Origin of the sequence: Pseudomonas sp. AL 58, assembly GCF_036348395.1 — a bacterium.
Taxonomy (GTDB): domain Bacteria; phylum Pseudomonadota; class Gammaproteobacteria; order Pseudomonadales; family Pseudomonadaceae; genus Aquipseudomonas; species Aquipseudomonas defluvii.
The window spans coordinates 55,669-108,188 of sequence record NZ_JAZBQR010000017.1 but is presented as its reverse complement, the minus strand read 5'-3'; the positions used below and the strand labels follow the sequence as shown (position 1 = coordinate 108,188).

Sequence of the window (52,520 nt, the reverse complement as noted above, 5' to 3'; positions counted from 1 at the left end):
TCGACAGCGCAACATCATCGAGCGCATGTTCGGCTGGCTGAAAGAGAACCGCCGAATCGTCACGCGCTTCGACAAACAACTTATTCAGAACACCATCGTCAGCGCGCCAGATGAGCTTCGCGAGACATTACGAAAACTGACGCGAATGCAGTTGATTCGAATGCTGGCAGCGTCGCGGCCGGATTTATCTGACTACCGTCAGCTCGCGTCCGCATATCGAATAGCCCTAAAAACACTGGGCAGACGGTATCTGGAACTACATGATGAAATAGCCGATCTGGACGTTATGATTGCGGGCTTGGTTGACGATCTTGCGCCAGACTTGGTTTCTCGCAATGCCATCGGTTATGAGACAGCCGCTCAGCTTCTCCTGACAGCTGGAGACAACAGCGATCGCTTCCGCTCAGAATCTAGTTTCGCTGCCCTTTGTGGCGTCAGCCCTGTCCAGGCATCTTCAGGAAAGGTTAGCCGTCATCGCCTCAATCGAGGTGGCGACCGTGCTGCCAATAGCGCTTTGCACATCATCGCAATCGGGAGGCTGAGGACAGACGCTCGAACCCAGGCTTATGTCAGCAGGCGTATCGCGGAAGGCCACTCAAAGCTTGAGGCGATCCGATGCCTCAAGCGGTATATCGCGAGAGAAGTTTACGGCATCATCCAAAGCCGAAACCGCATCATCAACCAAGTCGCAATATCCACTTGACGTTTAGAAGGGCGTCCAAGGAAGCCAATACAGCAGCCGAAGCTTCCGTCAGCGGCTGTGGCGTTATCGCTTCAAGCAGAGCATGAGTTGGCGTGGAAACTGCCACGATAATGCACCGATGGAACGGTTGTTTCGCAGCCTGAAAACGGAATGGGTACCGACCGTGGGCTATATGAGTGCTTCGCTGGCACAGCAGGATATTGGTCGGTTTCTGATGCAGCGCTACAACTGGCAGCGACCGCATCAGTTCAACAGCGGGCTGGCGCCCGCTGTTGCCGAAGAAAAACTTAACGCAGTATCCGGGATTAGTTGACCACTACAATCCCAGCACTCACCCCAGAACCACCTCACCACAAAACACCCCCCGCCGTTCCTTGCGCCCAATATGCTGGTGCTTGCTCTCCTCGTACACCTTGGCAAACCGTGACTTATCCACAGCCGGGTACGCTTTCAGTGCGTCGTACACCAGCGCGTCGTACCGTGCTTCTGTGATGAAGCGATAAATTTCCCGGTGGTAGAAAAAGCCAAACTGAAAACCCAGGGTTTCGCTCAGGTTTTCGGGCGCTTTCAGGAAGCAGTTCTCAAGGTCGATGGCATGGGCAGGGGCGTCGCCGGTATTGGCGAGCATCACATTCGCGGCCCACAGGTCCATGTGGATGATGCCTTTGCTGTTCAGGGCTTGCAGCAATTCGAACGCTTTTGCAATGAGGTGTTCTACCCCATGAGGGTTGGCATTCACCCATTCCAGGCCATCGGTGTGGTCGGGCAGTAGCTCGGTGATGATGATCACGTCGTTTGCCAGCCCCACAGGCGAGCGGGTGTAGCCAAAGGCGATCAACGACGGCACGCGTACACCGCGCCGTTGGGCTTCAGCCGTGTTCATCAACTCTTCTATGGGCCAGTCATACATACCGCAGCGTTTGGCGCTGCCTCTGGCGATACGCATTTTTTTCTTGAAGGTGTCGATAGGCTGGCGTTTTGCGAACAGGCGGCAACCGCTGCTGAGTACCGGCGCACTCACGCGTTTGTCTTGGCGTGCCTGGTTTAGCAAATGTTTCATCGCATCAGCGACACGGGGCGTAATCGGCGTGCTGAAGTGCAGGGTCGAGCGCTGATGGGTGTAGGTAAAAGGGAAGTCCTTGACCAGTTGTTTCGCATCCCTGCCCACGTTTGAAGACCTATATCAAAATGCCATGTGACTGATGAACATAGCATTTTTAGGTTTTTTTACATTTTTTTTACATTTCCTTTACGAATTTTGCATTCGTTTGGGTGGGTGTCTGTTGAGGTATGCAGGCAAGGCTGGGGGCGAACGCGTTGTCGAATTTAGTAAAAAATCCTCGGCTTATCGCGTTTGACGCACGGCACTCAGGGGCTAGGTTTCAGGGGCAGCCAAGGAAAAGCTGCCTCAGCAAGCAAACGACCTAAGGAGTGTCACCTTATGCGCCATATGTACTTGTCCTCTCTGCTGTTAGCCCTGTTCGCGACCTTTTCATTGCCCGCTTCGGCGGCGCCAACGGCCCCGGCCCAGCCTGTCGCTCAGGTTGTTGTTGAGCAAAGCGTGGGTAAGGTTGATTTGAATAAAGCCAGTGCCGCTGCCCTGCAAAGTGAATTGACCGGTATCGGTAAAGCCAAGGCCGAGGCTATCGTCGCCTACCGTGAGGCTCACGGTGACTTTGCGTCGGTTGATGAGCTGCTGGAGGTCAAGGGTATTGGCAAAGCGCTGCTGGAGCGCAATCGCGATAAGTTGACGGTTAACTGATCGGGAGTGGGGCGGATGTGTCGGCGCGGCGTTGTGAGCGTTTGGCGCTGGGGAGGTGTTGCCTTCCATCGCGGGCAAGCCCGCTCCTACTTTTTGGACTGCCTCCGAGAAATTGGACACAAATCCATCCCTTGGTGGGCAGTCCATTTTTTCGGGCGGGCTCGGTCCCGCATGTTTAGCGGTCCTTGGCGTCTTTGGCGTCCATTTCGGCGTTGCGTTCGTGAATGCGCTTGAGCTGTTCTTCGGTCAGCGGCAGTTTTTGTGCGGTGTCGCGCAGCAGCATCAGGCCGCCTATGATGGAGCCAAGGGCAACCACCATGATCAACCAGGCATACCAAGGCATGGGGTGCTCCTTGTCCAGTGTTGGGTGTAGTACCTGAAGTATAAGAGGGCTAGCGGGTTGACGGCGAATTCGTCATCAGTGGGCCCCCTTGCGCCGCTGCATCGGCTACAATGCGCGCCGATTTCGACTTGCCAAGAGACTTGCCCATGTCCGTCTGCCAGACGCCTATTATCGTCGCCCTGGATTTCCCCTCCCGTGACGCCGCCTTGAAGCTGGCCGATCAGCTGGACCCTAGCCTGTGCCGGGTCAAAGTCGGTAAGGAGCTGTTCACCAGCAGCGCTTCGGGCATCGTCGAGAGCCTCTGTGAAAAAGGCTTCGAGGTGTTTCTCGACCTGAAATTCCACGACATTCCGAACACCACCGCCATGGCTGTCAAAGCGGCTGCCGAAATGGGCGTGTGGATGGTGAACGTGCATTGCTCCGGTGGCCTGCGCATGATGGCGGCCTGCCGTGACGTGCTGGCCCAGCGCAGCGGCCCTCAGCCGCTGCTGATTGGTGTTACCGTGCTCACCAGCATGGAGCGCGAAGACCTGGCCGGCATCGGTCTGGACATCGAGCCGCAAGAGCAGGTGCTGCGCCTGGCTGCGCTGGCCGAGAAGGCCGGTATGGACGGCCTGGTCTGCTCGGCTCTGGAAGCCCCGGCGCTGAAGGCAGCTCACCCGTCGCTGCAACTGGTCACCCCGGGTATCCGCCCTGCGGGCAGCGCTCAGGATGACCAGCGCCGTATCCTGACACCTCGTCAGGCGCTGGATGCCGGCTCCGACTACCTGGTGATCGGTCGTCCGATCAGCCAGGCCGCCGATCCAGCCAAGGCGCTGGCCGACGTGGTTGCCGAGATCAGGGCTTAAGCACCAGCTTGCCGAAATTTTCCCCGTTAAACAGCTTCAACAGGGTTTCGGGGAAGGTTTCCAGCCCTTCGACCACGTCCTCCCGGCTTTTCAGCATGCCGGTGGCCAGCCAGCCGGCGATTTCCTGCGCGGCGGCGGCAAACTGCGGGGCGTGGTCCATCACCACAAAGCCTTCCATCCGTGCCCGATTCACCAGTAGCGACAGGTAGTTGGCCGGCCCTTTGACCGCCTGCTTGTTGTTGTACTGGCTGATGGCGCCGCAAATCACCACTCGCGCCTTGAAGTTCAGGCGGCTGAGCACGGCATCCAGGATGTCGCCGCCAACATTGTCGAAGTAGATATCCACACCCTTGGGGCACTCGCGCTTGAGGCCTTCGAGGACGTCTTCGGTTTTGTAGTCAATGACGCCATCGAAGCCCAGCTCATCGATCAGGTAGCGGCATTTTTCCTGCCCACCGGCAATGCCGACCACGCGACACCCTTTGAGCTTGGCGATCTGCCCGGCGATGCTGCCAACCGCACCGGCCGCGCCGGATATCACCACGGTTTCACCGGCCTTGGGTGCGCCAACGTCCAGCAGGGCGAAGTAGGCGGTCATGCCGGTCATGCCCAGTGCCGACAGGTAGCGCGGCAGCGGTGCCAGCCGTGGGTCGATGGTGTAGAAGCCTTTGGGCTCCCCGAGGAAGTAGTCTTGTACGCCGAGTGCGCCGTTGACGTAGTCGCCCACGGCGAAGTCGGGGTGTTTCGAGGCGATCACTTCGCCAACGCCCAGGGCACGCATCACTTCACCGAGTGCCACCGGCGCAATGTACGACTTGCCCTCATTCATCCAGCCGCGCATGGCCGGGTCTAGTGACAGGTAGAGGTTTTTGACCAGCACCTGGCCGTCTGCCGGTTCGTCGACGGGCACCTGCTCAAAGGTGAAGTCATCCCGCGTCACGGCGCCCACTGGGCGTTTGGCGAGCAGGAAACGGCGGTTGTTCAAGGCGGGCATGGCGTCGTTCTCTAATGAAAAGGTCAAGCCTGTTCATAGCCCCTGCGGGCTTTATCGGCAAGGGTTAGCGTTTGGCGAAATACTCGATGATTGATCTGGGTGATTGAGCCTGAAGGGCTGTTTGCCGAATGTGGCCTGTCACGTACTGCGGGTATTTTCAGGCAGTAACCCAGGCATCTTCAGCGCGACCTTCAGGTTACTGAAAACGACGCACACCTAGCTTTTTGCCATTATTCCGACGCCAAAGGCTTGTGCGGCGGCTTGCGTGATTGCCACTCTGCGTCCTGGGGATTTTCCGGGGTTTCCGGGATGGCAGCAGGGGAGCGGGGCGCAATGAATTCGGCCAGCAAGGGTGGTTTTGCCAATTGGGGAATGGCTCGCAAGATGGGCCTTGGGTTTAGCCTGGTGTTGTTGTTGACGACGCTGGTAGCGGGGCTGGGTGTTGCCGCGTTGTTTGGAGTAGGCAAACGGTTCGATGGCCTCAAGCAAATGACTGCGGTCAACGATGCGTTGTTGCAGGTACGCCTGCGTGAGCAGACTTACGCGCTGACGTCCGATCCCAAGGCGGTTGAAGCCTTGCACCAAGGGGTGGAGGTTTTGCAGGCGCAGGCCCGCGAACTGCCGCAGCTGGCCAGCGCGAGTGTCGAGCCGTCACTGCTTGCCTATCGCCAGGCATTCGACCAGGTCGTCGAGTTGACTCAGGCCAAGGAGCTGGCGCTGGACATGGCCAATTGGTCGGTCTCCAGCGTGGCCAACAACCTTGACGTCTTGCAAGCCGGGCTCGCGGATGACGGCACCTGGACCCTGAAAGACTCGCAGGGCACGCGAGGGGCAGAGTTCGTTGAGCAGGCCGGTCAGGTCGCCCAGGTGGCGCGGCTGATGCTGCTGGCCATGGACGAGGCCCGGGTACGGCTGGAGCAGAGCCGCAAGGGCGCAGAGGACGTTCGTCAGGGGCGTATCGAGCAGGCGGAGCAAGCGGCAGCGCTGGTCGCGCAATTGAAGGGCAGTGTGCAGGATGCCGGTTACCAGGCCGTGCTCACGGAGGTGGCCACCCATATTGCCAGCTTTGGCGAGAAACTCGGCGAATACACCGACCTGCTGGCCCGCGAACAACAACTTAAACAGCAGCTGCAGCAGCGCGCCGAGCAGGTCATGGCGCAGGTCGATCAGGCGTCGACCGCCGAAGAAGCAGCCATGCAGGCTGAGCTTGGGCGCAACACCTGGCTGATTATTGCCGCTTCACTGTTGGCGCTGGTGGTGGGTGTTGTTGCCGCATGGTTGATTACGCGGGCAATCGTTGGGCCGTTGCGCCGGGTGATTGGCCGTGCCCAGCAGATCGCTGCTGGCGATTTGAGCGGCGACATTGCCGTTGATCGGCATGATGAGGTGGGCCAGTTGCTTCTGGCCATGCAGCAGATGGGCAGTGGCCTGGCGGGTATCGTCAGTGGGTTGCAGGTAGGTATCGAGCAGTTGGCCGGCAATGCTCAGTCGTTGTCGGCCGTCACCGAGCAGACTAACCGTGAGGTCAGCAGCCAGAAGGAGGAAACGGAACAGGTTGCCACGGCCATGCACCAGATGACCGCGACCGTTCACGATGTGGCCCGCAATGCCGAAGAAGCCGCTCAAGCGGCCCAGGCGGCGGATGACAAGGTTGAGAGCGGCCATCAGGTGGTGCGCCAGAGCATGCAGCGTATCGAGGCGTTGGCCAGTGCTTCCACGTCGGCCAGTGAAGGCATCGAGCGCTTGAGTGCCGAGGTGCAGAACATCGGCAAGGTGCTCGAGGTGATCAAGAGCGTGGCGGAGCAGACCAACCTGCTGGCGCTCAACGCGGCCATCGAAGCCGCACGGGCAGGCGAGCAGGGGCGTGGTTTTGCGGTGGTCGCGGATGAGGTGCGGGCACTGGCCAAGCGTACCCAGCAGTCCACCGAAGAAATCGAGCGGTTGGTCAGCAGCCTGCGCAGTAACGCCCAGGCTTCGGTTGAACAGATTCAGGGCAGTGGTGAGCTGGTCAAACTGGCCGTTGCCGATGCACTGCAGACGGAGAGTGCCTTGGGCAGTATTGCGGCTGCAGTGTCGTTGATTCAGCAGATGAATCAGCAGATTGCCGCCGCTGCCGAGCAGCAGAGTTCGGTGGCGGAGGAGATCAATCGTAGCGTCAGCAACATTCGCTGCAGTGCTGATCAGTCCGCGCTGGCCATGCAGGGCAATGCCAGTTCAAGTATTGAACTGGCACAGCTGGGCACCGAGTTGAAAGGGATGGTCGGGCACTTCCGCTTGTGAGGGCTGGTGCTGCCCACCTAAGGCCGCCGCGCTCAGGCGGCCTTGCGCCAGTTCAGAATCATTAGCGTCAGTACCCCAGCCACGATCCCCCAGAACGCCGAACCCACGGAAAACAGCGTGAAGCCCGAGGCGGTGACCATAAAGGTGATCAGTGCTGCTTCACGCTCCTTGGCTTCGTTCATGGCCACGGTCAACCCGTTCATGATCGAGCCAAACAGCGCCAGGGCGGCAATCGACAGCACCAGCTCCTTGGGCAGCGCCGCGAACAAGGCCGCCAGCGTCGCCCCGAATACCCCGGCAATACCGTAGAAAATCCCGCACCAGACGGCGGCGGTGTAGCGCTTGCTCGGGTCTTCGTGGGCATGCGGGCCGGTGCAGATGGCCGCGCTGATGGCGGCAAGGTTGATGCCGTGCGAGCCGAACGGTGCCAGCACCAGCGAGGCTAGGCCAGTAACCGTGATCAGTGGCGAGGCTGGCACTTGATAACCATCGGCGCGCAGCACAGCGATACCTGGCATGTTTTGCGACGTCATGGCGACGACAAACAGCGGGATACCAATGCTGATGGTGGCGGCGAGTGAGAAGGACGGGGTTGTCCACACCGGCGTTGCCACTTCCAGGCTGAAGCCGCTGAAGTCCAGCAGGCCAAGGGCGCCGGACAGCGCCGTACCCACCAGCAAGGCCGCGAGCACCGCATAGCGAGGCGAGAGGCGCTTGATCACCAGGTAGCTGAAGAACATCCCCAGTACCAGCAGGGTGCGGTGCTGGGCTGCAATGAAAATCTCGCTGCCGATCTTGAACAGAATGCCCGCCAGCAAGGCCGACGCCAGTGAGGCTGGGATTCGCTTGACCAAGCGCTCGAAGCTCCCGGTCAGGCCGCAGATCACCACCAGCACGGCGCAGGTGATGTAGGCACCGATGGCTTCGCCATAGTTGACGCCGCCCAGGCTGGTAATCAACAACGCTGCCCCCGGGGTTGACCAGGCGATGGTCACCGGTGTGCGGTAGCGTAACGACAGGCCGATGCTGCAAACCGCCATGCCAATCGACAGGGCCCAGATCCAGGAAGAAATTTGCCCGCTGCTAAGCCCAGCCGCCTGACCCGCCTGGAACATCAATACCAATGAACTGGTGTAGCCGGTGAGCATGGCGATAAAGCCGGCGACCACTGCGGAGGGTGAAGAGTCGGCCAGTGGGCGCAGGTGCGCAGAAGTGGCGTCGGTCATGCGGGCAGTCCTTGTTCGTGTGTAAGCAGATTTTTCAGACTAACCTGCACTACCGCGATGTTTGCAGTACAGCAATCGTTGCATTTGGCCGTACAGTCACCAACTATTGCAGACAGTTTCGTTTCAGCACTCAAAAGGGGAGGGGAAATGTACAAGGTCTATGGTGATTACCAGTCGGGCAACTGCTACAAGATCAAGCTGATGCTCCACCTGCTGAACCTGCCCTATGAGTGGCACCCCATCAACATCCTCAGTGGCGACACCGAGACCCCCGAGTTTCTTGCCAAGAACCCTAACGGCAAGGTGCCGGTGCTGGAGCTTGAGGACGGCACCTGCCTGTGGGAGTCCAACGCCATTTTGAACTTCCTCGCGGACGGTACGGAGTATTTGCCCACCGAGCCGCGCCTGCGAACCCAGGTGCTGCAATGGCAGTTTTTCGAGCAGTACAGCCATGAGCCTTACCTGGCCGTGGCGCGTTTCATCCAGTTCTACCTGAGGCTGCCTGAAGACCGGCTGGACGAGTACAAGAAGCTGCAAAAAGGCGGGCACAAGGCCTTGCGGGTGATGGAGAAGCAGCTGCAGCTAACGCCTTATCTGGTGGGCGATGAGTATTCGATTGCCGACGTGGCCTTGTATGCCTACACCCATGTCGCCCATGAAGGCGGCTTCGACCTTTCTGGTTACCCGGCGATCCAGGCATGGCTCAAGCGCGTGGCCAGCCATCCACGCCATGTGACCATGCTGGGCTAACTATCCTGAAGTCGCGGCGCCTGCCTCGGTGGGCCGCGCAGGGCATGTGGGTTTTCTGTTGGAGCTGGCTTGCCTGCGATGGCCTCGGCGGGGTGCCAGTGAGTGCGCGGCGTTTGCATCGCGGGCAAGCCCGGCTCCTACAGCTGGCGCGGGGCCTGTTGGAGCTGGCTTGCCTGCGATGGCGTCGGTGGGGTGACCGTGAGTACGCGGCGCCTACAGGTTGCATTTTCTGTTGGAGCTGGCTTGCCTGCGATGGCGTCAGCGGGGTGCCCGTGAGTTCGCGGCGTTTGCATCGCGGGCAAGCCCGGCTCCTACAGGTTGCGCGGGCTCTGTTGGAGCAGGCTTGCCTGCGATGGCGTCGGCGGGGTGCCCGTGAGTACGCGGCGTCTGCATCGCGGGCAAGCCCGGCTCCTACAGCTGGCGCGGGCTCTGTTGGAGCAGGTTGGCCTGCGATGGCGTCGGTGGGGTGTCAGTGAGCTCGCGGCGTCTGCATCGCGGGCAAGCCCGGCTCCTACAGCTGGCGCGGGGCCTGTTGGAGCTGGCTTGCCTGCGATGGCGTCGGCGGGGTGCCCGTGAGTACGCGGCGTCTGCATCGCGGGCAAGCCCGGCTCCTACAGCTGGCGCGGGCTCTGTTGGAGCAGGTTGGCCTGCGATGGCGTCGGTGGGGTGTCAGTGAGCTCGCGGCGTCTGCATCGCGGGCAAGCCCGGCTCCTACAGCTGGCGCGGGGTCTGTTGGAGCTGGCTTGCCTGCGATGGCGTCGGCGCGGTGACAGTGAGTTCGCGGTGTCTGCATCGCGGGCAAGCCCGGCTCCTACAGGTTGCGCGGGCTCTGTTGGAGCTGGTTGGCCTGCGATGGCGTCGGTGGGGTGTCAGTGGGTTCGCGGTGTTTGCATCGCGGGCAAGCCCGGCTCCTACAGGTTACGTGGGGTCTGTTGGAGCTGGCTTGCCTGCGATGGCGTCGGCGCGGTGACAGTGAGTTCGCGGCGTTTGCATCGCGGGCAAGCCCGGCTCCTACAGGTTACGTGGGGTCTGTTGGAGCTGGCTTGCCTGCGATGGCTTCGGCGGGGTGTCAGTGGGTTCGCGGTGGCTGCATCGCGGGCAAGACCCGCTCCTACAGCTTTGCGCGGGCTCTGTTGGAGCAGGCTTGCCTGCGATGGCGTCGGTGGGGTGTCAGCGAGTTCGCGGCGTTTGCATCGCGGGCAAGCCCGGCTCCTACAGGTTACGTGGGGTCTGTTGGAGCTGGCTTGCCTGCGATGGCGTCGCCTCAGGCTGCTGAGAAGCGCTGATCCAGGTACGCGATGATCGCCTTGGATTCATACATCCAGGTGGTCTTGCCGTCTTCTTCGATGCGCAGGCACGGTACTTTGATCTTGCCGCCACCTTCCAGCAGGGCCTGGCGATGCTGTTCGTCGTTCTTTGCATCACGCAGGGCCACTGGCACGTTGAGGCGGTGCAGGGTGCGGCGGGTTTTCACGCAGAAAGGGCAGGCGTGGAACTGATACAGGCTCAGGCCTTTTGCATGCTGTTCGATCTTGGCTTGTGCGGCCGGGTCACGCTTGAGTTTGCGCGGGCGGGTGATCAGGTCGAGAACGACGATCAGTTGGCCGAGGCCAATGCGAAGGGCTTTGACGATCATGACGGCATCTCACAATAAAAAGCCGACCCCGTGAGGTCGGCTTGAAGGTGTACAACCGATCACTTGATCAGGTTGAGGAACTCGCTGCGGGTGGCGGCATTTTCGCGGAACTCACCCAGCATCACCGAGGTGACCATGGACGAGTTCTGCTTTTCTACGCCGCGCATCATCATGCACATGTGCTTGGCTTCAATGACCACGGCCACGCCGAGGGCGCCAGTCACTTGCTGGACAGCATCGGCGATCTGGCGGCTGAGGTTTTCCTGGATCTGCAGGCGGCGGGCATACATGTCGACGATACGCGCGACTTTCGACAGGCCCAGCACCTTGCCAGATGGGATGTAGGCAACATGCGCCTTGCCGATGAACGGCAGCAGGTGGTGCTCGCACAGCGAGTACAGCTCGATGTCCTTGACCAGGACCATTTCGCTGTTGTCGGAGCTGAACAGCGCTCCGTTGGTCACCTCTTCCAGGGTTTGGGAATAACCGCGGCAAAGGTACTGCATGGCCTTCGCGGCACGCTTGGGCGTGTCGAGCAGGCCCTCGCGGGAGACATCCTCGCCCAGTTGGCCGAGGATCGCGGTGTAGTTCTGTTCCAGGGACATGGATCTACCTGTGGGGAATAATCGCAAACGCGAAGGGTACGGCGGCGGCGGCGGCGCTGCAAGCACAGCTTACTCGTCGCGTCCTTCGAGCATGGTACGTTTGAGCATGACATACACCGCGCCAGTGCCGCCGTGACGGGCCTGGCAGGAGGTGAAACCCAGCACCTGCGGATGTTGACGCAGCCAGGTGTTGACGTGGCTCTTGATCATTGGCCGTTTGCCATCCAGGCGTACCGCCTTGCCGTGGGTGACCCGTACACAGCGCACCTCGAAGCGGGTGGCTTCGGCGAGGAAGTCCCAGAGGGTTTCCCGGGCTTTTTCCACGCTCATGCCATGCAGGTCGAGGCTGCCCTCAAAGGCGATCTGCCCAAGCTTGAGCTTGCGCATCTGGCTTTCCTGGACACCGTCACGGCTCCAGTGCAGGTCATCTTCCGGGCCGACATCGATCACGAACTGGTCGGAAAGCCCGTCGACTATTGTCTGGTCGCTGCGCACGGTTGCGGCTTGGCGCAGGCCGGCCAATTGCTTGCGGTCGGCCTTGGGTTTGCCAATCTCTGCGCGATCATGCTTGATCGGCTTGACGCCGCGCACTTCGCTCTTGAACAGGGAAAAATCGTCGTCTTGCATGTAAGCCTCCGCCTGGGCGGCGCAGTTTACGCGACTCCCCGCGTCTCGTTAATTCAATCGTGCTTTTTCATCAAGTGTGGTGCCAGGTTGAGTTCCCGGCCACGCCGCAGCCGTGCCCGGCAACGGCGCCACAGCCATACGCCCAGCCACAGCAGCAACACGCCCGCGCCGACGATGACAGCCGCCGCGGCACGGTTGTTGGCCAGCTCGCCCAAGGCGGGTGCATGGCCAAACAGGCTGGCGGTGCCAGCCATCGCCAGCAGTACGCCAAGGGTCGCCAGCAGGGCCGAAAAGGCAGCCGCAAAACGCATTGACCAATTACGCGGTTCGCGTGAGCGAAGGCGCTTGGCGTCGAAACCATCGGATAACTTCATTCCGATTTCCTCTATGGATATCGGGCCTTCGACCTGAAAGTACCGATGTGGTTCCGCCAGCTGTCAGGTCAAATCAGGCTAGCGACTTGGGTCACGCAGGCAAAGTTGTCGGCCATGATCGCCATTTCACTTTGCTGGATCTGCGCTGCGGGTATCACGCCGCCCTTGAAGGGCAGGTCGCGGGTGGTGCAGGCGTCTTCGACCAGGGTGCAGCGGTAGCCGTAGTCCTTGGCCCGACGTACGGTGGTGCTGACGCTGGAGTGGCTCATGAAGCCGCAGACAATCAGGTCCAGATGACCGAGTTTCTGCAGTTCCTCATGAAGCTTGGTGTTCTTGAACGCGTTAGGCATGCGTTTTTCGATGATGACTTCATCGCCCTGTGGCTCGAGGCCGGGGATGAACTCGCCACGTTCGCCCTGTGGGTCGAACAGGCCGCCAACCGTACCGAGGTGGCGTACGTGAATCACTGGTCGGCCGGCCTTGCGCGCCGCGTCGAGCAGTTTGCCGATGTTGGCCACGGCTTCGTCCATGCCTGACAGCGCCAGAGGACCACTCAGGTACTCTTTCTGCGCATCGATAATCACCAGGCTGGCGTTACTCAGCTTGGCCGGCGGATAACCGCGACCGCTGAGGTGGAACATCGTCATTGGAACGGACATCAGGGGCTCCTTTGGATAGGGCTTTTCGCCTATTCTCCCCTGCTTGGACGCAGATGTGAATCGCTTAGCGTACAAGCGGCGTGGTTAGTGGCCTGCAGCCATGTTGGCCAATCGCTTAAAACGTCATGGGCAGCCATATTCCTGGCCAGGCTGTTAGAATCGCCGGTCGTTTCTCTAGGAGTCTACCGTGACCACTTCCCGCCTGCGCACCCTGCGCGACCATATTCGTTGGGCTGTCAGCCGTTTTCACGAGAAGGAGCTGTTCTTCGGCCATGGCGCCGACAACGCCTGGGACGAGGCGCGCCTGCTGGTGCTGGGCGCAGTTCACCTGCCATGGGAAGTGGCCGACAGCTACCTTGACTGCCGCCTCGAAGACGAGGAAGTAGCGCACCTTCAGGCTCTGCTCAAGCGTCGTATCGAAGACCGCGTTCCGACGGCTTACCTGTTGGGTGAGGCGTGGTTCTGCGGTATGTCGTTCATCGTCGACGAGCGTGTACTGATTCCGCGCTCACCCATTGGCGAGTTGATCGAAAAGCGTTTCGAGCCGTGGTTGGCGGCAGAGCCGCAGCGCATTCTTGACCTGTGCACCGGCTCTGGCTGCATTGGTATCGTCAGTGCCGAAGTGTTCCCGGACGCTGAAGTGGTGCTGGCCGACCTGTCCTTCGAGGCATTGGAAGTCGCCAATCAGAACATCGAGCGTCATGGCCTGGAAGAGCGCGTCTTTACGGTTCAGGGCGATGGCTTCGAGGGGCTGCCGGGTCAGCGTTTCGACCTGATCCTGTCCAACCCGCCGTATGTCGATGCCGAAGACTTCGCCGACATGCCTCAGGAGTACCACCATGAGCCGGAGCTGGGCCTTGCCTGTGGCGACGATGGCCTGGACCTGGTCCGGCGGATGCTGGCTGAAGCGGCGGATCACCTGACCGAGAAGGGCTTGTTGATTGTCGAAGTGGGCAACAGCCAGGTGCACCTGTCGGCCTTGTACCCCGAGGTGGATTTTGCCTGGCTGGACTTCGAGCGCGGTGGTCACGGCGTATTCATGCTGACGGCGCAGCAGTGCCGTGAGCATCAGGCGCTGTTTGCTTCGCGGGTGTAAGCGCTAACGGCGTCTGTATCGTTGGCAAGCCAAACCCCACAAGTACGGTGGGGCGCTTGCCAGCGATAGCACCTGCAGGTTGTCAGCGTTGGGTTGCAATCCAGATCAGCAGCCCGGCCTGGAACACGGCGAAGGCGACCAGGCAGGTGATGGTGAAGCGCAGGCCGCTGTCCTCGCGCTTGTATTTGTTCACGCGCTCGTCCCGCTCACGCAGTTGCGTTTCTTTTTCCTGCAGGGTCTGTTCGGCCTGCTGGAGCATGCCCGCAGCCTCGATGATCTCGACCTGTTGGACCTTCTCGTTGTTCCAGCCACCCTTGAGCTCACCCACCTGCACTTCCAGGTAGCGCCCCTTCATGTGCTGGACATCGGCGTACTCGACCTCCAGCCCGACGTTTTTCAGCACATGGTCACGGCGTTGGCGGGTGTCTTCGTTCAGCGCGTCCTTGCTCGGGAGTGCCGCACCCTCGATCCGGTAGTGCGACCACTTTTGTTGTGCCCACTGCACCCCTTGAGCCAGCAGAAAACGTCCGAGGCCACGGTTCAGGGGCTCCATCTGCAGGCCACTGTCAGGGCCCAAGCTCACGTGGTGCGTCTCATGGTCGACGCGGATGTCCAGGCGATTCTGCTCCTTGCGCACTTTTTGCCCAGGCAGACGAATCTCCATGCGCAGCAGGCTGTGCGTCTTGCTGTGCCGTTCGGCATAGCCGTACTGGACGAAACGCAAGGGCCGCGCACCGGTGGCCCGGTCGGTCGGCAGTGGGGCCAGGCGCAGCATGCGAAAGTGCTCCGGCTTCAGGTCTTCCCACGGCAGCGGGGCAGGTTCTGGAGCGACCGTTTCGGCGCTTGCTTCGGGGGCATCCTGGGGTGGGACATCGGTCATCACGGCAATCCTCTTGTGCGCAGCAGGCTGGCCGTAATTTGGATGCCAGCACCGGCTTATCGGCAGGGTTGGCCTGGACTGGAGTGCATTTTTCCGGAACTTCTGCTCAAGCTGCCGGCAATCGACGAATAAACTCGACGATTCTCTCGCCCAGTGCGCTGGCCAGTGGCAGCGCCGGGTTGAGGTAGCTTTGCTGTTGCTGGTGCACGTCAGCCGGGGCGATCCGCAGCATATGGTTCATGCCCTCGATCAGTGCCAGTTCGGCATCGGGTTTGGCGGCCTTCAGGCGCAGGGCATCGTCGACACTGACCTGCACGTCATGGTTGCCTTGCACGATCAGCGCCGGGATTTTCAGACGGGCAAAGGTGGCTGCCGGGTCTTGCCGGAACAGTGAAATCAAATAGGGTTGAACGCTGGGGCGCAGAATGTCCTGCAAGGGCGGGGGCACGTCGCTCGATGTATGGCCGGCTTTGAGCTGGTCGATGATCGCCTGGGCCCGTGTTTGGTAACGATCAGGTACGCGCTCGGCAATCTGGGCATGCAGCACGTCATGCACCGGGCGCCCGCTGCCAGCCACTGAAATTACTGCACTGGCCCCGGCCGGTTCGGCCGCGAGGCTGGCGATCAATGCACCTTCGCTGTGGCCCAGCAGCACCAGTGGGCCGAAGCGTGGGTCGGCGTTGAGCGCACGGCCCCAGGCTACGGCATCGGCCACATAACCCTCGACGCTCAGGTCACGTTCGTCGGGTGTCGCCTCCAGGCTGGCGGCAACGCCACGTTTGTCATAGCGCACGCTGGCGATATTGTTGCGTGCGAGCAGCAGCGCCAGGCGCTTGAGGTTGTCGGTGTGAGCCCCGTTGGGGTTGTTGCCATCGCGGTCGGTCGGGCCTGAGCCGGCAATGATCAACACCACGGGCGGCGGTCGCTCGCTGCGGGGCAGCAGCAGGCTGCCGCGCAGGATGCCGGCGCCTGTATCGAGGTCCAGGGGCCGCTGTAGAACGCTGGGGGCCGCCGCTTGGGCGAGGCTGCTGAGGCACAGAAGAAGCAGGGTGAGGGCGCGTAACATTACAGGGCCGCTGCTGGAGAGATGAAAGTTGGACACACGCCGGGCTAGAAGGTTCGCCAACAGGGATGAACTCGCCGGTTAGCCTGCGTATACTGGCGGCCTTGTTCAAATCAGGCTGATTCGCGGAGCGTCCTGCATGTCCGGCAATACCTATGGCAAGCTGTTCACTGTCACCACCGCTGGCGAAAGCCATGGTCCGGCGTTGGTCGCCATTGTCGACGGCTGCCCGCCGGGCCTCGAGCTTTCGCTGGCTGACCTGCAACACGACCTGGACCGGCGCAAGCCTGGCACCAGCCGCCACACCACGCAACGCCAGGAAGACGACGAAGTCGAAATCCTCTCTGGCGTTTTCGAAGGCCGTACCACCGGCTGCGCAATTGGCCTGTTGATCCGCAACACCGACCAGAAGTCCAAAGACTACTCGGCGATCAAGGACCTGTTCCGCCCGGCGCATGCCGATTACACCTACCACCACAAGTACGGTGTACGTGACTACCGTGGCGGTGGCCGCAGCTCGGCGCGCGAAACCGCTATGCGGGTGGCCGCCGGTGCCATCGCCAAGAAGTACCTGGCCAGCCAGGGCATCACCATTCGTGGCTACATGAGCCAGTTGGGCCCGATTGAAATCCCCTTCAAGACCTGGGAGTCGGTTGAGCAGAACGCGTTCTTCAGCCCAGACCCGGACAAAGTGCCAGAGCTGGAAGCCTACATGGACCAGTTGCGTCGCGACCAGGACTCGGTCGGGGCGAAAATCACCGTTGTCGCCGAAGGCGTCATGCCTGGCCTGGGCGAGCCGATCTTTGATCGCCTGGACGCCGAGCTGGCTCATGCACTGATGAGCATCAACGCCGTCAAGGGTGTGGAGATCGGTGCGGGCTTCGCCAGCGTGGCCCAGCGCGGTACCGAACACCGCGACGAGCTCACCCCGGAAGGTTTCCTCAGCAACAACGCTGGCGGCATTCTGGGCGGTATCTCCTCGGGTCAGCCGATTGTCGCGCACCTGGCGCTCAAGCCAACGTCGAGCATTACCACCCCGGGTCGTTCGATCGATATCGACGGTAACCCGGTCGACGTCATCACCAAAGGGCGCCACGACCCTTGCGTAGGCATCCGTGCTACCCCGATTGCCGAGGCGATGATGGCCATCGTGCTGATGGACCACCTGCTGCGTCACCGTGGGCAGAATGCCGATGTGAAGGTCAGCACGCCGGTGCTGGGCCAGTTGTAATGCCCCGAGTGTTCGATCGCGCCATGGCCGCTTGAGCCGTGGCGCCGATTCCCTACTGGCGACTGTCCAGCTTCTATCTGTTCTATTTCGCCTTGCTCGGTTCGACAGCGCCATTCCTGGCGCTGTACTTCGATCACCTGGGGTTTTCCAGTGCGCGGATCGGCGAGCTGGTGGCCATCCCCATGTTGATGCGCTGCGTGGCGCCGAATCTGTGGGGCTGGCTGGGCGATCGCACCGGCCAGCGCCTGTTGATCGTGCGGCTTGGTGCGTTGTCGACGCTGGCGAGTTTTTCGCTGATCTTCATCGATAAGAGCTACGCCTGGCTGGCGTTGGTGATGGCCCTGCATGCGTTCTTCTGGCACGCGGTGCTGCCGCAGTTCGAGGTCATTACCCTGGCACACCTGCAGGGGCAGACCGCACGCTACAGCCAGGTCCGCTTGTGGGGTTCAATCGGCTTTATCCTGGCGGTTGCGGGGCTGGGCCGCTTGTTCGAATGGCTCAGCCTGGATATCTACCCGGTGGCGCTGGCAGTGATCATGGCCGGTATCGTCCTGGCCAGCCTGTGGGTGCCCAATGCACACCCGCCCGGGCAGCATGTGCGCGATGCTGGCGAGGGGTTTATCCGGCAATTGCTTCGCCCCGGCGTGCTGGCTTTTTATACCTGTGTGGCCCTGATGCAATTGAGCCATGGGCCGTATTACACCTTTCTGACCTTGCACCTTGAGCGCCTGGGGTACAGCCGTGGCACCATTGGCCTGCTCTGGTCGTTGGGCGTGGTGGCCGAGGTGCTGATGTTTCTGGCCATGAGCTGGATCATGGCGCGGGTGTCGTTGCGCCGGGTGCTGCTGGCCAGTTTCCTGTTGGCAGCGTTACGCTGGATGCTGCTGGGCGAGTACGCCGAGCACCTGGCCGTGTTGCTGGTCGCGCAGTTGATGCACGCGGCCACCTTCGGCAGTTTTCATGCTGCAGCCATCGCCTTCGTGCAGCGCAGCTTCGGGGCGCGCCAGCAAGGGCAGGGGCAGGCGTTGTATGCCGCATTGGCTGGCACCGGTGGCGCATTGGGTGCCTTGTACTCGGGCTACAGCTGGAATGCGTTGGGCCCCACTACAACCTTTAGTATTGCCAGCGTCGCTGCCGTGGCGGCAGCCGTTATCATTGCGACTCGAATGAAAGAGGACAGGGCATGAGCCTTACCCGTGAACAATTGGCCTTGGAAATCATCGAAGCCGGGCGCTTTCTCTATGGCCGTGGCTGGTCGCCGGCCACCAGCAGCAACTATTCCACCCGCCTGGCGGCGGATCAGGCGCTGTTGACGGTCTCCGGCAAGCACAAAGGTCAGCTGGGCGTGGACGATGTCCTGGCCACCGACCTCGCTGGCAATAGCCTGGAGCCGGGCAAGAAACCCTCGGCGGAAACCTTGCTGCATACCCAGTTGTACGCCTGGCGGGCAGACATCGGGGCCGTGCTGCATACCCACTCGGTCAATGCCACGGTGCTGTCACGAGTGACCGCTGGGGACTATCTGGTGTTCGAAGACTATGAACTGCAGAAAGCCTTCAGTGGTATCTCGACCCACGAGTCGACGGTGCAGGTGCCGATTTTCGAGAACGATCAGGACATCGCCCGCCTGGCGGCCAAGGTTCAGCCCTGGCTTGAGGCACACCCCGACTGCGTCGGCTACCTGATCCGTGGCCATGGCCTGTACACCTGGGGCCCGCGCATGAGTGACGCGTTGCGTCAGGTCGAAGCCTTCGAATTCCTCTTCGAGTGTGAATTGAAAGTGCGATCGGTTACCGGTCGTTGAGTCGCTACAACTAGGAGTTGCCCCTGATGAGCAGCCTGACCGTGTACCACCAGTCCACCCCGGACATCCCGAACAAGGTGCTGACCCACGTTGAGGACATCGCCTCGACCCTGGCAGAGCAGGGCGTGCGTTTCGAGCGTTGGGCCGCCAATGCGCCGATCCAGCCGGGCGCTAGCCAGGAAGAGGTGATTGCGGCCTACCAGGCCCAGATCGACAAGCTGATGACCGAGTGCGGCTACATCACCGTCGATGTGGTGAGCCTGAACAGTGATCACCCGCAGAAGGCCGAACTGCGTGCCAAGTTTCTGGATGAACACCGCCATGCGGAAGACGAAGTGCGCTTTTTCGTCGCCGGGCGAGGCCTGTTTACCCTGCACATCGACGAGTATGTCTACGCCGTGCTCTGCGAGAAGAACGACCTGATCTCGGTGCCGGCTGGCACCCCTCACTGGTTTGACATGGGCGAGAACCCGCATTTCGTTGCCATTCGCCTGTTCAACAACCCTGAAGGTTGGGTAGCGCAGTTCACCGGCGACAAAATCGCCGATCAATTCCCGCGTATCGACGACTGACCGGAGCCTGCATGACTATCAAAGCCATCCTCACCGACATTGAAGGCACTACCAGCGCGGTGAGTTTTGTCTTCGACGTGCTGTTTCCGTTCGCGGCCAGGCACCTGCCCGATTTTGTCCGTACCCATGCGGCTGAGCCTGCCGTGGCGGCCCAATTGCAGGCTGTGCGCACCGACAGCAATGAGCCCGCTGCTGACGTTGAGCGGGTAATTGAAATCTTGCTGCAGTGGATTGCTGAAGACCGCAAGGCCACGCCACTCAAGGCGTTGCAAGGCATGGTCTGGGCCGAGGGCTATCAGGCGGGGCTACTCAAGGGCCATGTCTACCCGGATGCGGTTGAAGCGCTCAAGCGCTGGCATCAGGAAGGCTATGCCCTGTACGTGTACTCCTCGGGCTCCATTCAGGCGCAGAAGCTGATTTTCGGCTGCTCTGAAGCCGGCGACCTGACCCCGTTGTTCAGCGGGTATTTCGACACGACGTCCGGTGGTAAACGCGAGGCGCAATCCTACCGCACCATCGCCCAGGCGATTGATTTGCCGGCAGAGCAGATCCTGTTCCTCTCGGACATCGTCGAAGAGCTGGATGCGGCTCAGCAGGCCGGCATGGCGACCTGCGGGCTGGTACGCCAGGGTGGGGAACTGGCGGGCCACAGCAATGTAGTCAGCTTCGCCTTGATCGACGTAAACCAGTTCTGACGCTTTGCATCACAGGCAAGCCTGCCTGTAGGAGCCGGGCTTGCCCGCGATGCAGCCACCGCGAACTCGCGGGCACCCCGCCGACGCCATCGCAGACAAGCCTGCCTGTAGGAGCGGGTCTTGCCCGCGATGCAGCCGCCGCGAACTCACTGACACCCCACCGACGCCATCGCAGGCAAGCCTGCCTGTAGGAGCCGGGCTTGCCCGCGATGCAGGCGCCGCGCACTCACGGACACCCCACCGACGCCATCGCAGGCAAGCCAGCTCCAACAGAGCCCGCGCAGCCTGTAGGAGCCGGGCTTGCCCGCGATGCAGCCACCGCGCACTCACGGACACCCCGCCGACGCCATCGCAGGCAAGCCAGCTCCAACAGAGACCGCGCAAGCTGTAGGAGCCGGGCTTGCCCGCGATGCAGCCACCGCGAACTCGCGGGTACCCCACCGACGCCATCGCAGGCAAGCCAGCTCCAACAGAGCCCGCGCAGCCTGTAGGAGCCGGGCGTGCCCGCGATGCAGACGCCGCGCACTCGCGGGCACTCCTGCGTACCAATAGATTTCTTCTGTTGCATCAATGCGTTATTCCGCTTTGACCCCTAGCCCGTGCTGGCCAAGACTTGGGCTTTTCCGGCAGCCAGGAGCCCCCCATGTCCGACCAACTCACTTGCGAACAACTGAACGACGAAGCCATTGCCTTTGCCGAGCAGGTTTTCGATTGCGCCCGTCAAGGTGATGCCGTTGTTCTTGAGCGCTTGTTGCAGCAGGGGCTGCCGGCCAATCTCTGCAACCACAAAGGCGACAGCCTGTTGATGCTTGCCAGCTACCATGGCCATGTCGAGGCGGTGCGTGTGTTGTTGCAGCACGGTGCCGATCCGCACGTCGCCAACAACAATGGCCAACTGCCGCTTGCCGGCGCCGCATTCAAGGGCGACCTGGCCATGGTGCAACTGCTGGTGGAGCAGGGCGCCAGCGTCGAGGCGGCGACGGCTGATGGTCGTACGGCATTGATGATGGCGGCGATGTTCAACCGAACCGCAATCGTGGACTATCTGCTGGCACAGGGGGCCGACCCCAAACGTGCAGATACCAAGGGCATGACTGCATTAGGCGCAGCCCAGGCCATGGGCGCACAGGACGCCGTGACGCAGTTGCAAGCGCTGGCCGGCTAACCCTCGGTGGGTGTTTACCGTTATCCTTGGCGCCTTTTATCGTCGTAAGGGGCCCCTCATGAAAAACCAACTGGTCGAACTCATCGGCAAAATCAGCTCCGGCTGCCTGCGTGAGGATGACATCGAGCGGATCGCTGACGAAGCCGCTCAGGCGTATGCCGATCCAGCCGGGTTTCTGGCCGCCAACCCCGATATCAACTACGACGACACCTTCCCGATTCCCCTGGGTGAATGGGTTGTGGTGGGCAGCCTGCCGGACACCGTGCTGTTCCAGGCTGACAGCTACCAGGACCTGTTCGCCCAGATCGTCGCCTCCTTCGGCCCCGATGTGGCGTTCAACATCAAGCCCAAGCAATTGGCCAAGACTGAAGCCTTGACCGCACTCAACCGCATCCAGATCCAGATGAGCAGCATGAACAAAGAGGCGGGCGGCTATGTGTTGCTCGACTTCAGTGAGCCGCTCGACGATGAATTGCAGGTCGTGCTGGTTTACGGCAACGACCTGGAGCGGGTGCTTGAGTTGTCTGCCGAAGTCGGGATTTCCGCCGCGCCGTCGCTTGAAGCACTGCGGCTGGCCTTGCACGTTTAAGTCGGTGTGGACACCAGGGTGTTGAGCGCTGGCTATGCTCAGTGGCACATCCCGTCACAGGAGCGGCATCATGGGTTCGACATTTAATGGCTTCGTTGGCCTGATCATCCTGGCCCTGGACATCTGGGCAATCATCAACGTGATTAAAAGCAGCGTAGGGACCGGGCCCAAGGTGCTCTGGGTGCTGCTGATCCTGCTGTTGCCGGTGCTGGGCCTGATCATCTGGGCGATTGCCGGCCCCCGGGGCAATGTCCGTCTGTAGGTGCCTGCGCGGCCTGCGGTACCTCGACGAATATTCGACCTGTCATGATCGACAACGTACACTGCGCCCTTTTCTATGGCGGGTGCGTTTGCGCCCGTTGTCAGCCGCTTTTATTGGAGGTCCCGCAATGAGCGACTACCTGGAGACGTTGTACGAAGGCTATGGCCAGCGCTTTCGCATGGACAAGCTGCTGCACGAGGTTCGTACCGAGCACCAGCACCTGGTGATTTTCGAGAACCCGCGCATGGGGCGCGTGATGGCGCTGGACGGTGTGATCCAAACCACCGAGGCCGATGAGTTCATCTACCACGAGATGCTCACCCACGTCCCGATCCTGGCCCATGGCACTGCGCGGCGCGTACTGATCATTGGCGGCGGTGACGGTGGCATGTTGCGTGAAGTGACCAAGCACCGTGGCGTCGAGCACATCACCATGGTCGAGATCGACGGTACCGTGGTCGACATGTGCAAGGAGTTCCTGCCGGAGCACTCCAAGGGTGCCTACGATGACCCGCGCCTGAATCTGGTCATTGATGACGGCATGCGGTTCGTCGCTACCACCGAAGAGAAGTTCGACGTCATCATCTCCGACTCCACTGACCCGATTGGTCCGGGAGAGGTGCTGTTCTCCGAGAACTTCTACCAGGCCTGCCACCGTTGCCTGAACGACGGCGGTATTCTGGTCACTCAGAACGGCACGCCGTTCATGCAGTTGTCTGAAGTTCAAACCACCGCAAGCCGCATGCGCAGCCTGTTCGCCGATTGGCACTTCTACCAGGCCGCGGTACCGACCTACATCGGCGGTGCAATGACCTTCGCGTGGGGCGCTACCAACACCAGTTACCGCAAACTGCCGCTGGAAACCCTGCGTCAGCGTTTCGCCGGCAGTGGAATCGTTACGCGTTATTACAACCCGGAGATTCACATCGGTGCGTTTGCCTTGCCGCAATACGTGCTGCAGGCTGTAAACAAGCCCAGCAACGATTGATGCTGCACTACGGCGCCTTAGGGCGCCGTAGTCGATTTCATGAAGCGTGGCAAGTTTCTGAACAGAATTTTCACATTCGATTGCCGACAATTCGTGCGCTCAAATGCCTGTTCGACGAATGGCTCCCCAGTGCCCGGTTGTTTAGGGCAGGCTTGTTATTTCGCTCTTCGTTTCTTTCAAATCTGAATCTTTGGGATCTTCCTATTCATGGCTAACACGGACGCCTTGAGTCATCAGCGTGCTGCTTCGCGCGCGCTGCAACCGACCGTCAAATCGCACCTGGCCTATACGCTGCTGAGCGGCCTGGTGATCATGCTGATGCTCAGCCTGGTGAGGCTGGCGCTGCTGGTTTACAACAGCGATCAGATCGGCAACACCCCGGTCTCGACGTTGGCTGAGGCGTTCGCCAACGGCCTGCGTTTCGACCTGCGCCTGGTGGTGTACCTCTGCATTCCGCTGATGCTGGCACTGTTGAGTGTTCGGGCGATGGCCGCACGCGGCCTGTTCCGTTTCTGGCTGACCGTGACCGCCAGTGTGGCCATGTTCCTCGGTCTGATGGAGATGGACTTCTACCGTGAATTCCACCAGCGCCTTAACGGGTTGGTCTTCCAGTACGTCAAGGAAGATCCGAAGACCGTACTGAGCATGCTGTGGTACGGCTTCCCTGTCGTACGTTACCTGTTGGCCTGGGCCTTCGGGACCTGGTTGCTGAGCCTGCTGTTCAAAGGTGTCGACCGCATGACGCGGCCTCGTGGCGTATACGGCAGCAGTGTGGCCGGTGCGCGTAGCGTAGCGCCTTGGTATGTGCGCGGCGGCGTGTTCTTCATGGTGCTGTTGGTGGCCGTGGTTGCCGCACGCGGTACCTTGCGTCAAGGCCCGCCAATGCGTTGGGGCGACGCTTACACCACCGATTCGAACTTTGCCAACCAGTTGGGCCTGAACGGTACGCTGACCCTGATCACCGCTGCCAAGAGCCGGATGTCCGAAGAGCGTGACAACATCTGGAAGGCCACCCTGCCGCAGGATGAAGCGCAGGAGACCGTGCGCAGCATGCTGCTGACGCCTCACGACAAGCTGGTCGATGCCGATGAAGCGGCTGTGCGCCGTGAGTTCACCCCGCCAGTCGAGAAAACCCTGCCGATCAAGAACGTCGTGGTGATCCTGCTGGAAAGCTTCGCCGGGCATTCGGTGGGTGCGCTGGGTGCCACCACCAACATTACGCCGTACTTCGACAAACTGGCCAAGGAAGGGTTGCTGTTCGACCGTTTCTTCTCCAACGGCACCCATACCCACCAGGGTATGTTTGCCACCATGGGCTGCTTCCCCAACCTGCCAGGTTTCGAATACCTGATGCAGACGCCTGAAGGCAGCCACAAACTGTCGGGTTTGCCAGCGCTGCTCAGTGCACGCAAATACGATGACGTCTATGTCTATAACGGCGACTTCGCCTGGGACAACCAGTCCGGGTTCTTCAGCAACCAGGGCATGACCACTTTCATTGGCCGTAACGATTTCGTCAATCCAGTATTCTCCGACCCTACCTGGGGCGTGTCTGACCAGGACATGTTCGACCGTGGTGCTGAAGAACTGGCGAAAAACTATGGCAAGAAACCGTTCTATGCCTTGCTGCAAAGCCTGTCCAACCACACGCCGTACGCGTTGCCGAAAAACCTGCCGGTAGAGCCTGTGACGGGCCAGGGTCGTCTCGACGAGCACCTGACCGCCATGCGTTATTCCGACTGGGCATTGGGTCAGTTCTTCGAGAAGGCGCGCAAAGAGCCGTACTTCAAGGAAACCTTGTTCGTTATTGTTGGCGACCATGGTTTCGGCAACAACCAGCAGGTCACCGAACTCGACCTGAGCCGCTTCAACGTACCGCTGCTGCTCATTGCGCCGGGTATCCAGGAGAAGTTCGGTGCGGTCAGCCACACCGTGGGTACCCAGATCGATATCGTGCCGACCATCATGGGTCGCCTCGGTGGCGAAACCCGTCATCAGTGCTGGGGGCGTGACCTGCTTAACCTGCCGGAAGGCGACCAGGGTTTTGGCATGATCAAACCGTCGGGTAGCGAGCAGACCGTTGGCCTGGTAACGGGTGATCGGATTCTGATCGAGTCCAAGGACATGTCGCCACGCATGTACCGCTACCAACTGGGTCGCGAGTTCAAGGCCGAGCGAATCGAAAGCCCGGACCAGGCTGAACTGACGCGCAAGCTGGAGTCGTTCATCCAGACGGCGACCAAGAGCCTGCTGGACAACACCGCCGGTGTGGTTCACGGTGTGCCGGACTGATCACCGGTACTACGTGATGCCTGTTTGACCAAAGCCCCGATTTATCGGGGCTTTTGTTTTTTGATGTGTCGATACGACTTACATCGGTTGGCACGAGCGCTGCGCAAGCGCTAGGATGCACTCAGGGTCTACCTGATTCTCGCTTCCCGGCCCTGTCTTGATCACTAGCTCGAAGGCCCGCGCCTCTACTGTGGGCGATAGCGTCACGCACTGAAGGTTAATCCATCGGTATTTGCGGAGGACGATTCATGAGCAGCCAATATGATGACATCAGCATTAATGTCTTGCGCAGCATGAAGGAAGGCGGGTTCGACTTTGCCCGTATCCACCCCATCGAGTTCTATGCCGTTTTCCCCGATGAGGAGCGTGCCCGCAGAGCAGCCGGGAAATTCCGCGGCGAGTCGCTCAATGCACAGGTCTGTGAATGTGCAGATGGCGGCTGGCATCTGGAGTTGAGCAAGGTGATGTATGCCACCCATGGCGGCATCGATGAGTTCGAACAGGGCTTTGAGGCGGTGATCGCACCGCTAGGTGGTGAGGTTCAAGGCTGGGGGGTCAAGCAAGAGCGTTTGCTGGCCTGAGCCCATCGACCGTCAGCCGGGCACTGCCTCGCAATGAGGCGCCGTCGCCCGGTTGACGGTGTATCTCGCACTGCTCTGGTGCGGTGTTTTTCCCTCGCTTCTATAACCACTTGAAATAAAAGCATTTATGCCGATGGCACGGGGCTTGCGATGACGTCTTGGTCCGGATGACAAGGAGTTCGGCATGATCCGCAGCTTTTATGACGAAATGTATGCCGGCAACGGTGAAGTCCGAGCGCACTACAGCGGATTCGCCAGTTGGCTGGCCGAGACCCCGCCGGAACTGTTGGCACAGCGTCGTCGGGAAGCCGACCTGCTGTTTCATCGTGCCGGTATTACGTTCACCCTCTATGGCGATGAGCAAGGCACTGAACGCCTGATCCCGTTCGACACCATTCCCCGTAGTATTCCCGCCGCTGAGTGGCGCGTGATCGAACGGGGCTGTATCCAGAGGGTCAAGGCCCTCAACCTGTTTCTCGCCGACCTCTACCATGATCAGCGCATTCTGCGGGCCGGCATCATTCCGGCCGAGCAGGTGCTCGCCAACGAGCAGTATCAGTTGGCAATGCAGGGGTTGAATCTGCACCGTGATCTCTACGCGCATATCTCCGGGGTCGATCTGGTGCGCGACAGCGACGGCAGCTACTACGTACTCGAGGACAATCTGCGTACCCCCAGCGGTGTGAGCTACATGCTCGAAGACCGCAAAATGATGATGCGCCTGTTCCCGGAGTTGTTCGCCGCTCAACGCATCGCCCCGATCGATCACTACCCGAACCTGTTACTCGACACCCTGAAAAGTTCCAGCCCGCTGGATAACCCCAGTGTTGTGGTGTTGACCCCCGGTCGTTTTAACAGTGCCTTCTTTGAGCATGCTTTTCTCGCCCGTGAAATGGGCGTGGAACTGGTCGAAGGCGCGGACCTGTTTGTACGGGACGAGCGTGTGTACATGCGCACCACGGACGGCCCCAAGGCGGTCGATGTGATTTACCGGCGCCTGGACGATGCCTTCCTCGATCCGCTGGCCTTCAACCCTGACTCAATGCTGGGCGTGCCCGGCCTGTTGTCTGCCTACCGCTGCGGCAACGTGGTACTGGCCAACGCAATTGGTACCGGGGTCGCCGACGACAAGTCGATCTACCCCTATGTCACCGACATGATCCGTTTCTATCTGGACGAGGAGCCGATTCTGAAGAACGTGCCGACCTGGCAATGCCGCAAACCGGCTGAGTTATCCCATGTGCTGGCGCATTTGCCGGAGCTGGTGGTCAAGGAAACCCAGGGCTCGGGCGGCTACGGCATGTTGGTCGGGCCAGCCGCCAGCCGTGCCGAACTCGAAGCCTTTGCGGCGCGGATCAAAGCGCGTCCTGCGGCCTACATCGCGCAGCCGACGTTGTCGTTGTCGACCTGTCCGACCTTTGTCGAGAACGGCATTGCCCCACGGCATATCGATTTGCGTCCCTTCGTCTTGTCCGGCCGGGAAACCCGCGTGGTGCCCGGTGGTTTGACCCGGGTGGCGCTGCGTGAGGGCTCGCTGGTGGTCAACTCGTCCCAGGGGGGCGGTACCAAGGACACCTGGGTCGTTGAGGATTGAATCATGTTGAGTAGAACGGCCTCGGATCTGTATTGGATGTCGCGTTATCTGGAGCGGGCGGAGAACCTCGCGCGGATGCTTGATGTCAGTTATTCACTGTCACTGATGCCGCAGGACGGCCGCGGCGGCGGCCTTGATGAGCTGGCGATGCCGTTGCTGATCACGGGCACCCTTGATGACTACCTCGAGCGTCATGGCGAACTGCACGCCGAGCGACTGTTGCAGCATTTCGCCCTGGACCCGGGCAACCCGGCCAGTATCTACAGTTGTCTTGGCTCGGCACGGGCCTGTGCGCATGCGGTTCGTGGGCGAATTACCGCCGACATGTGGGAGAACATCAATGCGGCCTGGCTGGAAATCCGTGGCATTGCCGAGCAGGGCGTAGGGCGTTATGGCCTGAGCCGTTTTTGTGAGTGGGTGAAGGAGCGCTCACACCTGTTTCGCGGTGCTACCTACGGCACCATCATGCGCAACGATGCCTTTCGCTTTATCCGGCTGGGCACCTTTATCGAGCGTGCCGACAACACGTTGCGCCTGCTCGACGCCCGCTATGAAGTGCTTGGTGATGAAGCCGATGCGGTCAGTGACAGCTCGGCCCGGGGTTACTACCAGTGGAGCGCCTTGCTCCGGGCCCTGTCGTCTTTCGAGGCTTATACCGAGATCTACCGCGATGCACCTGCGGCGCGGCATGTGGCCGAGTTGCTGTTGCTGCGTGCGGATGTGCCGCGTTCGCTAAGGGCTTGCACTGAAGAGATCGACCAGATCCTGGCCAGCCTGCCTGGCGCCAACGGCCGTCCGGCACAGCGCCTGGCTGCCGAGGTGGATGCGCGCCTGCGCTACACCGGTATCGACGAAATCCTCGATGCAGGCCTGCACCCTTGGTTGAGCGACTACATCCCGCTGGTACGCCAGTTGGGCAACGCCATTCACAGCGCTTACCTGGAGGTCGTATGAGACTGACCATTAGTCATGAAACCGCCTATCACTATGAAGACCCGGTACGCACCAGCATCCAGTACCTGCGCCTGACCCCACACGACACCGAGCGGCAGCAGGTGTTCAATTGGCACCTCGACCTGCCACGACCGGCACGGGCGCAAGTAGACCCATTCGGCAACATCCTGCACGTGTTGAGCCTGGATGAACCGCATTCCGAATTGATTATCCGGGCTCGGGGGCAGGTGGAGATCGACGAGCAGTTCGAGGTTGAACATGAGGCGGGTTCGGCGCTGCCGTTCTTGCGTTTCACGCGGTTGACCGAGGCCGACGAAGCGCTGCGCGCATTTGCCGAGCGTCAATGCCGCAAGCGCCGTGATCGTTCCGCGCTGATTGACCTGATGCAGGGATTGCACGAGCGCATTGCCTACACCCCCGGGGCGACGGCGGTGGAGACCAGTGCCGCGCAAGCGTTCGCGGGTGGCGCGGGCGTCTGTCAGGACCACGCCCACGCGTTCCTGGCGTGCGCCCGCAGCCTTGGCATTCCGGCACGTTATGTGTCTGGCTACTTGTTCGACAGCGATAGCCAGCACCTGGCAAGCCATGCCTGGGCAGAGGCCTGGCTGGACAATGGCTGGTACAGCTTTGATGTCACCAACCAACTGCAGCGCCCCGAACGGCACCTGAAACTGGCGGTCGGCCTCGATTACCTGGACGCGTGCCCGGTGCGCGGCATGCGCCGGGGTGGTGGCTTTGAGCAGATGCACGCCAAGGTGCTGGTCACCCCGACCCTCGGCGCGCAGCAGCAATAGCCCTAGGGCTGCTTGCGCCCGGCCATGTGTTGGAGATAGGCGAGCAGGGCGTCAAGCTCGCCGTCGCTGAGCACACTGCTGCTGAAGCCGGGCATTTTCGCCTGTGGCCACTGACGCAGGCTTTGCGGGTCGCGGATGTAGCGGCGCAGGTGGTCGAGGTGGAAGTACTCGGTCGGGTTGTAGGGCAGGTTCAGGTCCGGGCCAAACTGTGCATCGCCGGCGCCGTTGAGCGTGTGGCAGGCCAGGCAGTTTTTCTGGAACACGGTAAAGCCGAGGTTGACCGGGCTATTGTCTGCAAGCCCAGGTGCGGGGCGCATGGCCGGGAAGCGTTCGGCGACGGCGTCCAGGCGGCGAATGCTGGCAACCTGGAAAGGCCACTGTTCAGGGCTGATATGACCTGCCTGCGGGTTCGTCCATACCAGGTAGAAGGGGCCTGCGCTTGGTTTGCCTTTGCCGAGGCCCGGCCAGGGTTTGGCGGGGTCCTCAATGGCCAGCCAGGCCCGTGCTGGCCCCTTGGCGAGCAGTGGCGCCGCTGGCATCTCGGCGGCGAAGCCGTCCAGCGCAACTGCCTGCAGGTGATCCTGTGCCGAAACCCCGGTCAGCAGGGCGCTGAGGGGGATGGCGCGGTAGTGCATGGCTTTCTTGTAGGAAACATCGTGCGCGATGCTGATCGACTGCGCTTGCGGGTGCTTGAGCAAGTCTTCGGTTTGCCAGTTGATCGGCGCATCACCCAGTTCCAGAACCAGTTGAGCGGCCTGTAACGGTAGGCTCAGCACGGCAAACAGCAGGGCAAGGCAGCGTCGCATGGAACAGTCTCCAACCAATGAGACCGGCAGCATACACTACGGCTGATAGGTTCCTGAGGCGTGCGCGTCGCTCAGCCGAACAGCCGCGATAGATTCGGCAGAATCAAGAGTAGGGTAGTGGCAAAGAGGATGAGCCCTGCCTGACGTACTTTCGTGTGCTTGAACATGGCTGACTGCCTTTTTGTTGTTATTCCTGAATGCCGAGTGGCTTCCCTGTCGAAGGTTTTACGTGTGATTTCGGGCCTGCCAGGCGCCGACACAAACCTGCTGAAAGTGGGTATACAACTAACCTTAGGGTCAACGTCACCCATCTTTTAGAACGGTTTGGTATTTCCAGCGTTTAGAATCTTTGCTTTGGCTATCAGGCGTTTTGCCATGCCATGATGATCGCCCTTGCTAGACACGTGCGTGCAGTTCGTCGGTGGATCCAGTCTGCATGACCGTTCGTCAGTGCATTCTACTTGCTTACAGGCCTTAATCGCGGCAGGCTCTAGCACGCATTTCGCCTTTGTCGTTCGGGACTATCTCTATGTCGCTACGCATCTGCATCCTTGAAACCGACGTCCTGCGGCCGGAACTGGTCGAGCAGTTTCAGGGCTACGGCCGGATGTTCGAGCAACTGTTTGCCCGCCAACCCATCGCCGCCGAGTTCAGCCTGTATAACGTAATGAACGGCGAGTACCCCAGCGATGAGCAATCGTTCGATGCTTACCTGGTTACCGGTAGCAAGGCCGATTCGTTTGGCAGCGATCCCTGGATTCAAACCCTCAAGACTTTTTTGCTTGAGCGCTATCAGCGTGGCGACAAGTTGCTTGGCGTGTGCTTTGGTCATCAGTTGCTGGCGCTGTTGTTGGGGGGCAAGACCGAACGTGCGACGCAGGGCTGGGGTGTCGGTATTCACCGTTATCGCCTGAACGCACAGCAGCCGTGGATGACCCCGGCGATCGAAGACCTGACCTTGCTGATCAGCCATCAGGACCAGGTCACCCGCTTGCCGGAAAACGCCACGCTGATCGCGTCCAGCGAGTTCTGCCAGTATGCGGCCTATCACATCGACGATCAGGTGCTGTGTTTCCAGGGGCACCCCGAGTTCGTTCACGATTACTCACGGGCGCTGCTTGATTTGCGTCAGCAGCACCTGGGTGATGAGGTCTATCGCCAGGGGCTGGCCAGCCTTTCCAGCGAGCACCAGGGTGAAACCGTGGCCGAATGGATGATGCGCTTCGTGGCCCATAAGCCCGAAGGCACGACGGCCTGAGGACGCACCTCAGAGCCAGCCGGAGCGCTTGAAACTGGCGAAGAGCGCAGAGCAGCCTACGGTGATCACCCCCAGTACGGCAAAGTAGCCGTACTGCCAGCCAAGCTCCGGCATGTTCTGGAAGTTCATGCCGTAGATACCGGCCACGGCGGTGGGGAAGGCGAGTATCGCCGCCCAGGCGGCGAACTTGCGCTGGACGATGCTTTGCCGCGATGACTCCAGCAGCATGCCGATCTCGATGGTCTGGCTGGCGATGTCACGAATACCGGCCAGGTCTTCCATCTGCCGAGTCACGTGAATCTGCACATCTCGAAAGTACGGGCGCATGTTCTTGTCGATGAACGGGAACGTCAGGCGTTGCAGTTCCTCGCTGATCTCGACCATCGGCGCCACATAGCGGCGCAAGCGCAGAATGTCCCGGCGCAGGCCGTGCAGGCGCTTGATGTCGTCTTCGTTGAGTGCACCACTCAGTACGCTCTGTTCCAGCTCTTCGATTTCGCCGTGAATCGCTTCGCTGACTGGCTGATAGTTTTCGGTGACAAAATCGAGCAGGGCGTAGAGGACGAAGTCCTCGCCATGCTCCAGCAGCAGCGGGCGCGCTTCGCAGCGTTGGCGTACCAGCGCGTAGGACTTCGAGTGGCCATTGCGGCAGGTGATGATGTACCCCTTGCCGGCGAAGATGTGCGTCTCGATGAACTCCAGCTTGCCCTCGTGGCGCACGGGCGAATACGTCACGATGAACAGCGCGTCGCCGAATGTTTCCAGCTTCGGCCGGCTGTGTTTTTCCAGGGCATCTTCAATGGCCAGTTCGTGCAGGTTGAACTGGCGCTGCAGATTGGCCAGCGCCTGCGCATCAGGCTCTTCCAGGCCGATCCAGACAAAGTGCCCTGGCTTGCTGGCCCAGTGGCTACCTTCGTCCAGTTCGATTGACGTAACTTTTCTGCCGGCGCTGTACACCGCGGCTGCAACGACTCGTCCCATGACTGCTCGCTTCTTCAGGTGATCCTGTCAGCTTGGTATGACTGCATCGATCCGGCAACTGCTCAGGCCGGCGGCAGTTCGTTTTCCATCGTGTCGATGCAGCGCTGCATCTGTTCCCGGCACTGTTGGATCAACGCCGGGATGTCCTCTTTGCCGAGGCCGCTGGTCGAGATGGGCGCCAGCGAGCGGATGATGACGTCGCCGCTGTTCCAGCGATTCAGGCGCATGCGTTGTGCATAACGGCTGACACACACCGGCACGATGGGAACCCCTGCTTCAATTGCCAAGCGGAACGCACCGCTCTTGAAGTCCAGCAACTGGTTGCCGGGGTTGCGTGTACCTTCCGGGAAAATCCAGATCGAGGTGTTGTTGTGCTGCACTATCTGGGTGGTGGCATGGAGCGCCTGCCGTGCATGGTAGGCGTTGCTGCGGTCGACCAGAATGTTGCCGCCAAGCCAGAAGATCTGACCGAAAAAGGGTATCCAGCCCAGGCTTTTCTTGCCGATGCACACCGTGCGTGGTGGGACGACACCGCCGAGGACGAACAGGTCGAAGTTGGACTGGTGGTTGGCGATGATCACGCAGCCGGGCGGCTGGTCGAACAAGGGGCCGACTTCGGCCTTGACCCGCAGGCGCAGCAACCCGCCAATTGGCCAGGCATACAGGCGAGCGAAAATCCGGCTGTTGTCTGGGTTGAAGGGGCGGCACAGGCCAATCAACAAGCCAAGCGTACCCGCCAGCAGAAAGTGTATGCCCAACAGAAGCATACGGATCAGATAAAGCATCGAGTGACTCACACTGGGCAAACGCGGCGCAGTGTACGGCTGTGCACTCGTGGGGGCAAACACTGATGGTGCTGGCCGAGGGCCAAGGCATCGCAGGCAAGGTCGGCCCGGTGTGAAAGCCAGTGCCTTGTGTGGGGCCTGTGGTGAACAGGCTCGCCTGCGATGCGTCGGAGACGTTAGCCCAGGTGTTCCTGATCGAGAATGATTGCATCGTCCAGGGTGTCGAGCAGGGCCTTGCGCACCTTGAGCTTGGTGTTCTTGTGCGCGCTCATGTTGATTTTCTTCAGTTGCCGGGCAGCGGCGAGGGCGGCCTCCTGCAACTGCTCGGCAGCCACGACTTTATCCAGGAAGCCGGCGTCGACGGCGCTGATCGGGTCGAACATCTCGCCATTGATCACCGAGCGGTGAAACGCCGAGCGGCGCAGACGGTCGCGGGCCAGTTCGATGCCGGCGTGGTGCATGGTCATGCCGATCTGTACTTCGTTCAGGCCGATACTGAAAGGGCCTTCGACACCGATACGGTAATCGGCCGAGAGCAGCAGGAAGGCACCCTTGGCCACGGCGTGCCCGGGGCAGGCGACAATCACCGGGAACGGGTGAGCGAGCAGGCGCCGGGACAAGGTAGAGCCTGCCGTGACCAGGCTCACGGCCGCCTGTGGCCCGGAGGTCATCACCTTCAGGTCATAACCGCCGGAGAGGATGCCCGGTTGGCCGGTGATAATTACCACTGCACGGTCTTGCTGCGCACGATCCAGCGCGCTGTTGAACGCGGCGATCACATCGGGAGAGATCGCGTTGACCTTGCCGTTGTTCAGGGTCAGGGTCGCGATACCCTCGTCCAGGTGGTAGGTAATCAGCTCACTCATGAGAGGGATCCTTTGTTAAGAGTGAGGCAGACGTTACTCAGCCTCTGCAGCCAGGTAAAGCGCCAAGGCTGACTGGCCGGTCAGCGCTGGCGCCTGCGGCCCCGTACGCTGGGGGGCGACGGTGAAAGGCGGGTAAAGCGCTTTATAGATTGGCGGCTTTGCCCTATTTGGCGGGCAAGCGTGGCCGTGGCCCTTAAGCGCATGAAAATTCTGAAAAAAACCTTTGCCAAAAGAAAAACTTTCGACTACATTAGCGCCCCTCGACAGGCTGAACAGCTTGACGAGATCCGGTGAAGTGTCCGAGCGGTTGAAGGAGCACGCCTGGAAAGTGTGTATACAGGAAACTGTATCAAGGGTTCGAATCCCTTCTTCACCGCCAGACAAATGAAAGCCCCGAACTCCAGTAGTTCGGGGCTTTTTTGTTTATGCCATGGAATCAGGGAGTAAGGCGTTTCATATGATCAGTGAATATTTCAACGCGTCACAGGTGAAAGCGGCTGAGCAATTGATCATTGCCATCAGCGCTTCGGACGAGTTGCGTGATCGCCATCTGCAAATGTTGCGCGAAACCGAGCTGGATGGCGACGACGCCGAAGAGGCTGAGGGCGACCCATCCCGGCTGTTGTGGATCATCAAGGACATCATCGACTGGGAAACCGGTTTTTACGTCGACTGGAGTGACACGGAGTCCTTCGTCGAATGCCTGGGCGAACTTGCCGAAAGCCGCAGTGTGACGCTGAGCTTCGGCGTTGAAGACCCGCTGGCCGAAGAGTTTCTCGACGAAGTCGAGGTGCCTGAACTGATGCTCCGCGCTCACGCCGAACTGGCCGCGCAAGGCCTGGTGCTGTGGAACTGGGACACCGAGGGTGATGCGTATGGCGGCTGGATCAGTCGCCCGGACGCGGCGCCTGTGATGGCGACCGTTTCCGAGGTCCTGGGTGTCGAGATTCGCGAAGGCAGCGAGTCGTTTTAATGCCAGCGGCCGCCATCGCCCGTCACTGGCGCGATGGCGGCTGTCGACCGCTGCCGTGTTGACCTTAGAAGCTGACCGACGCCGATACCCTGGCTGTGCGTGGCGCACCGGGGAACAAGTAGCCATCCCCCAGGTATTCGCTGGCGTCACGCCAATAACGGCGGTCGAACAGGTTGTCTACCGTCAGGCGCAGTACCGTGTCGTATCCGCCGATGCGGGTGCGGTAGCGGCTGCCAAGATCAAACACGGCATAACTGCCGACGGCCACGCTGCCGGCATGGTTGGCGTATTTGCTGGCGCTGTAGCGGGCACCGCCGAGCAGCGCCAGGCCGGGTAGGCCGGGCAGGCTGTAGTCGGCCTGTAGGGCGGCGCGGAAGTTCGGTACGTTGAGGGCTTGGTGGCCTTCGTAATCGGCGGTGTCGCTTCCCTCGACCCGGGCGCGAATCGCCGCAGCACTGGCATTGATCTGCAGGTTTGACGTCACCCAGCCGCTCGCGCCCAGTTCCAGGCCGGTGTTCTTCTGTTGGCCCTGCTGCACATAAGTGAACGCCCCGGCGCCGTCCGGGCGCATGTACTGGTACGCCTGGCGCAACTGAAACAGCGCTGCGCTGAGGCTCAGGCGTTGCCAGTCGCGTTTGATGCCGACTTCCAGTTGGCGTGACAGGGTGGGGGCCAGGGTTTCTGATGCGTTGCTGGCAAACCATGGTGCGGTGCCGCCCGACGACAACCCTTTGCTGTAGCTGGTGTAGATCGAAATATCCTGGCGCGGTTTGTAGATCAGCGCGGCATTGGGCAGTAGTTCGTAGCGCTGTGTGGTGCGTGTTGAATTGCCGTCTTCATCGAAGGCGTGCTCATCCAGGCGTACCTCGCGCGCGCCCAGCACGGTCTGCCACTGTTCGTTGAAGCTGATGCGGTCACTGATGAACAGGCCGTACTGGCGGCTGTCGAGGCGGCGGGTGCTGTCGCCTAGAGGCAGGGCAGAGGGCACTACGGCTGATGGGTCCTGGTTGATATTGCCTGTGCCGACCCATTCATTGAAAAGACTGCGTTGATCCAGTGTTCGCCGCTGCGCACTGCTGCCGACCGTCAGGTCATGCTCCAGGCTGGCAGCGGTAAAACGGCCATTGAGCGCGACCTGGGCTTCGTCGATGCGTCGGGTATCGTCGGGGCTACGGTAGTCGTAGATATCGTAGTCGCCATTGGGGCTGAAGAAGTTGCCCGGCGGAGGGGTGTTGCAGGTGGCAGCCCAGCACCCAAAGGCAAACGAGCTGTAGTCGTCGATCACCACCTTGCTGCGCGAGGCGCTGAGGCTGCCGGTCCAGGTATCGCTGAAGCGGTACTCGAAGCGCCCACCCAGGTTCAGCGAGTCTATGGTCACGGGCTTGGCCCAACGTTGGTAGGCCAGGTGATCCTCGGGGTCGACACTGTGCGGCAGGCTGTTGCCGCCCAGCAGTTGATAGCCAGGCGCCGAACGCTGCTCGCGCTGCTGATACTCGACGTCCAACTGCAACAGGGCGTCGGGGTTGAGCTGCCAGTCGAACGCCAGCGACGCGAAGTCCCGTTGCCCATCGGCGTGTTCGACATAAGAGCGAATGTCTTCATGGGCCAGGTTGGCCCGCAGGCCGAATTGCCGTTCGCTGCCGAACCAGCCGCCCAGGTCGGCGGCCATGTAGCGCTCACCCTGATCATCGCCTGACAGGGTCAGTGAGCGAACGTCCTCAGGGCGTTTGGTGACGTAGTTGATCACTCCGCCCGGCGCGGATACGCCGCTCTGCAAGCCTGAGAGCCCCTTGAGCAGTTCCACCTGCTGTTTGTTTTCCAGTGCTACGTTCTGCTCCCCGGTGATGGTCTGGCCGTTGATCTTGTAGCTGCTGGCTGCATCCAGGCTGAAGCCACGCACCATGAAGTTCTCGTAGTAGCCCACCGGCGCATAATTTTCGCCGACAGAGGCATCGCTTTGCAGCACTTCGCTGAGCAGACGCACCTGGCGGTCGGCAATCAGCGACTCGGTAAACACCGAGACCGAGGCGGGCGTGTCGAGCAGTGGGGCGGGCTGGAAGCCGCCGACGGTCGCTTCGTGGGCCTGGTAGCCCTCGTCCAGTTGGTCAGAGACTGTCAACGGTGCCAGTGTGATGCCGTTTTCGGCCATGGCGTGCGATGAGCTCAAGGCTAGGCTGAAGCTCAGCAGGCCGAGGGGCAGGCGGTGCAGGGTCATGCGAAAAGCTCCTTGAGGGCCTGCAGCGGGTGCGCCGTTATAGCTCGGCTGCTACCCAAGTGCTGGAGGCCCGGTGCGGCGAAACATTAAGTGCGCTAGAACGCGATAACTACCGGCATTGCGCCGGACAGCTGCGGGGGCGAAAAACGGCCGCTATCTTAGCAGGGGCGCCATGGACAAGGCGCCCCTGAGTTCACCGAAAATTCAGTGAGTTGTAAGAAGGGGGGAGGGCTCTAGTGCTCTGACGGCGGCGACGATGGCTTGTGTTTACGCCACTGGCCGTCAAGCTTTGACCAGGTCTTGCCGTCGGTGACAGCCATCAGTTTGCGCCCGTCCTTGAGCGTGGCCACGAAGGTCACCTCTTCCTCCTTGCCGCCCAGCCAGAGGCCGGCGATCAAGCCAAGAGGGCCTGCCATCAGTGCGCCGGCCACGCCCCAGCCAAGGGCGCTGCTCAGGCTGCGATTAAACTCCTGATTGGCGATTTTCATGTCCCTGATGCGTGACAGGGTGATTTTTTCTCCGGGCATGGGGTTTTTGCAGGTCTTGAGTGTGAGCGATCCATTGCGGTACTCGCCCTCACCTTGCAAGAAATCGCCGGCTTGAACCGTGAGTCTTGTCATAGCGCTTCCCAGTGAGTAAAGGGGCTGTTGACCAACGCCCTACTCAGCCCTTTGCGCTATGACAAGTCAATCACCAGGCGACGGAGGGTCGTGTTCTGATTTTCAGGCGGGACTGGTCAGGCGAGCGCGTTTGTACTGTGCCAGTAGCCATACCAGTAGCGCCAGGCCACCGATGATCGTTCCGGCCAGCGCGATCCCGTCCCAGCCATAAGCCTGGAACAGTTGTGTACCGAGCAATGAACCCAGTGCGCCGCCGATGAAGTAGCAGGTGATATAGCCTGCGTTCAGCCGGTTACGTGCCTCCGGGCGCAGGGCAATCACCGCATTCTGGTTGCTCACGTGTACCAGTTGTACTGCCAGATCCAGAACCAGCACGCCAACCAGCAATGCAGCCAGTGACGATTGGGCGAAGGCCAGCGGCAACCAGGCCAGCAGCAACGCCAGCAGGCCGACCAGGGTGCCCATTGAGCCCTTGCCTCGGTCGGCAAGGCGGCCGGCCCAGTTCGCGGCCAGGGCGCCGGCGGCACCGGCCAGGCCGAACAGGCCGATGATCGCGTCGGTGTAGTGATAAGGCTCGGCAGACAGCAGGAAGGCCAGTGGTGTCCAGAACAGCGCGAACAGGCTGAAGGCCAGCAGGCCGAGCAGTGAGCGCAGGCGCAACACCGGTTCTTCGGCGAACAGGCTGAACACCGAGCCGATCAAGGCGGGATAGCGCATGCCTGCAGGTTGATGGCGCGATGGCAGGGCGCGCAGCAGGGCAAGGGTGCACAGGGTCATCAGCCCGGCTGCCAGCAGGTAAATACTGCGCCAGTCCCCCAGGGTTGCCATGAAACCGGCTGCGGTGCGCGCTAGCAGGATGCCCAGCAACAAGCCGCTCATCAGTGTGCCCACCACCCGGCCGCGTTGCCCCGGATCACTCAGGCCGGCGGCCATGGGTACCAGTACCTGGGCCACTACCGAGAACAGGCCGGTCAACGCGGTGCCCAACAGTAACCAGGGCAGGCTCGCAGATAAGGCGCTGATCAGCAGGCCGAGGGTGCTGATGCTCATCATGGTGACAATCAGGCGTCGCTGTTCGAACAGGTCACCGAGTGGCACCAACAGCAGCAGCCCGACGCCGTAGCTCAGTTGGGCCGTAACGACGATGCTGCCCGCGCTTGCGGTGCTGAGGTTGAACTGCTGGGCAATGCTGTGCAGCAGTGGTTGTGCATAGTAGTTGCTGGCGACGGCGAGGCCCGTGGCAATGGCCATCAGCAGAATCAGTGCGCGGCTCAGCGGTGGCGTGGCGGCGGTCATCGGACGTTCCCTGTATCGGTGGTTGGTGCGTGCTGGTGCCTAGTATCGACAGCGCCTTAATATGACGCCAATGTATCGTTTTCATTCGATCAATCTATAAAACAGATGAATGTATGAACCTCAAGCAGATCGAGTACGCGTTGGCTGTTGCCGATACCGGCAGTTTCACCCTGGCTGCGCAGCGTTGCCATGTCGTGCAGTCGGCATTGAGCCACCAGATTGCCCGGCTTGAAGAGACCTTGGGGGCGCGACTGTTTGAGCGAAGCTCGCGACGGGTGAGCCTGACGCCCGCCGGCGAAGCCTTTGTGGTCAGCGGCCAGGCTGCGCTGGAGGCCGCCCGGCGGATTGGTGATGATGTCGCCGCCGCCTGTGGAGAAGTGCGTGGGCGCTTGTCCATAGGCGAGATCAGCTCTCTGACAGAGCTGGATCTGGTCGACCTGTTGGCAGGTTTCCATCATGAGTACCCGCAGGTTGATATTCGCTGGCTGATCAACAAGAGCGAGGTGTTGATGGCGGATGTGCGGGAGCGGCGCCTGGATGTTGCCTTTATCGGTGTCTGGCCTGGTGAACCGATCGAGGGGGTGGCGTCGCGGCTGTTGGCCAGGGAAGAACTGGTGGCGTTGTTGCCTGCGGGGCATCCGTTGGCCTGCCAGTCACGCGTGTGTCTGGCCGACCTGGAAGACCAACCGCTGGTGGACTTTCCAGCGGGTACAGGCGCTCGGCGCCAGACCGATGAAGCCTTCACCGCCGCCGGGGTGCGCCATCGGGTGCAGTTCGAGGTCGGTAGTGTGATGTTGGTGGAAAAGTTTGTTCAGCGCGGGTTGGCCCTGGGGTTGGTGGCCGCACCCATTGCCCGAGGTTTCAAGGGGGTGGTGGCCTTGCCGGTCAGTGATGCCCCTGTGCGCCATGTCTACGCCATTTGGTCGAATTCGCCGTCGCCGGCCGCCAAGGCATTCCTGCAGGTACTGGAACGCTGTCTTGATGCCAGGGCCAACAACTACTGAACGGCAATCACCTCATAGTCCTGGCGTACCCCGGCCAGAACCAGGCTGACGGCGTCGCCTTCCTGCTTGCCCATCAGGCTCTGGCCCAGTGGCGAGCGGGGAGTGATGACGGTAATCAGGGTTTGCGCCTGGGTGATCGTGAGGCCGGCGGCCTCGGGGCCGATGAACAGATGCCGTTGATTGCCGTTTTCCGCTTCCAGGGTCACCAGGTTGCTGACCTGAATGCCGCGTTCCGGGTCGTAGGGGCGCAGCAGGAGCTGTTGGTAGGCAATTCGTCCCTGGCGGATTTCTTCTGTGCGGCGTGCCTGGCCTGTGGCCAGGTATGAGGCTTCCAGGCCCAGGGTGTCGTATTTGTTCTCGGCGATGTTCTCTTCGTGGGTCGCCGTTTCATAAGCGGTCTGGGCCGCGCGCTGGGCAACCTCCAGGTCAATACCCAGTTTTTCGATGATCTGTTGCAGCAGTTCGGCCTTGTTCATGTCAGTTGCAAAATTCCAGGACGTTGGCGCGGCTTTTATCGGTTGGTGCAGTGCGGTTCTGTTGCAGCCAGAACTGGCACTTGGGGTTGGACAGGTTACGTGGATTGCTTTCCATCTGCTCCTCGGCCTGCTGCACTTCCTGTTTGCGCAGTATTTCCTTGTAGCGCTCGAACATCGGGTTATCGGCCGCAGCAGGTTGTTGAGGCGCCTGTACCGGGGCTGGGCGCAGGGTTTCAACCGCCTGGCTCAGCGGCGCGGTGGCTTGCGGCGCAAAATGCAGGGCCAGCCAGACGGTCAGCGCGATGGCGGCGAACCCCAGCCACAGGCCCAGGGCAATGCAGATGATCAATTGAAACGGTTTTAGGGTAATGCTCAGGGCGTGACGTCGTGCGCGAAGGGGCATGGCAGCCTCCTGGCCAGGGCGAGGAAAATGCAATTGTCGCATGCCGTTCCGGGTTTTTTCAGTGTCGGTGCTTTTGTCTGCGATGATTTATCCGGACAATCCACGCTTTTTTCTGACCGATACCTGAGGTGCCTCACATGAATGCTTCCTGGGACATCTTCTGTCGTGTGGTCGATAACTATGGCGATATCGGCGTCACCTGGCGCCTGGCCCGGCAGTTGGTGGCGGAACAGGGGCTGGCGGTGCGTCTGTGGGTGGATGATCTGGGGGCGTTCGTACGTATTTGTCCACAGGCTGATCCGGCTGCCGGGCAACAGTGGCAGCAGGGCGTTCAGGTCTGCCAGTGGCCCGTCGATTGGCAGCCAACCCCGGTGGCCGATGTCGTGATCGGAGCCTTTGGCTGTCAGCTGCCGCCTGCCTACGTTCAGGCCATGCTGGAACACCCGACGCCGGTACTGTGGTTGAACCTTGAGTACCTCAGTGCCGAGGATTGGGTTGAGGGGTGTCACGGGTTGCCGTCGCCTCAGGCCAATGGGCTGCGCAAGGTTTTTTTCTTTCCGGGTTTTACCACCAGGACGGGCGGGCTGCTGCGTGAAGCGAGCCTGTTGGCGCGGCGTCAGGCGTTTGAGCAGGATCCGCTGGCGCGGCAGGCGTTTTTGCGGGGCATTGGCGTGCAACCACACGCCAATGCCCGGCTGATTTCATTGTTTGCCTACGAAAACCCAGGGGTGGCCAGTTGGCTCGAGGCCCTGGCTACCGACAGTCGGCCCAACCATCTGCTGGTGCCCGAAGGGCGCATTCTGGGTGATGTGCAGGCATGGCTGGGGGAGACGGGGCTGGCGCCCGGCAGCATCGCTCGCCGTGGTGCATTGACCGTGCAGATCCTGCCGTTTGTCAGCCAGGACGAGTACGACCAGTTGTTGTGGTGTTGCGATTTCAATGCGGTGCGCGGGGAGGACTCGTTTGTCCGTGCGCAGTGGGCTGGGCGCCCACTGCTCTGGCATATCTATGTGCAGGAAGCGTACGCCCACTGGGAAAAACTCGAGGCCTTTCTGGAGCACTACACCCAAGGTCTGTCGGCAGCGGCGAGTGCCGCGTTGGTGGATCTCTGGCGTGCCTGGAACATGGATCGTGATATGGGGCCGGCCTGGCAACAGCTGCTTGCGCACTGGCCGGAACTGGACGCGCACGCCCGGCGTTGGTGCGCTACGCAGGCCGCTCAGCCGGACCTTGCCACGACGCTGGTACAGTTTTACCGAAATTGGCTATGATATGCGGCCTCGATTTTTGTAAATCCATCCAAATTCGGATATCTCGTAATGAAAACTGGTAAAGAGCTGAAACCCGGTACCGTACTGCGGATCGACAACGACCCGTGGCTGGTTCAGAAAGCGGAATTCACCAAGTCGGGCCGTAACAGCGCGATCATGAAGACCAAGCTGAAAAACCTGCTGACCGGCTACAAGACTGAAACCGTTTACGGTGCAGACGACAAGCTGGACGACGTGATCCTGGATCGCAAAGAAGCGACCCTGTCGTTCATCAGCGGTGACTCCTACACCTTCATGGACACCTCCGACTACACCATGTACGAACTGAACGCCGAAGACATCGAGGCCGTTCTGCCGTACATCGAAGAAGGCATGGAAGACGTCTGCGAAGCTGTATTCTTCGAAGGCCGTCTGGTTTCCGTTGAGCTGCCGACCACCATCAGCCGTCAGGTTGTGTACACCGAAAACGCCGCACGTGGCGACACTTCGGGCAAGGTCATGAAGCCAGCTAAACTGAAGAACGGTACCGAGATCTCGGTTGCTGACTTCATCCAGATCGACGAGTGGATCGACATCGACACTCGCGACAACAGCTTCAAGGGCCGTTCCAAGAAGTAATTTCCTGGCGCCCACGAAAAACCCGGCCTTTGCCGGGTTTTTTTGTGTCTGCAGTGCCGTGAAAGGGGGGGCTTACTGCCAGCGCAGCTCACTGCGCAACGCCAGGTCCCATGGTGGTACCGGGCTGAAGCGGCTCTTGAGGAACTCAAGCAGCAAGCGGCTGCGGGAGTTGGTTTCGTGCTCCAGGCGCAAGGCATAGATGCCGCTGCTTTCCGCTGCTGGCAGGCCGTTGTCGCAGAACAGCGGCAGCAGCTCCCCGCGTAGCAGGTACTCGCTGATCAACCAGGTCGGCAGGTGGGCGATGCCCAGCCCGGCCAGTGCGCCGAACAACAGGGTTTCTGCGTTGTTGGCGCTCATGCGCATGCGTGAGGGCCGCAGCAGGCGCATCTGTCCGTCGATGGCAAAACGCCAGGCGAACGGCGGGGCCAGGCCGTCCCAGTCCAGGCCATCATGTTCTGGCAGTTCCTGCGGGCTGCTCGGCACACCGCGCTGTTCCAGGTAGGCCGGGCTGGCGCAGGCAATGCGCACCATGTAGGCCAAGGGTGTCGCTACCAGGCGGGTATCGGCCAGTGGCCCGGCACGCAGCACCAGATCGACTTCGCCCAGGTGCGCGCCATGCAGGTCGACGAAGCTGTCGATCAGGCGCAGTTGAACATCCAGGCCTGGGTAGGCCACCAGGAAATCAGCGATTGCAGGCGCCAGATGGCGGCGTCCGAACGCGGCGGGCGCATCAATGCGAATCAGGCCTTCAGGCGCGTTGCTCAATGACACGGCTTCGGCCCGCGCCAGGCGCAGTTCTTCAACGATACGCCGGGCGCGCTCGGCGAATGCGTTACCAGCTGGGGTGGGACGCACCGCGTGGGTGCTGCGCACGAACAGTCGGCTGCCTACGGCGGCCTCCAGGGCATCGATGCGCCGGGCCACCGCAGACGGCGTTAGCGGGTGGCGTCGGGAGGCCGCGGAAAAGCTGCCTGCCGCCAGAACATCGAGGAAAAGGCTGAGTTGTTCGGTGAGGGCATCAGGGTTCATCGGCTGTATCGCCTTTGCGTAATTGGCATAGCCATTGTGCGTTGCTGTGCGTTTCCCTACTAGCCCTGGCTGGGTAGCATGTGACGATTGATGACCTTCAAGGGGCCGGAATGATCGAGTGGATGATGTACATCGCGTTGGGCGCCGCCTTGGGTACGATGGGTGGGTTGTTTGGCATCGGCGGCGGTTTGATCGCGATTCCTGCGCTGGGCCTGCTGTTTGGCCTCGATCAGCAGTTGGCACAGGGCACTGCGTTGGTGATGGTGGTGCCTAACGTGTTGCTGGCCCTGTGGCGCTACCATCAGCGCAACCGGATTGCCGTGCAGCATGCGTTGCCGCTGGCCGCGGCAGGCTTTGTCTTTGCCTGGCTGGGGTCGATCTGGGCCGTGGGCCTGGATGCTGGTGCGATGCGCCTGGGCTTTGTCGGTTTCCTGATCGCGCTGGTGGTCTGGAACCTGGCGCGCATGTTCATGCGCAGCACGCCGCCCTCGAGCGAGTTGCGCCAACCCTGGCCGTGGCTGGGCGTGCTGGGCAGTGGCGCCGGTGTTGTGGGTGGCCTGTTCGGTGTGGGCGGTGCGGTGATTGCCACGCCGGTGCTGACCAGCGTGTTCGGCACGACTCAAGTGGTCGCCCAAGGCCTTTCGCTGGCGTTGGCGGCGCCCAGCACGGCGGTAACCCTGGTCACATATGGCGTGCATCAGCACGTGGATTGGAGCATGGGCGTTCCCTTGGCGCTGGGCGGGCTGCTCAGTATCAGTTGGGGGGTAAAGCTGGCCCATGCCTTGCCGGAGAAGGTGCTGCGTTCACTGTTCTGCGGGTTTCTGGTGCTGTGTGCGGTGATGCTGGCGTTCAAGGTGTGAGGCGGACACATCGGTGTGCGACCCAAGCCAGGGTCCTTGAGCGTCAGGACCGTGGCTTGGGCTTTGGCGTTTGTGTCGGCGTCGGCGCGCGCAGGTCTAGCGACGCACCTGCTTGAGGGTTTCGGCAATCAGGAAGGCCAGCTCCAGTGACTGGTCGGCGTTCATGCGTGGGTCGCAGTGGGTGTGGTAGCGGTCCGACAGTGCATCTTCGGTGATCGGACGGGCGCCGCCGATACACTCGGTGACGTTCTGCCCGGTCATCTCGATGTGGATACCACCGGCATGGCTGCCTTCGGCCTGGTGAACCTGGAAGAACTGTTTGACCTCGCTGAGGATCTGCGCAAAGTCTCGGGTCTTGTAGCCGCTGCTCGCCTTGATGGTGTTGCCGTGCATGGGGTCGGAGCTCCAGAGCACCTTGCGCCCCTCGCGTTCCACGCTGCGAATCAGCGCCGGCAAGTGGTCGCCGACTTTTTCCGCGCCCATGCGCACAATCAGGTTGAGGCGCCCCGGGTCGTTTTCCGGGTTGAGCACGTCAATCAGGCGAATCAATTCCTCGGTGTTCATGCTTGGGCCGACCTTGACCCCAATGGGGTTGTTCACCCCGCGCAGGAACTCGACATGCGCGCCGTCGAGCTGGCGGGTGCGGTCGCCAATCCAGAGCATGTGCGCCGAGCAGTCGTACCAGTCGTTGGTCAGGCTGTCGCGGCGCACGAAGGCTTCTTCGTAGTTGAGCAGCAGCGCTTCATGGGCGGTGAAGAAACTGGTTTCGCGCAGCTGCGGTGCGCTGTCCAGGCCACAGGCGCGCATGAAGGCCAGGGTTTCGTCGATGCGGTCGGCCAGTTGGCTGTACTTCTCGGCCAGGGCCGAGTTGGCGATGAAGTCCAGGTTCCACTTGTGCACCTGATGCAGGTCGGCAAACCCGCCCTGGGCAAAGGCGCGCAGCAGGTTCAGGCTGGCAGTGGACTGGTGGTAGGCCTGCAGCAGGCGCTCTGGATCCGGTACGCGGCTTTTTTCATCGAAACCAATGCCGTTGACGATGTCGCCGCGATAGGCGGGGAGGGTGACACCGGCGATGGTTTCGTCGCCCGCCGAACGGGGTTTGGCAAATTGTCCGGCCATTCGGCCGACTTTCACCACCGGGCAGCCGGCCGCAAAGGTCATGACAATGGCCATTTGCAGGAGCACTTTGAAAGTGTCGCGAATTTTTGCCGCTGAGAACTCCGCGAAGCTTTCGGCGCAGTCGCCGCCTTGCAACAGGAAGGCGCGGCCCTCGGTGACTTCCGCGAACTGACGGCGCAGTTCGCGGGCTTCGCCGGCAAACACCAGCGGTGGATAACTGGCCAGCGTCTGCTCGACCTTGTGCAGGTGCGTCGCGTCAGGGTAGGTCGGTTGTTGCTGGATCGGCAGGGCGCGCCAGCTGTCAGGACTCCAGGGTTGGCTCATCGCAGACTCGGTTGTTATCGGATTATAAAGAGGGCTGGGGTCATGGTAACAGTTGCAAGGCGCCTTGTTGCACTGCCTGCATTGGCGGACAATGGCGGTTTTGCTTGGGCAGGCATCGGTGCCGGGAGACGAGATGACAGAGGAGCGGGTAGAGCGGCTGCTGGCCCAGGTTCACGACGAGTACGGCACCATCAGTGTGCTGGAGGTCGAGGACTACCGCTTCCTTGAGTTCGGTGAGGCCATAGAGCAGAGCTGTGTGTTCACGGCCGATCCAAGCTGGCTGGAGTACGACTACACCCGTGCCATGCTGATTGGCGCGTTGTGCCATGCCGAGCCGGAAAGTGCCTTGTTCCTCGGGCTTGGTGCCGGCACCCTGACCCAGGCCTGCCTGAAGTTCCTGCCGCTGGACGATGTCGAGGTGATCGAGCTGCGCCCGGATGTGCCGCGCCTGGCCATTGAGTACCTGGGGCTGGACGACGACCCGCGCCTGTATATCCGCGTGGGCGATGCGGTGGAACTGCTGGAAACCGCCGAAACCGCCGATCTGATTTTCGTCGACCTGTATACCGATCACGGACCGAGCGTGGGGCATCTGGCCTGGCGCTTTTTGGAGAACTGCCAGAAACGCCTCAATCCCGGCGGTTGGCTGGTGATCAACCAGTGGGCGGCGGATGACGGCAAGCCGCTGGGGGCTGCGTTGTTGCGCGGGTTGTATCATCGGCACTACTGGGAGCTGCCGGTGAAGGAGGGTAACGTCATTCTGCTGGTTCCGGCAGACCTCGAGCAGACGCTGGACATGCCTGGCCTTGTCGCTCGGGCCGATGCATTGGCACCCCGTCTGGGCTACTCGTTGCAACCGTTGATCGGAGCGATCCGCCCGGCGAGTTGAGGCGGCTGCTGAAATAATCGATTCAGCCCATGCCCCGGGGCGATATGCGCATAATCCGGGGCGCCGCTCTATGCTGTCATCTTTCGATAAAAAACTCTCACGTGAAGCGCTATTTCAGGTATAGTACGCGCCGGTCTTTTACTAGACCTCGTCTTAGGTAGTGCAATTTCCCGAAGCCAGCTTCGGCTGCGCGTCCGCACAGCGGACTCTCCTTGACGTTCCTTTTTCTTCAATCGTTTTCGCAAATCCCCGCCGACAAAGCTGCCAGGGTGACCCGTGGGTCTTACAAGGCATGCGCAGCTTTGGAGCATGGGTCTTTGCGGATGCACTTAGAGGCAGACCCATGACCCAGGAAACCGGCGGCTTCGCCGCTCTCGACCTTCATCCGAGCATTGTTGCTGCTGTATTGGCTACCGGCTACGAAGAGCCATCCGCCATTCAGCAACAATCGATCCCGATTATTCTCGCCGGTCATGACATGATCGGCCAGGCGCAGACAGGTACCGGTAAAACCGCTGCCTTCGCACTGCCAATCCTGAATCGCATCGACCCGAGCAAGCGCGAGCCGCAAGCCCTGATCCTGGCGCCAACCCGTGAGTTGGCGCTGCAAGTAGCCACCGCCTTTGAAACCTACGCCAAGCAAATGCCGGGCGTAACCGTGGTGGCCGTGTACGGTGGTGCCCCAATGGGCCCACAATTGAAAGCAATCCGTAACGGCGCGCAAATCGTCGTTGCTACCCCGGGCCGTCTCTGCGACCACCTGCGTCGTGATGAGAAAGTCCTGGCGACCGTCAATCACCTGGTGCTCGACGAAGCCGACGAAATGCTCAAGCTGGGCTTCATGGACGACCTGGAAGTCATCTTCAAGGCCATGCCGGAAAGCCGTCAGACCGTACTGTTCTCGGCGACCTTGCCTGCTTCTATCCGTGCCATCGCCGAGCGCCACCTGCGCGATCCGAAGCACGTCAAGATCCAGAGCAAGACCCAGACCGTAACGGCCATCGAGCAGGCTCACCTGATGGTCCACGCGGACCAGAAAGTAGCCGCTGTCCTGCGTTTGCTGGAAGTTGAAGAGTTCGATGCGCTGATCGCCTTCGTACGTACCAAGCAAGCGACCCTGGACCTGGCCAGCGCCCTGGAAGCCAAAGGCTACAAGGCTGCAGCACTGAACGGCGACATCGCCCAGAACCAGCGTGAGCGCGTCATCGACTCGCTCAAGGATGGCCGTCTGGACATCGTCGTCGCGACCGACGTTGCTGCTCGTGGTCTGGACGTACCGCGCATCACTCACGTGTTCAACGTTGACATGCCGTACGATCCTGAGTCTTACGTTCACCGTATTGGCCGTACTGGCCGTGCAGGTCGTGAAGGCCGTGCACTGCTGCTGGTCACCCCGCGTGAGCGTCGCATGCTGCAGGTTATCGAGCGTGTAACGGGCCAGAAAGTTGCCGAAGTTCGCCTGCCGAACGGCCAGGCTGTTCTGGATGCGCGTATCAAGAAGCTGACCAACAGCCTGGCGCCGCTGGTAGCCGACGCTGAGTCGACTCATGGCGACCTGCTGGACCGCCTGACCGCCGACATCGGTTGCAGCCCACGTGCCCTGGCTGCTGCCCTGCTGCGCAAAGCAACCAACGGTCAGGCGCTGACCCTGGAAGCGGTTGAGCGTGAACAGCCACTGGTGCCGACCTACACTCCGCGTGAGCGTACTGCGGGTGATCGTCCAGAGCGCAGTGATCGTGAGCGTCGTGCGCCAATGCCGCTGGGCGAAGGTCGTGCTCGTTGCCGTACCGCGCTGGGTGCGCGTGATGGTATCGCTGCCAAGAACCTGCTCGGCGCTATCCTCAACGAGGGTGGCCTGGCACGTGAAGCAATCGGTCGCATCCAGGTGCGTGACAGCTTCAGCCTGGTTGAGCTGCCAGAAGACGGTCTTGAGCGTCTGCTGACCAAGCTCAAGGACACTCGCGTTGCCGGCAAGCAGCTGAAGCTGCGTCGCTACCGCGAAGATTGATCCGCGCGTCATAAAAAAATCCCCGACTGGTTCGGGGATTTTTTTTGCCTGTCGGCTGGGTGAATGGCTCAGTCGAAGCGGTAAATGTCCATTCCCAATGCACCCAGGGTGAAGCCTTGGTGAACAATGCTGAAATGCTCGCCTGCGCCGCGAGCGAAGTACAGCGGCAGCAAGTGTTCATCGCTGGGGTGGTTGCGCACCGCAAACGGTGCCTGGCGGCGATAGTCCAGCAGCGCGGCATCGTCACCGGCTTCGAGCTTTTCCACCATCCAGTCGCGGAATGCCAGTGCCCAGGGTTCTACGCTGTCCGGGCCTGCGTGCCAGGATAGCTCGCGCAGATTGTGGGTGATGCTGCCGGAGCCAATCAGCAGGATGTTTTCCTGGCGCAGCGCAGCCAGGGCATTACCAACCCGTTCCTGTAACTGTGGGCCCAGGTGGCTGGGCAGGGACACTTCTACGACCGGAATGTCGGCCTGTGGATACATCAGTGACAACGGTACCCAGGCGCCATGGTCGAATGGGCGCTGTGGGTCGAGCGAAGCCGTCAGGCCGGCGTTTTTGAGCTGCTCGACAATCTGGGCTGCCAGTGCTGGTGCGCCGGGGGCGGGGTACTGAACGGCAAAGAGTGCCGGTGGAAAGCCACCAAAGTCATGCCAGGTTTTCGGGCTTGGGTGGCTGCTCACGCACAACGCCTGGCTCTCCCAGTGCGCAGAGACCACGATGATGGCTTTGGGTCGAGGCAGTGCTTCTGCCAGTCGTGCGAGGGCAGGGCCGCTCTCGCCGGGTTCCAGGGCGAGCATGGGCGAACCGTGGGAAATAAACAGACTGGGCAGCATGGAAGAGGTCCTGAGGTTAAGATGGGGTTATCTTCTGTCAGTTCATTTATCTAAATCTAATATAAGTTTTCGTATCATTTGATCGAAATTTTGGAGCCATTCATGCAGCCGGAATTTTGGCATGACCGCTGGGCGCGTAATCAAATCGGTTTTCACCTGGATCAGGTCAATCCTTACCTGCAGCGACACTGGCCCAGCCTCGGCTTGATGGCAGGCGACAAGGTGCTGGTGCCCTTGTGTGGCAAGAGTCTTGATCTGTTCTGGTTGGCCGGGCAAGGGTTGCGGGTGCAGGGTATTGAGTTGTCCGAGCGTGCGGTAGAGGCGTTTTTCAGCGAGCATCAGTTGCATCCGCAGGTATCTCGACGTGGCGCTTTCAAGGTCTACCAGTGCGAGGGGCTTGAGCTCTGGTGTGGCGATATCTTTGCCCTGACCGCCGAAGATGTTGGCGATTGCTCGGCCCTGTATGACCGTGCAGCCCTGATTGCCTTGCCCGCACCGATGCGCGAGCGCTATGCCAGCCACCTGCAAGCGTTGCTGGCGGCACACGCCAAGGGGCTGTTGATCACACTGGACTACGATCAATCAACGATCGACGGGCCGCCCTTTGCCGTACTTGAGGCAGAAGTCCGTGCCCTGTACGCAGGGTGGCGGGTTACCCTTGGAGAGACACGAGACATTCTCGCGGAGAGCCCAAAGTTCCAGGCAGCGGGAAGCGCGGGCTTGTTGGAGCATGTGTATCGGCTCGAACGCTGACCACAGGCCAGACACCCCGCTGATGCCATCGCAGGCTGTAGGAGCCGGGCTTGCCCGCGATGCAAACGCCGCGAACTCACAGGCACCCCACTGACGCCATCGCAGGCAAGCCAGCTCCAACAGAGCCCGAGCAACCTGTAGGAGCCGGGCTTGCCCGCGATGCAAACGCCGCGAACTCGCGGGTACCCCACCGACGCCATCGCAGGCAAGCCTGCTAATGCAACCTGTAGGAGCCGGGCTTGCCCGCGATGCAGACGCCGCGCACTCACAGGCACCCCACCGACGCCATCGCAGGCCCGCCTGCTAATGCAGCCTGTAGGAGCCGGGCTTGCCCGCGATGCAGACGCCGCGCACTCACAGGCACCCCACCGACGCCATCACAGGCACGCCTGCATCCCACAGGAAATGCAGCGTTCTGCACACAAAAAAAGGGCGACCTGAGTCGCCCTTTTGTCTATTGCGTAACGGTCAGCCGTGACGGCGCAGGGCGTCGATACGGTCTTCCAGCGGTGGGTGGCTCATCAGCAGACCCGCCAGGCCATGCTTGAGGCCGCCATTGATGCCGAAGGCATTCAGAGTGTCAGGCATGTGCACCGGTACGCCCTGTTCCGAACGCAGGCGCTGCAGGGCGCCAATCATGGCGTTGGTGCCGGCGAGGCGGGCACCGGCTTCGTCAGCGCGGTATTCGCGTTTACGCGAGAACCACATGACGATCATGCTGGCGAGAATGCCCAGTACCAGTTCGGCAACGATGGTCGCAACGTAGTAGGCAATACCTTGGCCTTCTTCGTTCTTGAAGATTACCTTGTCGACAAAGTTACCGATGATGCGGGCAAAGAACATCACGAAGGTGTTGACCACGCCCTGGATGAGCGCGAGGGTAACCATGTCGCCGTTGGCAACGTGGCCGATCTCGTGGGCCAGAACTGCGCGTACTTCGTCGGGTGAGAAGCGTTCCAGCAGGCCTTGGCTGACCGCTACCAGGGCGTCATTGCGGTTCCAGCCGGTCGCGAAGGCGTTGGCCTCGTAGGCAGGGAAAATACCCACTTCCGGCATCTTGATACCGGCTTCGCGGGAGAGCTCTTCAACAGTCTGGAGCAGCCATTGCTCGTGACGCGTGCGCGGCTGGCTGATGATCTGCGTGCCGGTGCTCATCTTCGCCATCCACTTGGAGATGAACAGCGAGAACAGCGAGCCGGCGAAGCCGAACACAGCACAGAAAATCAGCAGTTGATTGAGGTTGAGGTCAACCCCGTTGGCTGCCATGAACCCGTTGAAGCCAAACAGACTCAGGGTAATGCTGGCAATCAGCACAACCGCGAGGTTGGTGGCCACAAACAGCAAGATGCGCATCATGGTTGTTACGTTCTCCTGACGGATAAAAATGTAGCGTATGCGGGTATATAAGGTGCCCGCCCCGCTGATTCAACCGGGGGACTATTTCAAACTGTGTACTTACCCGCGTGGCAGGCACCGGATTTTTTCGCGCGCCAACGCTGTAATGGCTGTAGGAAAAAACCTTATTAGGTGTGAGACCTGCGCCAGGGGCGGCGCAGGCTGGTTTCGCGGTGCGTTACTGCTTGTACGTCTTGAGGAAATTGCCGATACGACCGATTGCCTGTTCCAGGTCATCCACACGTGGCAGTGTCACGACACGGAAGTGGTCCGGCCATGGCCAGTTGAACGCAGTGCCCTGGACGATCAGCAGCTTCTCGGAGAGCAGCAGGTCGAGAACAAACTTCTCGTCGTTGAAGATCGGGCAG

The 52,520-nt window shown here is 60.9% G+C and carries 52 protein-coding genes, 1 tRNA gene and 4 pseudogenes (1 of these 57 running past the window's edge); 32 read left to right on the top strand and 25 right to left on the bottom strand.

The window, feature by feature from the left end; genetic code table 11:
• Positions 1–64: 64 nt before the first annotated feature.
• Both UIA24_RS18245 and UIA24_RS18240 read left to right on the top strand, forming a co-directional pair.
• Positions 65–703 (top strand): annotated as a pseudogene (locus UIA24_RS18245) (transposase); the annotation flags it as partial.
• Positions 704–719: 16 nt separating this feature from the next.
• Positions 720–1,016, top strand: a pseudogene (locus UIA24_RS18240) (integrase core domain-containing protein); the annotation flags it as partial.
• 18 nt (positions 1,017–1,034) lie between these two features.
• On the opposite strand, the gene UIA24_RS18235 reads toward UIA24_RS18240, so the two are convergent.
• The gene (locus UIA24_RS18235) at positions 1,035–1,871 is read right to left on the bottom strand and encodes a lipopolysaccharide kinase InaA family protein (RefSeq protein ID WP_330523493.1); all 837 of its coding nucleotides are present in this window, start codon (positions 1,869–1,871) and stop codon (positions 1,035–1,037) included.
• Positions 1,872–2,144: 273 nt separating this feature from the next.
• Here UIA24_RS18235 and UIA24_RS18230 point away from each other — a divergent pair, with 273 nt between their 5' ends.
• On the top strand, positions 2,145–2,465 hold the full coding sequence (locus tag UIA24_RS18230; protein WP_102053178.1) for a ComEA family DNA-binding protein: 321 nt from the start codon (positions 2,145–2,147) through the stop codon (positions 2,463–2,465).
• A gap of 175 nt (positions 2,466–2,640) precedes the next feature.
• Here UIA24_RS18230 and UIA24_RS18225 read toward each other — a convergent pair whose 3' ends face one another.
• Positions 2,641–2,808: a DUF2897 family protein gene (locus UIA24_RS18225; RefSeq protein WP_330523491.1), complete on the bottom strand. Its 168-nt coding sequence runs from the start codon at positions 2,806–2,808 to the stop codon at positions 2,641–2,643.
• Positions 2,809–2,954: 146 nt separating this feature from the next.
• On the opposite strand from UIA24_RS18225, the gene pyrF reads away from it, so the two are divergent.
• Positions 2,955–3,656 carry an orotidine-5'-phosphate decarboxylase gene (gene pyrF / locus UIA24_RS18220; RefSeq protein ID WP_065759864.1) on the top strand — a complete coding sequence of 234 codons (702 nt, stop codon included), beginning with the start codon at positions 2,955–2,957 and terminating at the stop codon, positions 3,654–3,656.
• Here the strand turns inward: pyrF and UIA24_RS18215 are convergent.
• Complete coding sequence (locus tag UIA24_RS18215; protein ID WP_330523494.1) at positions 3,646–4,650, bottom strand: NADP-dependent oxidoreductase; 1,005 nt, start codon at positions 4,648–4,650, stop codon at positions 3,646–3,648. The genes pyrF and UIA24_RS18215 overlap by 11 nt on opposite strands.
• A 309-nt stretch (positions 4,651–4,959) precedes the next feature.
• Here UIA24_RS18215 and UIA24_RS23355 point away from each other — a divergent pair.
• Together UIA24_RS23355 and UIA24_RS23350 are read left to right on the top strand one after the other, a co-directional pair.
• Positions 4,960–6,063: pseudogene (locus UIA24_RS23355) on the top strand (HAMP domain-containing protein); the annotation flags it as partial.
• Positions 6,058–6,930 carry a methyl-accepting chemotaxis protein gene (locus UIA24_RS23350; protein ID WP_371918270.1) on the top strand — a complete coding sequence of 291 codons (873 nt, stop codon included), beginning with the start codon at positions 6,058–6,060 and terminating at the stop codon, positions 6,928–6,930. The pseudogene UIA24_RS23355 and the gene UIA24_RS23350, both read left to right, overlap by 6 nt.
• A gap of 32 nt (positions 6,931–6,962) precedes the next feature.
• Here the strand turns inward: UIA24_RS23350 and UIA24_RS18205 are convergent, their stop codons facing one another.
• Positions 6,963–8,156, bottom strand: coding sequence for a benzoate/H(+) symporter BenE family transporter (locus UIA24_RS18205; RefSeq protein WP_330523489.1), 1,194 nt, complete (start codon positions 8,154–8,156; stop codon positions 6,963–6,965).
• A gap of 147 nt (positions 8,157–8,303) precedes the next feature.
• On the opposite strand from UIA24_RS18205, the gene UIA24_RS18200 reads away from it, so the two are divergent.
• Positions 8,304–8,906 carry a glutathione S-transferase family protein gene (locus UIA24_RS18200; protein ID WP_065759868.1) on the top strand — a complete coding sequence of 201 codons (603 nt, stop codon included), beginning with the start codon at positions 8,304–8,306 and terminating at the stop codon, positions 8,904–8,906.
• A gap of 1,264 nt (positions 8,907–10,170) precedes the next feature.
• On the opposite strand, the gene UIA24_RS18195 is transcribed toward UIA24_RS18200, so the two are convergent.
• The 5 genes from UIA24_RS18195 to UIA24_RS18175 form a co-directional block, all read right to left on the bottom strand.
• Complete coding sequence (locus tag UIA24_RS18195; RefSeq protein ID WP_099775493.1) at positions 10,171–10,542, bottom strand: glutathione S-transferase N-terminal domain-containing protein; 372 nt, start codon at positions 10,540–10,542, stop codon at positions 10,171–10,173.
• Between the two features lie 59 nt (positions 10,543–10,601).
• The gene (folE, locus tag UIA24_RS18190) at positions 10,602–11,147 is read right to left on the bottom strand and encodes a GTP cyclohydrolase I FolE (RefSeq protein WP_099775492.1); all 546 of its coding nucleotides are present in this window, start codon (positions 11,145–11,147) and stop codon (positions 10,602–10,604) included.
• 69 nt (positions 11,148–11,216) lie between these two features.
• Entirely contained in the window at positions 11,217–11,774 is a 558-nt protein-coding gene (locus tag UIA24_RS18185; RefSeq protein WP_065759871.1) for a Smr/MutS family protein, read from the bottom strand.
• A gap of 53 nt (positions 11,775–11,827) precedes the next feature.
• Positions 11,828–12,148 carry a hypothetical protein gene (locus UIA24_RS18180; protein WP_065759872.1) on the bottom strand — a complete coding sequence of 107 codons (321 nt, stop codon included), beginning with the start codon at positions 12,146–12,148 and terminating at the stop codon, positions 11,828–11,830.
• Between the two features lie 68 nt (positions 12,149–12,216).
• The gene (locus tag UIA24_RS18175) at positions 12,217–12,807 is read right to left on the bottom strand and encodes a cysteine hydrolase family protein (RefSeq protein WP_065759873.1); all 591 of its coding nucleotides are present in this window, start codon (positions 12,805–12,807) and stop codon (positions 12,217–12,219) included.
• 187 nt (positions 12,808–12,994) lie between these two features.
• Here UIA24_RS18175 and prmB point away from each other — a divergent pair, with 187 nt between their 5' ends.
• Positions 12,995–13,903: a 50S ribosomal protein L3 N(5)-glutamine methyltransferase gene (gene prmB, locus UIA24_RS18170; RefSeq protein ID WP_065759874.1), complete on the top strand. Its 909-nt coding sequence runs from the start codon at positions 12,995–12,997 to the stop codon at positions 13,901–13,903.
• 82 nt (positions 13,904–13,985) lie between these two features.
• On the opposite strand, the gene UIA24_RS18165 is transcribed toward prmB, so the two are convergent.
• Entirely contained in the window at positions 13,986–14,783 is a 798-nt protein-coding gene (locus UIA24_RS18165; protein WP_330523486.1) for a hypothetical protein, read from the bottom strand.
• A 106-nt stretch (positions 14,784–14,889) separates the two neighbouring features.
• Positions 14,890–15,849 carry an alpha/beta hydrolase gene (locus UIA24_RS18160; RefSeq protein ID WP_330523484.1) on the bottom strand — a complete coding sequence of 320 codons (960 nt, stop codon included), beginning with the start codon at positions 15,847–15,849 and terminating at the stop codon, positions 14,890–14,892.
• 136 nt (positions 15,850–15,985) lie between these two features.
• Here UIA24_RS18160 and aroC point away from each other — a divergent pair, with 136 nt between their 5' ends.
• From aroC to UIA24_RS18090, 14 genes are all read left to right on the top strand, one after another.
• A complete protein-coding gene (gene aroC, locus UIA24_RS18155) occupies positions 15,986–17,077 on the top strand; it encodes a chorismate synthase (RefSeq protein WP_065759877.1) in 1,092 nt (363 codons plus the stop codon).
• Positions 17,078–17,115: 38 nt separating this feature from the next.
• Positions 17,116–18,264: an MFS transporter gene (locus UIA24_RS18150; RefSeq protein WP_330523483.1), complete on the top strand. Its 1,149-nt coding sequence runs from the start codon at positions 17,116–17,118 to the stop codon at positions 18,262–18,264.
• Entirely contained in the window at positions 18,261–18,881 is a 621-nt protein-coding gene (locus UIA24_RS18145) for a methylthioribulose 1-phosphate dehydratase (RefSeq protein ID WP_102053189.1), read from the top strand. Before UIA24_RS18150 ends, UIA24_RS18145 begins: the two co-directional genes overlap by 4 nt.
• Before the next feature lie 26 nt (positions 18,882–18,907).
• Positions 18,908–19,453 carry a 1,2-dihydroxy-3-keto-5-methylthiopentene dioxygenase gene (locus UIA24_RS18140; RefSeq protein WP_065759880.1) on the top strand — a complete coding sequence of 182 codons (546 nt, stop codon included), beginning with the start codon at positions 18,908–18,910 and terminating at the stop codon, positions 19,451–19,453.
• Positions 19,454–19,464: 11 nt separating this feature from the next.
• Positions 19,465–20,148, top strand: coding sequence for an acireductone synthase (gene mtnC / locus UIA24_RS18135; protein WP_065759881.1), 684 nt, complete (start codon positions 19,465–19,467; stop codon positions 20,146–20,148).
• 643 nt (positions 20,149–20,791) lie between these two features.
• Entirely contained in the window at positions 20,792–21,313 is a 522-nt protein-coding gene (locus UIA24_RS18130) for an ankyrin repeat domain-containing protein (protein ID WP_330523482.1), read from the top strand.
• Between the two features lie 58 nt (positions 21,314–21,371).
• Positions 21,372–21,902, top strand: coding sequence for a hypothetical protein (locus UIA24_RS18125; protein ID WP_065759883.1), 531 nt, complete (start codon positions 21,372–21,374; stop codon positions 21,900–21,902).
• Positions 21,903–21,972: 70 nt separating this feature from the next.
• Positions 21,973–22,164 (top strand): PLDc N-terminal domain-containing protein, encoded by a 192-nt coding sequence (locus UIA24_RS18120; protein ID WP_065759884.1) that lies wholly within the window; start codon positions 21,973–21,975, stop codon positions 22,162–22,164.
• Positions 22,165–22,291: 127 nt separating this feature from the next.
• On the top strand, positions 22,292–23,152 hold the full coding sequence (speE, locus tag UIA24_RS18115; protein ID WP_065759885.1) for a polyamine aminopropyltransferase: 861 nt from the start codon (positions 22,292–22,294) through the stop codon (positions 23,150–23,152).
• 207 nt (positions 23,153–23,359) lie between these two features.
• On the top strand, positions 23,360–25,444 hold the full coding sequence (locus UIA24_RS18110; protein ID WP_099775483.1) for an LTA synthase family protein: 2,085 nt from the start codon (positions 23,360–23,362) through the stop codon (positions 25,442–25,444).
• 248 nt (positions 25,445–25,692) lie between these two features.
• Positions 25,693–26,025 carry a ribonuclease E inhibitor RraB gene (locus tag UIA24_RS18105; protein ID WP_065759887.1) on the top strand — a complete coding sequence of 111 codons (333 nt, stop codon included), beginning with the start codon at positions 25,693–25,695 and terminating at the stop codon, positions 26,023–26,025.
• Between the two features lie 184 nt (positions 26,026–26,209).
• Positions 26,210–27,619, top strand: a complete 1,410-nt coding sequence (locus UIA24_RS18100; protein ID WP_099775482.1) for a circularly permuted type 2 ATP-grasp protein — start codon at positions 26,210–26,212, stop codon at positions 27,617–27,619.
• A 3-nt stretch (positions 27,620–27,622) separates the two neighbouring features.
• Positions 27,623–28,573 (top strand): alpha-E domain-containing protein, encoded by a 951-nt coding sequence (locus UIA24_RS18095; protein WP_099775481.1) that lies wholly within the window; start codon positions 27,623–27,625, stop codon positions 28,571–28,573.
• Positions 28,570–29,367, top strand: coding sequence for a transglutaminase family protein (locus UIA24_RS18090; RefSeq protein ID WP_330523481.1), 798 nt, complete (start codon positions 28,570–28,572; stop codon positions 29,365–29,367). The genes UIA24_RS18095 and UIA24_RS18090 overlap by 4 nt, the downstream gene beginning before the upstream one ends.
• A gap of 2 nt (positions 29,368–29,369) precedes the next feature.
• On the opposite strand, the gene UIA24_RS18085 is transcribed toward UIA24_RS18090, so the two are convergent.
• Positions 29,370–30,173, bottom strand: coding sequence for a cytochrome c (locus tag UIA24_RS18085; RefSeq protein WP_330523480.1), 804 nt, complete (start codon positions 30,171–30,173; stop codon positions 29,370–29,372).
• Between the two features lie 529 nt (positions 30,174–30,702).
• Between UIA24_RS18085 and UIA24_RS18080 the strand changes: the two genes are divergently transcribed.
• Entirely contained in the window at positions 30,703–31,431 is a 729-nt protein-coding gene (locus UIA24_RS18080; RefSeq protein ID WP_065759892.1) for an amidotransferase, read from the top strand.
• A gap of 9 nt (positions 31,432–31,440) precedes the next feature.
• Here UIA24_RS18080 and UIA24_RS18075 read toward each other — a convergent pair whose 3' ends face one another.
• From UIA24_RS18075 to UIA24_RS18065, 3 genes are all read right to left on the bottom strand, one after another.
• Entirely contained in the window at positions 31,441–32,412 is a 972-nt protein-coding gene (locus tag UIA24_RS18075) for a magnesium and cobalt transport protein CorA (protein WP_065759893.1), read from the bottom strand.
• A gap of 62 nt (positions 32,413–32,474) precedes the next feature.
• Positions 32,475–33,197 carry a lysophospholipid acyltransferase family protein gene (locus UIA24_RS18070; RefSeq protein WP_330523479.1) on the bottom strand — a complete coding sequence of 241 codons (723 nt, stop codon included), beginning with the start codon at positions 33,195–33,197 and terminating at the stop codon, positions 32,475–32,477.
• A gap of 176 nt (positions 33,198–33,373) precedes the next feature.
• Complete coding sequence (locus tag UIA24_RS18065) at positions 33,374–34,063, bottom strand: crotonase/enoyl-CoA hydratase family protein (RefSeq protein WP_065759895.1); 690 nt, start codon at positions 34,061–34,063, stop codon at positions 33,374–33,376.
• A gap of 289 nt (positions 34,064–34,352) precedes the next feature.
• On the opposite strand from UIA24_RS18065, the gene UIA24_RS18060 reads away from it, so the two are divergent.
• Both UIA24_RS18060 and UIA24_RS18055 read left to right on the top strand, forming a co-directional pair.
• Positions 34,353–34,442: transfer RNA gene (locus UIA24_RS18060), tRNA-Ser, on the top strand.
• A gap of 78 nt (positions 34,443–34,520) precedes the next feature.
• On the top strand, positions 34,521–35,036 hold the full coding sequence (locus tag UIA24_RS18055) for a DUF6630 family protein (protein ID WP_330523476.1): 516 nt from the start codon (positions 34,521–34,523) through the stop codon (positions 35,034–35,036).
• 64 nt (positions 35,037–35,100) lie between these two features.
• Here UIA24_RS18055 and UIA24_RS18050 read toward each other — a convergent pair whose 3' ends face one another.
• The 3 genes from UIA24_RS18050 to UIA24_RS18040 form a co-directional block, all read right to left on the bottom strand.
• Positions 35,101–37,251, bottom strand: a complete 2,151-nt coding sequence (locus UIA24_RS18050) for a TonB-dependent siderophore receptor (protein WP_330523475.1) — start codon at positions 37,249–37,251, stop codon at positions 35,101–35,103.
• Between the two features lie 233 nt (positions 37,252–37,484).
• A complete protein-coding gene (locus UIA24_RS18045) occupies positions 37,485–37,871 on the bottom strand; it encodes a hypothetical protein (RefSeq protein ID WP_065761888.1) in 387 nt (128 codons plus the stop codon).
• Positions 37,872–37,973: 102 nt separating this feature from the next.
• Positions 37,974–39,167, bottom strand: coding sequence for an MFS transporter (locus tag UIA24_RS18040; protein WP_330523474.1), 1,194 nt, complete (start codon positions 39,165–39,167; stop codon positions 37,974–37,976).
• Between the two features lie 113 nt (positions 39,168–39,280).
• Between UIA24_RS18040 and UIA24_RS18035 the strand changes: the two genes are divergently transcribed.
• Positions 39,281–40,171 (top strand): LysR family transcriptional regulator, encoded by an 891-nt coding sequence (locus tag UIA24_RS18035; protein WP_099775474.1) that lies wholly within the window; start codon positions 39,281–39,283, stop codon positions 40,169–40,171.
• On the opposite strand, the gene UIA24_RS18030 is transcribed toward UIA24_RS18035, so the two are convergent.
• Both UIA24_RS18030 and UIA24_RS18025 read right to left on the bottom strand, forming a co-directional pair.
• Complete coding sequence (locus tag UIA24_RS18030; RefSeq protein ID WP_065760480.1) at positions 40,165–40,647, bottom strand: GreA/GreB family elongation factor; 483 nt, start codon at positions 40,645–40,647, stop codon at positions 40,165–40,167. The two genes, UIA24_RS18035 and UIA24_RS18030, sit on opposite strands and share 7 nt — an antisense overlap.
• A gap of 1 nt (position 40,648) precedes the next feature.
• Positions 40,649–41,050, bottom strand: a complete 402-nt coding sequence (locus tag UIA24_RS18025) for a hypothetical protein (RefSeq protein ID WP_099775473.1) — start codon at positions 41,048–41,050, stop codon at positions 40,649–40,651.
• A 137-nt stretch (positions 41,051–41,187) separates the two neighbouring features.
• On the opposite strand from UIA24_RS18025, the gene earP reads away from it, so the two are divergent.
• Both earP and efp read left to right on the top strand, forming a co-directional pair.
• Positions 41,188–42,321, top strand: coding sequence for an elongation factor P maturation arginine rhamnosyltransferase EarP (gene earP, locus UIA24_RS18020; RefSeq protein WP_330523473.1), 1,134 nt, complete (start codon positions 41,188–41,190; stop codon positions 42,319–42,321).
• A gap of 48 nt (positions 42,322–42,369) precedes the next feature.
• A complete protein-coding gene (gene efp, locus UIA24_RS18015; protein ID WP_102053196.1) occupies positions 42,370–42,939 on the top strand; it encodes an elongation factor P in 570 nt (189 codons plus the stop codon).
• Positions 42,940–43,011: 72 nt separating this feature from the next.
• Here the strand turns inward: efp and UIA24_RS18010 are convergent, their stop codons facing one another.
• Positions 43,012–43,968, bottom strand: coding sequence for a LysR family transcriptional regulator (locus UIA24_RS18010; RefSeq protein WP_065760476.1), 957 nt, complete (start codon positions 43,966–43,968; stop codon positions 43,012–43,014).
• Between the two features lie 110 nt (positions 43,969–44,078).
• Between UIA24_RS18010 and UIA24_RS18005 the strand changes: the two genes are divergently transcribed.
• On the top strand, positions 44,079–44,828 hold the full coding sequence (locus tag UIA24_RS18005; RefSeq protein ID WP_102053197.1) for a sulfite exporter TauE/SafE family protein: 750 nt from the start codon (positions 44,079–44,081) through the stop codon (positions 44,826–44,828).
• Between the two features lie 96 nt (positions 44,829–44,924).
• Here the strand turns inward: UIA24_RS18005 and UIA24_RS18000 are convergent, their stop codons facing one another.
• Positions 44,925–46,271: a class II 3-deoxy-7-phosphoheptulonate synthase gene (locus UIA24_RS18000; RefSeq protein ID WP_065760474.1), complete on the bottom strand. Its 1,347-nt coding sequence runs from the start codon at positions 46,269–46,271 to the stop codon at positions 44,925–44,927.
• Positions 46,272–46,404: 133 nt separating this feature from the next.
• On the opposite strand from UIA24_RS18000, the gene UIA24_RS17995 reads away from it, so the two are divergent.
• Positions 46,405–47,160: a spermidine synthase gene (locus UIA24_RS17995; RefSeq protein WP_065760473.1), complete on the top strand. Its 756-nt coding sequence runs from the start codon at positions 46,405–46,407 to the stop codon at positions 47,158–47,160.
• 309 nt (positions 47,161–47,469) lie between these two features.
• A pseudogene (locus tag UIA24_RS17990) lies at positions 47,470–49,168 on the top strand (DEAD/DEAH box helicase).
• Positions 49,169–49,236: 68 nt separating this feature from the next.
• Here the strand turns inward: UIA24_RS17990 and UIA24_RS17985 are convergent.
• A complete protein-coding gene (locus UIA24_RS17985) occupies positions 49,237–50,004 on the bottom strand; it encodes a DODA-type extradiol aromatic ring-opening family dioxygenase (protein ID WP_330523472.1) in 768 nt (255 codons plus the stop codon).
• 102 nt (positions 50,005–50,106) lie between these two features.
• On the opposite strand from UIA24_RS17985, the gene UIA24_RS17980 reads away from it, so the two are divergent.
• A complete protein-coding gene (locus UIA24_RS17980) occupies positions 50,107–50,757 on the top strand; it encodes a thiopurine S-methyltransferase (RefSeq protein WP_330523471.1) in 651 nt (216 codons plus the stop codon).
• A gap of 468 nt (positions 50,758–51,225) precedes the next feature.
• Here UIA24_RS17980 and htpX read toward each other — a convergent pair whose 3' ends face one another.
• On the bottom strand, positions 51,226–52,113 hold the full coding sequence (gene htpX, locus UIA24_RS17975; RefSeq protein ID WP_065760469.1) for a protease HtpX: 888 nt from the start codon (positions 52,111–52,113) through the stop codon (positions 51,226–51,228).
• A 217-nt stretch (positions 52,114–52,330) separates the two neighbouring features.
• On the bottom strand, positions 52,331–52,520 hold the 3' end of the coding sequence (locus UIA24_RS17970) for a pyridoxal phosphate-dependent aminotransferase (RefSeq protein WP_065760468.1). Its footprint extends 1,022 nt past the window's final position; the window shows 190 of its 1,212 coding nt (coding positions 1,023–1,212); the start codon falls outside the window, past its right edge; it ends in the stop codon at positions 52,331–52,333.

Excerpts from the sequence above, each read along its gene's own strand:
- UIA24_RS18230 (WP_102053178.1), top strand. The coding sequence starts at position 2,145 with ATGCGCCATATGTACTTGTCCTCTCTGCTGTTAGCCCTGTTCGCGACC.
- UIA24_RS18225 (WP_330523491.1), bottom strand. The coding sequence starts at position 2,808 with ATGCCTTGGTATGCCTGGTTGATCATGGTGGTTGCCCTTGGCTCCATC.
- pyrF (WP_065759864.1), top strand. The coding sequence starts at position 2,955 with ATGTCCGTCTGCCAGACGCCTATTATCGTCGCCCTGGATTTCCCCTCC.
- UIA24_RS18215 (WP_330523494.1), bottom strand. The coding sequence starts at position 4,650 with ATGCCCGCCTTGAACAACCGCCGTTTCCTGCTCGCCAAACGCCCAGTG.
- UIA24_RS23350 (WP_371918270.1), top strand. The coding sequence starts at position 6,058 with ATGCAGCAGATGGGCAGTGGCCTGGCGGGTATCGTCAGTGGGTTGCAG.
- UIA24_RS18205 (WP_330523489.1), bottom strand. The coding sequence starts at position 8,156 with ATGACCGACGCCACTTCTGCGCACCTGCGCCCACTGGCCGACTCTTCA.
- UIA24_RS18200 (WP_065759868.1), top strand. The coding sequence starts at position 8,304 with ATGTACAAGGTCTATGGTGATTACCAGTCGGGCAACTGCTACAAGATC.
- UIA24_RS18195 (WP_099775493.1), bottom strand. The coding sequence starts at position 10,542 with ATGATCGTCAAAGCCCTTCGCATTGGCCTCGGCCAACTGATCGTCGTT.
- folE (WP_099775492.1), bottom strand. The coding sequence starts at position 11,147 with ATGTCCCTGGAACAGAACTACACCGCGATCCTCGGCCAACTGGGCGAG.
- UIA24_RS18185 (WP_065759871.1), bottom strand. The coding sequence starts at position 11,774 with ATGCAAGACGACGATTTTTCCCTGTTCAAGAGCGAAGTGCGCGGCGTC.
- UIA24_RS18180 (WP_065759872.1), bottom strand. The coding sequence starts at position 12,148 with ATGAAGTTATCCGATGGTTTCGACGCCAAGCGCCTTCGCTCACGCGAA.
- UIA24_RS18175 (WP_065759873.1), bottom strand. The coding sequence starts at position 12,807 with ATGTCCGTTCCAATGACGATGTTCCACCTCAGCGGTCGCGGTTATCCG.
- UIA24_RS18165 (WP_330523486.1), bottom strand. The coding sequence starts at position 14,783 with ATGACCGATGTCCCACCCCAGGATGCCCCCGAAGCAAGCGCCGAAACG.
- UIA24_RS18160 (WP_330523484.1), bottom strand. The coding sequence starts at position 15,849 with ATGTTACGCGCCCTCACCCTGCTTCTTCTGTGCCTCAGCAGCCTCGCC.
- aroC (WP_065759877.1), top strand. The coding sequence starts at position 15,986 with ATGTCCGGCAATACCTATGGCAAGCTGTTCACTGTCACCACCGCTGGC.
- UIA24_RS18145 (WP_102053189.1), top strand. The coding sequence starts at position 18,261 with ATGAGCCTTACCCGTGAACAATTGGCCTTGGAAATCATCGAAGCCGGG.
- UIA24_RS18140 (WP_065759880.1), top strand. The coding sequence starts at position 18,908 with ATGAGCAGCCTGACCGTGTACCACCAGTCCACCCCGGACATCCCGAAC.
- mtnC (WP_065759881.1), top strand. The coding sequence starts at position 19,465 with ATGACTATCAAAGCCATCCTCACCGACATTGAAGGCACTACCAGCGCG.
- UIA24_RS18130 (WP_330523482.1), top strand. The coding sequence starts at position 20,792 with ATGTCCGACCAACTCACTTGCGAACAACTGAACGACGAAGCCATTGCC.
- UIA24_RS18125 (WP_065759883.1), top strand. The coding sequence starts at position 21,372 with ATGAAAAACCAACTGGTCGAACTCATCGGCAAAATCAGCTCCGGCTGC.
- UIA24_RS18120 (WP_065759884.1), top strand. The coding sequence starts at position 21,973 with ATGGGTTCGACATTTAATGGCTTCGTTGGCCTGATCATCCTGGCCCTG.
- speE (WP_065759885.1), top strand. The coding sequence starts at position 22,292 with ATGAGCGACTACCTGGAGACGTTGTACGAAGGCTATGGCCAGCGCTTT.
- UIA24_RS18110 (WP_099775483.1), top strand. The coding sequence starts at position 23,360 with ATGGCTAACACGGACGCCTTGAGTCATCAGCGTGCTGCTTCGCGCGCG.
- UIA24_RS18105 (WP_065759887.1), top strand. The coding sequence starts at position 25,693 with ATGAGCAGCCAATATGATGACATCAGCATTAATGTCTTGCGCAGCATG.
- UIA24_RS18100 (WP_099775482.1), top strand. The coding sequence starts at position 26,210 with ATGATCCGCAGCTTTTATGACGAAATGTATGCCGGCAACGGTGAAGTC.
- UIA24_RS18095 (WP_099775481.1), top strand. The coding sequence starts at position 27,623 with ATGTTGAGTAGAACGGCCTCGGATCTGTATTGGATGTCGCGTTATCTG.
- UIA24_RS18090 (WP_330523481.1), top strand. The coding sequence starts at position 28,570 with ATGAGACTGACCATTAGTCATGAAACCGCCTATCACTATGAAGACCCG.
- UIA24_RS18085 (WP_330523480.1), bottom strand. The coding sequence starts at position 30,173 with ATGCGACGCTGCCTTGCCCTGCTGTTTGCCGTGCTGAGCCTACCGTTA.
- UIA24_RS18080 (WP_065759892.1), top strand. The coding sequence starts at position 30,703 with ATGTCGCTACGCATCTGCATCCTTGAAACCGACGTCCTGCGGCCGGAA.
- UIA24_RS18075 (WP_065759893.1), bottom strand. The coding sequence starts at position 32,412 with ATGGGACGAGTCGTTGCAGCCGCGGTGTACAGCGCCGGCAGAAAAGTT.
- UIA24_RS18070 (WP_330523479.1), bottom strand. The coding sequence starts at position 33,197 with ATGCTTTATCTGATCCGTATGCTTCTGTTGGGCATACACTTTCTGCTG.
- UIA24_RS18065 (WP_065759895.1), bottom strand. The coding sequence starts at position 34,063 with ATGAGTGAGCTGATTACCTACCACCTGGACGAGGGTATCGCGACCCTG.
- UIA24_RS18055 (WP_330523476.1), top strand. The coding sequence starts at position 34,521 with ATGATCAGTGAATATTTCAACGCGTCACAGGTGAAAGCGGCTGAGCAA.
- UIA24_RS18050 (WP_330523475.1), bottom strand. The coding sequence starts at position 37,251 with ATGACCCTGCACCGCCTGCCCCTCGGCCTGCTGAGCTTCAGCCTAGCC.
- UIA24_RS18045 (WP_065761888.1), bottom strand. The coding sequence starts at position 37,871 with ATGACAAGACTCACGGTTCAAGCCGGCGATTTCTTGCAAGGTGAGGGC.
- UIA24_RS18040 (WP_330523474.1), bottom strand. The coding sequence starts at position 39,167 with ATGACCGCCGCCACGCCACCGCTGAGCCGCGCACTGATTCTGCTGATG.
- UIA24_RS18035 (WP_099775474.1), top strand. The coding sequence starts at position 39,281 with ATGAACCTCAAGCAGATCGAGTACGCGTTGGCTGTTGCCGATACCGGC.
- UIA24_RS18030 (WP_065760480.1), bottom strand. The coding sequence starts at position 40,647 with ATGAACAAGGCCGAACTGCTGCAACAGATCATCGAAAAACTGGGTATT.
- UIA24_RS18025 (WP_099775473.1), bottom strand. The coding sequence starts at position 41,050 with ATGCCCCTTCGCGCACGACGTCACGCCCTGAGCATTACCCTAAAACCG.
- earP (WP_330523473.1), top strand. The coding sequence starts at position 41,188 with ATGAATGCTTCCTGGGACATCTTCTGTCGTGTGGTCGATAACTATGGC.
- efp (WP_102053196.1), top strand. The coding sequence starts at position 42,370 with ATGAAAACTGGTAAAGAGCTGAAACCCGGTACCGTACTGCGGATCGAC.
- UIA24_RS18010 (WP_065760476.1), bottom strand. The coding sequence starts at position 43,968 with ATGAACCCTGATGCCCTCACCGAACAACTCAGCCTTTTCCTCGATGTT.
- UIA24_RS18005 (WP_102053197.1), top strand. The coding sequence starts at position 44,079 with ATGATCGAGTGGATGATGTACATCGCGTTGGGCGCCGCCTTGGGTACG.
- UIA24_RS18000 (WP_065760474.1), bottom strand. The coding sequence starts at position 46,271 with ATGAGCCAACCCTGGAGTCCTGACAGCTGGCGCGCCCTGCCGATCCAG.
- UIA24_RS17995 (WP_065760473.1), top strand. The coding sequence starts at position 46,405 with ATGACAGAGGAGCGGGTAGAGCGGCTGCTGGCCCAGGTTCACGACGAG.
- UIA24_RS17985 (WP_330523472.1), bottom strand. The coding sequence starts at position 50,004 with ATGCTGCCCAGTCTGTTTATTTCCCACGGTTCGCCCATGCTCGCCCTG.
- UIA24_RS17980 (WP_330523471.1), top strand. The coding sequence starts at position 50,107 with ATGCAGCCGGAATTTTGGCATGACCGCTGGGCGCGTAATCAAATCGGT.
- htpX (WP_065760469.1), bottom strand. The coding sequence starts at position 52,113 with ATGATGCGCATCTTGCTGTTTGTGGCCACCAACCTCGCGGTTGTGCTG.